At 68.1% G+C, this 55,950-nt stretch carries 52 protein-coding genes and 1 pseudogene (1 of these 53 only partly in view); 22 read left to right on the forward strand and 31 right to left on the reverse strand.

Annotated features, from left to right (window positions below; translation table 11 throughout):
• The 5 genes from U5771_RS09125 to U5771_RS09145 form a co-directional block, all read right to left on the reverse strand.
• A partial coding sequence (locus tag U5771_RS09125) for an ESPR domain-containing protein (protein ID WP_322023650.1) occupies positions 1-1,044 on the reverse strand: 1,044 nt, incomplete at its 3' end.
• Positions 1,045-2,208: 1,164 nt separating this feature from the next.
• Positions 2,209-3,111 carry a ferritin-like domain-containing protein gene (locus U5771_RS09130; RefSeq protein ID WP_322023651.1) on the reverse strand — a complete coding sequence of 301 codons (903 nt, stop codon included), beginning with the start codon at positions 3,109-3,111 and terminating at the stop codon, positions 2,209-2,211.
• A 92-nt stretch (positions 3,112-3,203) separates the two neighbouring features.
• On the reverse strand, positions 3,204-3,422 hold the full coding sequence (locus tag U5771_RS09135; RefSeq protein ID WP_322023652.1) for a transcriptional regulator: 219 nt from the start codon (positions 3,420-3,422) through the stop codon (positions 3,204-3,206).
• Between the two features lie 223 nt (positions 3,423-3,645).
• Positions 3,646-4,296, reverse strand: a complete 651-nt coding sequence (locus U5771_RS09140) for an NADPH-dependent FMN reductase (RefSeq protein WP_059534039.1) — start codon at positions 4,294-4,296, stop codon at positions 3,646-3,648.
• A gap of 302 nt (positions 4,297-4,598) precedes the next feature.
• Positions 4,599-4,904, reverse strand: coding sequence for an NIPSNAP family protein (locus tag U5771_RS09145; protein ID WP_322023653.1), 306 nt, complete (start codon positions 4,902-4,904; stop codon positions 4,599-4,601).
• Between the two features lie 324 nt (positions 4,905-5,228).
• Between U5771_RS09145 and U5771_RS09150 the strand changes: the two genes are divergently transcribed.
• Positions 5,229-6,029, forward strand: a complete 801-nt coding sequence (locus U5771_RS09150; RefSeq protein WP_322023654.1) for a GNAT family N-acetyltransferase — start codon at positions 5,229-5,231, stop codon at positions 6,027-6,029.
• A 28-nt stretch (positions 6,030-6,057) separates the two neighbouring features.
• Here U5771_RS09150 and U5771_RS09155 read toward each other — a convergent pair whose 3' ends face one another.
• Positions 6,058-7,413 carry a DUF3999 domain-containing protein gene (locus U5771_RS09155; RefSeq protein WP_322023655.1) on the reverse strand — a complete coding sequence of 452 codons (1,356 nt, stop codon included), beginning with the start codon at positions 7,411-7,413 and terminating at the stop codon, positions 6,058-6,060.
• Entirely contained in the window at positions 7,410-10,826 is a 3,417-nt protein-coding gene (locus tag U5771_RS09160) for a DUF2339 domain-containing protein (RefSeq protein WP_322023656.1), read from the reverse strand. The genes U5771_RS09155 and U5771_RS09160 overlap by 4 nt, the downstream gene beginning before the upstream one ends.
• 358 nt (positions 10,827-11,184) lie before the next feature.
• Between U5771_RS09160 and U5771_RS09165 the strand changes: the two are divergent.
• The 4 genes and pseudogenes from U5771_RS09165 to U5771_RS09180 all read left to right on the forward strand — a co-directional run.
• Positions 11,185-12,596 (forward strand): annotated as a pseudogene (locus U5771_RS09165) (quaternary amine ABC transporter ATP-binding protein); the annotation flags it as partial.
• Entirely contained in the window at positions 12,589-13,485 is an 897-nt protein-coding gene (gene choW, locus U5771_RS09170) for a choline ABC transporter permease subunit (RefSeq protein ID WP_322023657.1), read from the forward strand. The pseudogene U5771_RS09165 and the gene choW, both read left to right, overlap by 8 nt.
• Before the next feature lie 117 nt (positions 13,486-13,602).
• Positions 13,603-14,604, forward strand: a complete 1,002-nt coding sequence (locus U5771_RS09175) for a GlxA family transcriptional regulator (RefSeq protein ID WP_322023658.1) — start codon at positions 13,603-13,605, stop codon at positions 14,602-14,604.
• A 110-nt stretch (positions 14,605-14,714) separates the two neighbouring features.
• The gene (locus U5771_RS09180; protein WP_322023659.1) at positions 14,715-15,662 is read left to right on the forward strand and encodes a choline ABC transporter substrate-binding protein; all 948 of its coding nucleotides are present in this window, start codon (positions 14,715-14,717) and stop codon (positions 15,660-15,662) included.
• A 225-nt stretch (positions 15,663-15,887) separates the two neighbouring features.
• Here U5771_RS09180 and U5771_RS09185 read toward each other — a convergent pair whose 3' ends face one another.
• Positions 15,888-16,313, reverse strand: a complete 426-nt coding sequence (locus U5771_RS09185; RefSeq protein ID WP_322023660.1) for a PACE efflux transporter — start codon at positions 16,311-16,313, stop codon at positions 15,888-15,890.
• Positions 16,314-16,460: 147 nt separating this feature from the next.
• On the opposite strand from U5771_RS09185, the gene U5771_RS09190 reads away from it, so the two are divergent.
• A complete protein-coding gene (locus U5771_RS09190; protein ID WP_322023661.1) occupies positions 16,461-17,384 on the forward strand; it encodes a LysR substrate-binding domain-containing protein in 924 nt (307 codons plus the stop codon).
• Positions 17,385-17,413: 29 nt separating this feature from the next.
• On the opposite strand, the gene U5771_RS09195 is transcribed toward U5771_RS09190, so the two are convergent.
• The 3 genes from U5771_RS09195 to U5771_RS09205 form a co-directional block, all read right to left on the reverse strand.
• Positions 17,414-18,562: an exo-alpha-sialidase gene (locus U5771_RS09195; protein WP_322023662.1), complete on the reverse strand. Its 1,149-nt coding sequence runs from the start codon at positions 18,560-18,562 to the stop codon at positions 17,414-17,416.
• A gap of 56 nt (positions 18,563-18,618) precedes the next feature.
• The gene (locus U5771_RS09200; RefSeq protein ID WP_060107490.1) at positions 18,619-18,888 is read right to left on the reverse strand and encodes a MoaD/ThiS family protein; all 270 of its coding nucleotides are present in this window, start codon (positions 18,886-18,888) and stop codon (positions 18,619-18,621) included.
• Between the two features lie 137 nt (positions 18,889-19,025).
• Entirely contained in the window at positions 19,026-19,424 is a 399-nt protein-coding gene (locus tag U5771_RS09205) for a nuclear transport factor 2 family protein (RefSeq protein ID WP_322023806.1), read from the reverse strand.
• A 78-nt stretch (positions 19,425-19,502) separates the two neighbouring features.
• Between U5771_RS09205 and U5771_RS09210 the strand changes: the two genes are divergently transcribed.
• Entirely contained in the window at positions 19,503-20,444 is a 942-nt protein-coding gene (locus U5771_RS09210; protein ID WP_322023663.1) for a LysR substrate-binding domain-containing protein, read from the forward strand.
• 28 nt (positions 20,445-20,472) lie between these two features.
• On the opposite strand, the gene U5771_RS09215 is transcribed toward U5771_RS09210, so the two are convergent.
• Entirely contained in the window at positions 20,473-21,162 is a 690-nt protein-coding gene (locus U5771_RS09215) for an aspartyl/asparaginyl beta-hydroxylase domain-containing protein (protein ID WP_322023664.1), read from the reverse strand.
• 205 nt (positions 21,163-21,367) lie between these two features.
• Between U5771_RS09215 and U5771_RS09220 the strand changes: the two genes are divergently transcribed.
• On the forward strand, positions 21,368-21,718 hold the full coding sequence (locus U5771_RS09220) for a DUF4148 domain-containing protein (RefSeq protein WP_322023665.1): 351 nt from the start codon (positions 21,368-21,370) through the stop codon (positions 21,716-21,718).
• 71 nt (positions 21,719-21,789) lie between these two features.
• Positions 21,790-22,068, forward strand: a complete 279-nt coding sequence (locus U5771_RS09225; protein WP_322023807.1) for a DUF4148 domain-containing protein — start codon at positions 21,790-21,792, stop codon at positions 22,066-22,068.
• A 267-nt stretch (positions 22,069-22,335) separates the two neighbouring features.
• On the opposite strand, the gene U5771_RS09230 is transcribed toward U5771_RS09225, so the two are convergent.
• Entirely contained in the window at positions 22,336-22,863 is a 528-nt protein-coding gene (locus U5771_RS09230) for a cytochrome b (protein WP_322023666.1), read from the reverse strand.
• Positions 22,864-22,971: 108 nt separating this feature from the next.
• Here U5771_RS09230 and U5771_RS09235 point away from each other — a divergent pair, with 108 nt between their 5' ends.
• The 3 genes from U5771_RS09235 to U5771_RS09245 all read left to right on the forward strand — a co-directional run bounded on the left by U5771_RS09235 (position 22,972) and on the right by U5771_RS09245 (position 25,760).
• On the forward strand, positions 22,972-23,370 hold the full coding sequence (locus U5771_RS09235; protein WP_322023667.1) for a hypothetical protein: 399 nt from the start codon (positions 22,972-22,974) through the stop codon (positions 23,368-23,370).
• A gap of 135 nt (positions 23,371-23,505) precedes the next feature.
• On the forward strand, positions 23,506-24,675 hold the full coding sequence (hpnI, locus tag U5771_RS09240; RefSeq protein ID WP_322023668.1) for a bacteriohopanetetrol glucosamine biosynthesis glycosyltransferase HpnI: 1,170 nt from the start codon (positions 23,506-23,508) through the stop codon (positions 24,673-24,675).
• Entirely contained in the window at positions 24,672-25,760 is a 1,089-nt protein-coding gene (locus U5771_RS09245) for a lysylphosphatidylglycerol synthase domain-containing protein (protein ID WP_322023669.1), read from the forward strand. Before hpnI ends, U5771_RS09245 begins: the two co-directional genes overlap by 4 nt.
• 89 nt (positions 25,761-25,849) lie before the next feature.
• Here the strand turns inward: U5771_RS09245 and denD are convergent, their stop codons facing one another.
• From denD to U5771_RS09285, 8 genes are all read right to left on the reverse strand, one after another.
• Complete coding sequence (denD, locus tag U5771_RS09250; protein WP_322023670.1) at positions 25,850-26,821, reverse strand: D-erythronate dehydrogenase; 972 nt, start codon at positions 26,819-26,821, stop codon at positions 25,850-25,852.
• A 28-nt stretch (positions 26,822-26,849) separates the two neighbouring features.
• The gene (gene otnI / locus U5771_RS09255) at positions 26,850-27,626 is read right to left on the reverse strand and encodes a 2-oxo-tetronate isomerase (protein ID WP_322023671.1); all 777 of its coding nucleotides are present in this window, start codon (positions 27,624-27,626) and stop codon (positions 26,850-26,852) included.
• Between the two features lie 75 nt (positions 27,627-27,701).
• A complete protein-coding gene (locus tag U5771_RS09260) occupies positions 27,702-29,027 on the reverse strand; it encodes an MFS transporter (RefSeq protein WP_322023672.1) in 1,326 nt (441 codons plus the stop codon).
• A gap of 136 nt (positions 29,028-29,163) precedes the next feature.
• Complete coding sequence (locus U5771_RS09265; RefSeq protein ID WP_415859395.1) at positions 29,164-29,805, reverse strand: aldolase; 642 nt, start codon at positions 29,803-29,805, stop codon at positions 29,164-29,166.
• Entirely contained in the window at positions 29,802-31,088 is a 1,287-nt protein-coding gene (gene otnK / locus U5771_RS09270; RefSeq protein ID WP_322023674.1) for a 3-oxo-tetronate kinase, read from the reverse strand. The genes U5771_RS09265 and otnK overlap by 4 nt, the downstream gene beginning before the upstream one ends.
• 19 nt (positions 31,089-31,107) lie before the next feature.
• Entirely contained in the window at positions 31,108-31,998 is an 891-nt protein-coding gene (gene ltnD, locus U5771_RS09275) for an L-threonate dehydrogenase (RefSeq protein WP_322023675.1), read from the reverse strand.
• Positions 31,999-32,080: 82 nt separating this feature from the next.
• Complete coding sequence (locus U5771_RS09280; protein ID WP_059452152.1) at positions 32,081-32,785, reverse strand: FadR/GntR family transcriptional regulator; 705 nt, start codon at positions 32,783-32,785, stop codon at positions 32,081-32,083.
• Between the two features lie 228 nt (positions 32,786-33,013).
• The gene (locus U5771_RS09285; protein ID WP_322023676.1) at positions 33,014-34,087 is read right to left on the reverse strand and encodes a GlxA family transcriptional regulator; all 1,074 of its coding nucleotides are present in this window, start codon (positions 34,085-34,087) and stop codon (positions 33,014-33,016) included.
• Positions 34,088-34,348: 261 nt separating this feature from the next.
• Between U5771_RS09285 and U5771_RS09290 the strand changes: the two genes are divergently transcribed.
• Genes U5771_RS09290 through U5771_RS09315 form a run of 6 tightly spaced genes read left to right on the forward strand, consistent with a single transcriptional unit; the run spans position 34,349 to position 41,398 of the window.
• On the forward strand, positions 34,349-35,734 hold the full coding sequence (locus tag U5771_RS09290; RefSeq protein WP_322023677.1) for an L-serine ammonia-lyase: 1,386 nt from the start codon (positions 34,349-34,351) through the stop codon (positions 35,732-35,734).
• Positions 35,735-35,749: 15 nt separating this feature from the next.
• Positions 35,750-36,994, forward strand: coding sequence for a sarcosine oxidase subunit beta family protein (locus U5771_RS09295; protein WP_006480591.1), 1,245 nt, complete (start codon positions 35,750-35,752; stop codon positions 36,992-36,994).
• 25 nt (positions 36,995-37,019) lie between these two features.
• Entirely contained in the window at positions 37,020-37,334 is a 315-nt protein-coding gene (locus U5771_RS09300) for a sarcosine oxidase subunit delta (RefSeq protein ID WP_322023678.1), read from the forward strand.
• On the forward strand, positions 37,331-40,342 hold the full coding sequence (locus U5771_RS09305; RefSeq protein ID WP_322023679.1) for a sarcosine oxidase subunit alpha family protein: 3,012 nt from the start codon (positions 37,331-37,333) through the stop codon (positions 40,340-40,342). Before U5771_RS09300 ends, U5771_RS09305 begins: the two co-directional genes overlap by 4 nt.
• The gene (locus U5771_RS09310; RefSeq protein WP_322023680.1) at positions 40,332-40,961 is read left to right on the forward strand and encodes a sarcosine oxidase subunit gamma; all 630 of its coding nucleotides are present in this window, start codon (positions 40,332-40,334) and stop codon (positions 40,959-40,961) included. Before U5771_RS09305 ends, U5771_RS09310 begins: the two co-directional genes overlap by 11 nt.
• Complete coding sequence (locus U5771_RS09315; protein ID WP_006749884.1) at positions 40,958-41,398, forward strand: dihydroneopterin aldolase; 441 nt, start codon at positions 40,958-40,960, stop codon at positions 41,396-41,398. Before U5771_RS09310 ends, U5771_RS09315 begins: the two co-directional genes overlap by 4 nt.
• A 77-nt stretch (positions 41,399-41,475) precedes the next feature.
• Here the strand turns inward: U5771_RS09315 and U5771_RS09320 are convergent, their stop codons facing one another.
• On the reverse strand, positions 41,476-42,582 hold the full coding sequence (locus U5771_RS09320; protein ID WP_322023681.1) for an alkene reductase: 1,107 nt from the start codon (positions 42,580-42,582) through the stop codon (positions 41,476-41,478).
• A gap of 169 nt (positions 42,583-42,751) precedes the next feature.
• Between U5771_RS09320 and U5771_RS09325 the strand changes: the two genes are divergently transcribed.
• Complete coding sequence (locus U5771_RS09325; protein WP_322023682.1) at positions 42,752-43,627, forward strand: LysR family transcriptional regulator; 876 nt, start codon at positions 42,752-42,754, stop codon at positions 43,625-43,627.
• Here the strand turns inward: U5771_RS09325 and U5771_RS09330 are convergent.
• Together U5771_RS09330 and U5771_RS09335 are read right to left on the reverse strand one after the other, a co-directional pair.
• Positions 43,590-44,705, reverse strand: coding sequence for an FUSC family protein (locus tag U5771_RS09330; protein WP_322023683.1), 1,116 nt, complete (start codon positions 44,703-44,705; stop codon positions 43,590-43,592). The two genes, U5771_RS09325 and U5771_RS09330, sit on opposite strands and share 38 nt — an antisense overlap.
• A 9-nt stretch (positions 44,706-44,714) precedes the next feature.
• Positions 44,715-45,296, reverse strand: a complete 582-nt coding sequence (locus tag U5771_RS09335) for a hydrolase (RefSeq protein WP_322023684.1) — start codon at positions 45,294-45,296, stop codon at positions 44,715-44,717.
• Between U5771_RS09335 and U5771_RS09340 the strand changes: the two genes are divergently transcribed.
• Entirely contained in the window at positions 45,295-46,020 is a 726-nt protein-coding gene (locus tag U5771_RS09340) for a TetR/AcrR family transcriptional regulator (protein ID WP_322023685.1), read from the forward strand. The two genes, U5771_RS09335 and U5771_RS09340, sit on opposite strands and share 2 nt — an antisense overlap.
• 70 nt (positions 46,021-46,090) lie before the next feature.
• On the opposite strand, the gene U5771_RS09345 is transcribed toward U5771_RS09340, so the two are convergent.
• From U5771_RS09345 to U5771_RS09365, 5 genes are all read right to left on the reverse strand, one after another.
• Positions 46,091-46,753 carry a transglycosylase SLT domain-containing protein gene (locus U5771_RS09345; RefSeq protein WP_415859397.1) on the reverse strand — a complete coding sequence of 221 codons (663 nt, stop codon included), beginning with the start codon at positions 46,751-46,753 and terminating at the stop codon, positions 46,091-46,093.
• Between the two features lie 219 nt (positions 46,754-46,972).
• On the reverse strand, positions 46,973-47,761 hold the full coding sequence (locus U5771_RS09350) for an ABC transporter permease (protein ID WP_322023686.1): 789 nt from the start codon (positions 47,759-47,761) through the stop codon (positions 46,973-46,975).
• The gene (locus U5771_RS09355; protein ID WP_322023687.1) at positions 47,758-48,705 is read right to left on the reverse strand and encodes an ABC transporter ATP-binding protein; all 948 of its coding nucleotides are present in this window, start codon (positions 48,703-48,705) and stop codon (positions 47,758-47,760) included. Before U5771_RS09355 ends, U5771_RS09350 begins: the two co-directional genes overlap by 4 nt.
• Complete coding sequence (locus U5771_RS09360) at positions 48,702-49,880, reverse strand: ABC transporter permease (RefSeq protein ID WP_322023688.1); 1,179 nt, start codon at positions 49,878-49,880, stop codon at positions 48,702-48,704. Before U5771_RS09360 ends, U5771_RS09355 begins: the two co-directional genes overlap by 4 nt.
• Positions 49,877-50,800, reverse strand: a complete 924-nt coding sequence (locus U5771_RS09365; protein ID WP_322023689.1) for an ABC transporter substrate-binding protein — start codon at positions 50,798-50,800, stop codon at positions 49,877-49,879. Before U5771_RS09365 ends, U5771_RS09360 begins: the two co-directional genes overlap by 4 nt.
• A 167-nt stretch (positions 50,801-50,967) precedes the next feature.
• Here U5771_RS09365 and U5771_RS09370 point away from each other — a divergent pair, with 167 nt between their 5' ends.
• On the forward strand, positions 50,968-51,897 hold the full coding sequence (locus U5771_RS09370) for a 2-hydroxyacid dehydrogenase (RefSeq protein ID WP_322023690.1): 930 nt from the start codon (positions 50,968-50,970) through the stop codon (positions 51,895-51,897).
• Positions 51,898-52,283: 386 nt separating this feature from the next.
• On the opposite strand, the gene U5771_RS09375 is transcribed toward U5771_RS09370, so the two are convergent.
• On the reverse strand, positions 52,284-54,227 hold the full coding sequence (locus U5771_RS09375; protein ID WP_322023691.1) for a Xaa-Pro dipeptidyl-peptidase: 1,944 nt from the start codon (positions 54,225-54,227) through the stop codon (positions 52,284-52,286).
• 618 nt (positions 54,228-54,845) lie between these two features.
• Positions 54,846-55,184, reverse strand: coding sequence for a helix-turn-helix transcriptional regulator (locus U5771_RS09380; protein ID WP_322023808.1), 339 nt, complete (start codon positions 55,182-55,184; stop codon positions 54,846-54,848).
• Between the two features lie 78 nt (positions 55,185-55,262).
• Here U5771_RS09380 and U5771_RS09385 point away from each other — a divergent pair, with 78 nt between their 5' ends.
• Positions 55,263-55,950: the 5' portion of a hypothetical protein gene (locus tag U5771_RS09385; RefSeq protein ID WP_322023692.1), read on the forward strand. The gene runs 218 nt beyond the window's last position; 688 of the gene's 906 nt are visible here — the first part of the coding sequence; the start codon lies at positions 55,263-55,265; the stop codon falls past the right edge of the window.

The following is a 55,950-nucleotide window of genomic DNA, read 5'->3' on the forward strand; positions in this document are numbered from 1 at the left end:
CGAGCTATTGGTCGAACTGAGGCCAGTGGACAGCGAGCTGATCCCCGTCGAAGTCGAGGTCGACAGCGACGAGATCGAGCTATTAGCCGACGAAAGTCCCGTCGACGCTGACGTCGACAGGCTGCTGATCGCGCTCGTCGTCGTGCTCATGCCGGTGCTGAGCTGGGCCACGGTGACTGCGTCCTGCGGTGCCGAGCCGTCGGCGACGTTCGTGATGCGACGCAGGGCCGACGAGCTGCCGACCGACACTTCCGACGTCGGCGCTGCGCTGCCCGTCAGATAGCCCGTTCCCGTCGGCGCTGCTGCACCGGTCACGCTGCCCGCGCCGATCGCAACGCTGGATGCGTAGTTGGCCGTGCCGCCGAGCGCGATCGCGTTGGTACCCGTTGCCGTCGCGCCGTTGCCGATGGCGGATGCGCCGGAGCCGGCTGCGGTGGCGGCCGAACCGAGCGCCGTGCCGTTGGTGCCTGCCGCCGTGACGGTTGCGTTGGAGCCGATTGCGATGCCGGACGTGGTCGCCGCATTGACGTTCGAGAACCGGCCCAGTGCGATCGCGTTGGTGCCTGCCGCAATGGCACCGCCCGTGCCGGTGCTGTTGCCGCCGCCGATCGCGATCGAGCTCGTGCCCGATGCGGTCGAGTCGTTGCCGACCGCGGTCGCGCCCGTGTTGAGCGCCTTGGCACCGGAGCCGATGCCGATCGAGCTCGCGCCGGTCGCCGTCGTGGCCTGGCCGAACGCCTGGGAATAGCTGCCGGACGCCGTCGCATTCGCACCGATCGCAATCGAGGTGGAACCGCTGGCCGTTGTCTGGCTGCCTCCGTTACCGCCAATGGCAATCGCCTGGGCGCCCGTCGACGTGCCGCCGCCTGCGAAGTACTGCGCGTGCGCGATGTTACCGACGGTCGCCCCCGCGACGAGCGCAACGGTTGCAACGGCCTTCACAACGGCCGACTTGTTCGGCTTGCCCCGTGCCGAATCGTGTTCGGATGCCGCGACCCAGGCGCCAAGAGCTTCGTTCCAGATCGAGCGGTACGTGCGGTTCATGTCCTGCTACCTCCAAATATGCACGCCACACACCGGTCTCTTTCGTTAGATGAATCTGCCGTGCGCTCGCGCGAATCTCAAAATTGATGGGCGGAGTTTATTTGAGGTGCTATTTTGAGATTGACAAACAGTGAAAAATGGAAGGTTTTGAAAGTTAAAAGATGGTTAATGCATCGCGTTTTGATGTTTCGAAACATAACAAAACTGAAAGTATGAAGAATGCTTTCTGTAGGATGTTGAGGGGCGCGACGGGAAGCGTTGCAATGTATAAAAATCAATGGCTTGCGTGAATTTTGTGTGCTCCACCGCACTTTTTCTTCATCAAAAAGTAAGACAAATGAAATAGCAAACGTTTGCGGATAACTCGCACCTTTCTAATTTGTAATGTTTGGCGTGAGGGTGCTCATTCACATGGATTTGAAGGTTTTATTAATTTGTTAATTTCGTATTGAATTGGATTTTTTATTGTATTTACTTTCTTCGAGTAAATCGCAAAAACATGAGGCGCGGATTGTCGAGGTATGCCGACTTGCGCATCGCGCCGGCCGCGCTAGCCCGTGGGACGGGCCTTCCCCGGCGGCCGGCTCCATAAAGTTGTAAGAAAATGCAACAAGCCAATCGATCCCGAAATTGAAACGTCGTTTCGAATTTGTTCTATTGACGGTATTTCAGATAGTGGGTACCGGCGCAATTGGATGCGGTGTCGGATCGCCTGTGTGGGGACGCTTGCAACCGTGGCCGTCGCGGTAGCGACAGGTTGTCCGCCATGACGGCCCGGCGGCGCGAATGGGTGGGGGAAATGGAGGGCGGCTAGCGTGAAATGTCAGATCGTCGCCACGTCGACTTGACGTTGTTTCTGCGGGCACGGTTCGGCTGGAGGAAAGGAGGCGCGCAAACGCGTCGGATGCGCACGGTGGCGGCGACGGGCACGCGTTGGCCGGCGCGGCGTCGCGCGCGACTCGACGGATTCGACTCAGGGTGTGGTTCGTTCTCGTCCGGAAGGGCGAGCCGGCGCGCGGATCGCAACCGCGGCAGGGCGAGCCGGGTTGTACCACCCGGTCCGGATGACGGCAGCACACCGCCCCTGACAAGGCGCGGAGGGGCCGCCAGGCGCGCCGGCCCGCGCCGCCGGCAACCCGTCGCCCAGCGCCCGTCGCCGCGGCGTTATTTCCGCAGGAAGCGCAGCGCGAGGCGCGCCATGCGCGGCACGAACATTGGGCGCAGCAGCCGTTGGTCGTACCCGGCCATCCGCCGGTCGTTCTCGCTGAGGCACAGTTCGATCAGTTCGCGCGGGTTGAGCGCATCGCCGATGTCGGCGGTGCTCGTCGCCGGAAAGTTCGCGTCGTGCGCGACGCCGTCCGTATCGATCCCGCGTGCGATGTCGATGCGTTCCCGGATCAGGTGCGCCCACACGGCCGCGACCCGTGCGAAGAACCACGGCCGGCGCCACCACGGCAAACTCCGCCAGTACCACGCGTACCAGTTCACGAAGAACAGGATGTGCCGGCCTTCCTCCTGGATCACGGGTTCGAAGGTGTCGACGAGTTCGGCCGGGAAATAGCCGGAGCGCTGCGCGGAGCGGAACAGGCCGAACGCGAAGAAGCTGTCGATGCACTCGCTGAAGCCGGTCACCATCCACGACCACTCGGGGTCTTTCGGCGCCGGATAGGCCGGTTCGGGGGCGAGCTTGATGCCGTATGCCTGGACCAGCTTCGACAGCACGACCTTGTGCCGGGCTTCCTCGCCGCCGTCCATCTCGAGCGCCCGGCGCAACAGCGGATCGTCGACGGTTGCGGCGAAGGTGGCGACGCGAATCGACGCGCGGCCTTCGGTTTGCACGGCGATGTCCCAGATCGGCAGCGACGTGAGCCGCTTGAGTTCGTCGGGCTTGAGTGGCGGCCAGTCGATGACGGCCGGTTTGTACGGGTTGTGCGTATCGAGCAGCATGCGGCAGAACATCTGCCTGTGCGCATCGGAACCGATCCTGACTGGACCCTGCCTGTCGAAGGTCCAGTTGCGCATGGCGTGATCTGCCGCTGCATGCTCTTCCTGCAGCGTGTCGGACATGGCTGTTGTTATGCGATTACGGGACGAAAGATTCTTGCATAGCTTCCGTAATCGCGTATTTTCGAGCGGCCTCGTGCCGCCGCGCGCTGCGCTCAGGCCTGCGTGTCGACCCAGAGGCGTCCCCAGCGGGACGCATACGCGAGCGCGTGTTCCTCTTCGAAGAAGAAATCGATCGCGTCGAACGACACGGCGCGCGGCGACGGACCGCCGCTCGCCTTCTCGATCGTCAGGTTCGCGGCGAACAGCCCGTTCGGCAGCCGGGCGGCAACGGGGGCGACTTCATAGCCCTTGTAACGGATCGTGCGGTTCATGGCGTGCGCATGGAGGGTTCGGGCTTTCAGCGTACGAAAACCCGCGGCCCGCGTGAACCAATCTTTCGGCCAATGCAAATCACGTGGCGGGCCGGATCGTTATCGGCGCGGGGGGCCGGCATGAATCTGGAGCGACGGCGCGATGCGCGCCGGACCGTCGGACACGCGCTGCCCGCGCGCGGCGAACGTCGTCGGCCGCGCGCGGGCAGCGGGAAGGCTGGGGTTAATGGTTGGCGATCTTCAGGACGGGCGCGAGTGCGTCGACCGATGCGGCATGCGTGGCCGCGCGATGCGACGCGAACGCGAGCGCGAATTCGGCTGCCTGCGAGCCGACGGTCTCGAGCTGTGCGACGACCTTCGGATCGGAGCAGCTGTCGGCGCTGTCGAAGCGCGTTTCGAGCGTGTTCACGGTGGCGCCGAACGGGGTCGGCCAGCCGCGCAGCGCGTGGACGATCGAACGCAGCGACGTCAGCACGGTGCCGGCGGCTTGCCAGCCGTAGGCCGTGACGATCAGGCCGACCGCGCGGCCGTCGAGGTACGGACGCTCGTCGGCGCGCAGTTCCTCGAGCGTGTCGAGCGCGTTCTTCACGAGGCCGGACACGCCGCCGTGATAGCCGGGCGTCGCGATGATGATCGCGTCGGCTTCGCGCACGGTGTCGATCAGCTCTCGCTGCGCGTCGGTCAGCGTCTTGTGTTCGGGGGCGTAGTGCGGCAGCGTATGCAGGAACGGGCCGTCGAACAGGCGTGTGCGTGCGCCGGCGGCTTGCGCGCCGCGCAGCGCGAACGACAGCGCGCGCTCGGTCGATGACGCGGCCCGGGTGGTGCCGCCGATGCCGACCACGAACGGGCGGCGGTGTTGATCGAATGCAGTCAAGGGGCGCTCCTTGGGGATGGCTTGCCCGGCTAAGCACAGGCTTAAAACCAGATGGTAACGACCCCGCCGCCACTCTGAAAACGACTTTTCGTTCTATCGATATGCCGGGCGCGCGGGTCGAGCGTGCGCGCCTGGCCGCGGATGGATAGCAGAAATGCTTGGTTGGGACGGCGGGCCGCGCTCGATAAGATGGGCCCGTCTCCTCCATGATGTCTCTACTGACATGGGTTGGCCCCGCCGCGCGGATGCAGGCGGGGCTTTTTTTCGTCCGGCGCCGGAAAGGGGGGCGCGATGCGCGGGGGTTACTCGAACACCGGCCGGAAGAAGCTGCGCTCGTAACTGACGATGCAGCGCGTTTCCTCTGCATAGCGGAACGCGGCCTGGCAGGCGGGATCGGTCTTCGAGCGTTCGCGGTAGCGCTCGTATTCGGCGAGGCTCGGGAACGAGAACATCGCGAGCGCGATGTTGCTTGCGCCTTCGGAAGGCAGGAAGTAGCCGTGGTGTGTGCCGCCGAATTGCTCGACGAGCGGAATCCACATCTTGCCGTAGGTTTCGAACTGCTCGAGTTTGTACGGATCGATGACGTAGCGGAGGAAGCAGGTGACCATGGCGCTCGCGGTGCTGTGAAGGATGACGGAGTCTGGATCGCGTCGCCGGGCGTGTCAACGAGGAAGCGGGCGTGCTCGCGCGGGGCATCGCGAGTACGGGATCGCGCGCGGAATGATGTCGTCGACGAAGTGCACGTCACGTATTGCTTGCGGGAACAACGATCGATGTGTTCCAGCGCCTGTCCGGAGCCGCCGAACGCATGAGCATGCACGCCGGCGTGCCCTCGTTCCGCTTCGATTGCTCGTCATTTTTACGACATTTTTTCTTGCGACGCCGCGCGGCGCGCTCCTAGACTTCGGTCATCCTGACCACGGAGCGCTGCCATGTCGATACCCCGGAACACGATCGCTGAACGTTCACCCGCCGCGCCGCCTGCCGTGCGCGCCGACCGGGTCATCGTGCGGCGCTTCGATCCGGCATTCGACAGCTACACGCAGCTCACCCCGCTGCTGCATCGTGCATTCGCGCGACTCGGCGCGATGGGGCTCAACTGCACGTGCGTCGACCAGGACGAAGACGTCACGCGTCGCCGCGCGGAAGCGGGCGAGTGTTATGTCGCGGTGTCCGGCGGTCGCGTCGTCGGCACGATGACGCTCTACGCAACCGATCCGTCGTCGCCGTGTTCGCTGTACCGTCGCGATGGCGTCGCGAGCGTGCGGCAGGTGGCCGTCGATCCCGATTGGCAAGGCGGCGGGATCGGAGCGACGCTGCTCGCGTTTGCCGGGCAGTGGGCCGCGTTGCGCGGTTATTCGCTGCTCGCGCTCGATACGCCGCATCCCGCATCGCATTTGCTGGCGTTCTATCGGGCTCAGGGCTTCGACATCGTCGATATCGTGCGCTTCACCGGCAAGCGCTACGACAGCGCGATCCTGTGCAAGCGTCCCGTCGCATGTCTCGCGCGTCGCACGTCGCCGGCATCGCGGCGGGTCGTGCGGCCTATCGCAATGGTGCAATCACGGGCGCTTCGCGCGATCGCGGCGATCCAGGCTGACTGGCGTGCGCGTCGAGGTGTGCGCTCGCCGGCGATGGGCGCGGCCGGTGCGGCCAGTTGCCGCTCGTCGCCGTGGCGTCCGCGTCCGCACGGCCGCGTCGCGGTGCGAACGGTGCGCGCGGCACCGGCCTGATTCGTCGTGCCGGCGGGGTGGCGTGGCCCTACTCGTCGCGATTGCGCGTGTCGCCACCGCCGCCCCGCGCGAGGCGCCACGCAATGGTGCCGAGCACGCCGACCGCGACGACCAGCGCCCCCCACAGCACGTAACGGCGGGTCGCATCCGCATCGGCAGCCGGCTCCGGCGAGGCCGCCGAGGCCGGCAGCGCCGCGCCGACGCGCGCGGGCCGCAGTTCCGGCGCCATCCCGACCAGCAGCGCATCGCGGCTCACGGCCGACGACGGCAGCGACGCATTGCCGACACCGAGCGTAAACGGCGGCGTGCCGCGTGCGACGAAGGTCAGGGCAGCCGGATGCCAGCCGACCGCGACGGCCGGCTGGCCGCCGCCGAGCCCGCCGTTGCGCATGTCGACGACGATCCGCCACGCGCGATCCGGATTCGACGCGAACGCCAGCGGCGGGTTGCGCTGTTCGCCACCCTTGCCTTGCAGCCGGAACAGCACGCCGCCGGCGACGTCGCGCCACGGCGTCTGCGCGTCGGGGCGACTCTGCAGCGTTGCGCGCGCAACCGTATTCGGCTGCGGCAGGTCGATCCGCACGCGGTCGACCGGATACGCGCCGTCGGTGTCGAACAGGTACTCGCCGGGCGTGCTGCCGGCCCGCACGTGCACGGCGTCGCGCCACTGGCGCGGCACGGCCGCCGTGTCCGTCGTGCGCGCATCGCGCGGTTGCGTCTCGATCTCGATCGATCCGATCGCGGGCGCGCCGTCGAGCCAGTCGAGCCGCAGGTAGCGCGGCCCCGTGCCCTCGAGCGCGATGCGTTCCTGCACCAGCATGTCGCCGTCGCGGCCGACCTTCAGCAGTTGCGTGCTGCCGAGCGAGCGCCAGCCGCGCAGGTCGTCGCTCGCTTCGACGGCGACCCGGCCCTGGAAGCTGTCGTCGCTCACATGCACGAGCAGCGCGTCGACCTCGCCGTCCGCATGCGACAGGTCGACGAGATCGGCCGCGTGCTTCGCGCGAGCCGGCACGGTGACGGCCGCGCGCAGCGAGCCGTCCGGCGCGACCGACACGCCGAGCGGCGCGTGAGCGTCGTCGGCGTGCGCCGGCGGCAGCGGGAACCAGTGCACCGGCGTGCGCGCCGGCGGCACGGCTGCCGCGGCGGGCGCATCGAGCGAATACGGCACGGGCTCGCCGGCGCCGTTGAAGATGCGCACGTCGCCGAGGTCGTCGCGCCGGCTGGCCGCATAGACGGCCTGCGGCACGGTGAGCTGGTAATACGCGGCGCTGCCGTCGAGATCGAGCGAGAAGCGCCGGGCGACGCGTTCGGCGCCGGGCGAGCCGTCGGCTGCCGCGAACGACGTCAGCAGGCTCAGGCCGAGCAGGGCTGCGAGTCGTTTCATGGTTGGGTGTCGTCCCGTTGGGCCGCGGCCTTCGGCGGCAGCGGCGAGAAATAGCCGATCAACAGCAGCAGTATGCCGATGCCGATGAACGACACGATGCGTTCGATGCCGGTGACGTGCGACAGGTCGAACAGGAACAGCTTGATCACCGTGAGCGCGAGCAGCGCGGCGCCGACGAACCACAGCGGACGCAATCCGCGGCGCGTGGCCCAGATCATCGTCGCGAGCGCGCACAGGGTCCAGTACACGGAGACCGACGCCTGCACGAGCGTCGATTCCGCCATCGCGTCGAATGCGTACGGCACACCGGTCCAGTGATGCAGCGTGCGCAGCAGGATCGCGTTCAGCCACAGGAAGGCCGTCGCGCCGGCCGTGCCGAGCAGCTCGACGCGATAGGCGTCGAACGACCAGCCGAGCTTGCGCGCGCGCACGAACCACGACGCGGCGAGCGCATAGACCACCACGAGCACGAGGTCGAGCGGATTGAGCAGCGGGACGCGCGCCCAGCTGCCGCCGTCCTGCGTGAAGTTCGCGTAGAAGGTCCAGACCCACATCACCACGATCAGCGGCAGCGACGCGAGCGCGCACACGCGCGCGATGCCGTCGCGGCGCGTCAGCCACATGCCGGCGAACGCGAACAGGCTCCAGCCGACCATGAACACCTGCTGGATCCCGAACGACGACAGCACGGTGTCGATGTCGTAGGCCAGGTGCAAACGCTGATGCAGCGTGCGCAGCAGCAGCGCGTTGAACCACAGGAACACGGTCGCGAGTGCCGCCAGGTCGGCCGCCAGCGGATGCCAGGTGACGCCGAGCGTCTTCAGGCGGCGCAGCCAGGTGGCGAACGCGACGAAGATCAGCAATTGCGCGACGTCGAGCGGATTGAGCAGCGGCAGCCAGAACAGCGGCGACGCGTCGCCGTCGCTCGTCACGCTGGCGATGCTCCACAGCCACAGCAGCGCGGCGAGCGGCGCGGCGCCCCACACCTGGTACGCACGCGGGAACGCGGCGACGGGCCAGCGCAGGCGCGAGCCGGGGCCCGAGACCAGCAGAAGCAGCGCGCCGAAGCCGTAGGCCCACGCGCTCCAGCTCCACGCGCCTTCGGGCACGAACGCGCGCAGTCGCCAGAAGCCTTCGAGCGAGAACAGCCCGCACAACGTCCAGAACATCAGCGTGTGCAGCGGCGCGATCACGGGGGCGGGGATGGTCGCCACGGCAAACGTGCCCGTCGTGCCCGTCGCGCCGGTCGCGACGGTCGCCGCACCGGCGGTCGTCGTCCCGCGCGACTGACGCAGCAGCAGCGCATAGCATGCGATGACGGCGATCGGCCACGCGAACGCGCCCATGCCCGACAGCGGCGCTTCATGCGAATCGAACGTACGCAGGGCGAGCAGCGCGAGCACCGGCGTCAGCGCGAGCGCCGGCCATTCGGCGATCGGCCACGCGAGCTTGCGGCGCGCGACGTGAGCGAGCCACGCGGTGCCGGCGGCGAACAGCGCGGTCGCGTCGACGACGAAGCGGTCCGCATGCAGATCGACGTGACGGCCCGCATAGACGAGGATCTCGTGCAGCCCGCCGCTCAGCCACCACAGCAGCCCCCACGCCGCGGCGGCCGCGCCGACGTCCGGCATCCACGCATGCCACGCGCGCGCCTCGTCGCGCCCGTGCAGCCACCAGCCCGTGAACAGCCCGGCGAGCGCGATCAGCAGCATCGCGATGTACGAGCTGTTGAGCACCGGCAGCGCGTTCGTGTCGGCCGGCCCGAGCAGGCTCGTGAAGAAGGCGCCGGCGGCGGCGATCTGCATCAGCAGGCCGAAGCCGAACGGCGCCAGGCGTTTCTCGCGCACGCCGACCCACACGATCGCCGCACCTTCGATCGCCCACGCGGCACTCGTCGTCGGACCCGAGAACGCGAGCGGCACCGCGAGCGTCGCGAAGATCACCGCCAGCGCGAGCATCGCTTCGAACAGCAGCGCGAGACGATCGCGGCGCCGCGCGAGCCAGGCGGCGACCGCGACGTAGAACGCCGACAGCGCGACCGCGCTCCACGCGAGCCCGAACGGCATGTCCTTCACGAGCGACGCCTGCAGCGCGGTCGCGACGATCGGCGTGCCGAACACGAGCGTGCCGTCCACGTAGTGGCGCAGCGCCAGTTCGCGTTTCACCGCGTACAGCAGCGCGATGCCGACATACATCAGGAAGAACAGGATCAGGAACGGTTCGGTGGTCGCGAACAGCGCGGGGCGGTATGCCGTCACGCCCCACGCCGAGCCGATCGTGAACGTGAACACGAAGCCGAGCAGGTTCAGCGGACGCCAGGCCTTGAACCACGCGATCGCGAAGATGCCCGCGTTCAGCAACGCGTAGTAGCTGAACAGCGCGACATGGCTGCCATGGCCGGTCGACAGCAGCACCGGCGCGAGAAAGCCGCCCGCGCTGCCCATGAAGGCGAGCGGCAGCGCGTTCTGCTTCACCGCGAGGAATGCGCTCAGCGCGCACACCGCGACCATCAGCGGGAACGCCGCGCCGACCGGCAGCAGCGCGTAGAGCTTGGTGGCGGCGAAGATCGTCAGGTACAGGATGCCGATGCCGCCGCCCTGCAGCACGAGGCCGTACGCCGCGCGGCGCGCACGCACGCGCCAGCCGATCGCGAGCAGCGCGGCCGCGGCGAGCGCCGTGCCGGCCAGGCGGAATTCGATCGGCAGCATGTTGTTGTCGGCCGCGTATTTGAGCAGGAACGCGACGCCGAAGAACAGCACGATGATGCCGACGCGCACGACCGTGTTGCCGCCGAGCAGCCAGTCGCGCGCGGCGCGCAACGCACGTTCGGCGATGCCGGGTTCGCGGGGTTTCGGCGGGGCGGGCGGGGCAGGGCGGGCGGTCGCCGCGGGCGCATTCGTCGGGACGCTGACCGCAGCGGTTGCTTCGCTTGTCCGCGTCGCGACTGCCGGTGCGGGAGCCGGCGTGACAGGCGCCCCGGGTGTGCCGGCGCTCGCGACGGCGGGCTGCACGGAGGGTCGAGGCGCGATCGCGGCGGGCGGCGGCGCGACGGCAGAGGGCGACGTCGACGGCGCCTGCGCGGCGCTGCCGGTCGCGGCGGCGCCGGCCTTCGCGCCGGCGAGCTGGCCACGCAGCACGCCGAGTTCGCGCGTGAGCGCGTCGACCGTCGCCTCGAGGCGCGCGACGCGATCGGCGAGCGGCTCGGGCGAGGGTTGCGGCGTCAAAGGGGGCGCGGAAATTCCGAATGCGTCGGATGTCGTGCCGCCGGGCTTGCGCGTGCGTTGCTGCAGCGCGTGGCCGATGCAGAACCCGAGCGCCGCACCGAGCAGCGTGCCGTTGGCGGCGGAGAAATCCCCGAACAATGCGGCGATACCGCCTACGATGAAACCGATTGCGGCAAAAGCCCAATTCATCGCCTAGCTCCCTCTCTCATTTCGTTATCGTCCTTCGATCGTCGCGCGGCGCGATCGAGGCTGTTTCGGTATGGCCGGCAGGCGAACCGGCATGCGTGCACCGCCGGCGCAGCGCCACGCGCAAGACGCGCGGCGACGTCGCGATCGGCGTGTTTGCCGGCAATGTATCACAATGGCCATGGGGGATTTTCTGGGTTGCGGGCGGGCCGCGAAGCATGGCTGTCGCGCGTTCGCGGCACCGATTTTCGTACGACCATTCTTTTTGCCGGCGCCCGGCAGGCGAGGCGGTCCGATCGGACGTGGAATTGTCGCAAAGCGACGCGCGGTTTTTGCGGGTTGGCGCAAAACGCCGCCGCTCGCGCGTCGCGCTGCTGCGCACAAGTCACGCCCGCGATGCCCGCCGGTATTGGCGATGCGCGTATTGCGCTGCCGCAATCGGGTGCCGCCGCGCGCAGCGCCCCGCAGGGCGGGGCTGCGGGGTGTGTCGTATTTGCGCAAGCGTTTGTCGTAATTCGTCGGCAGGTCGGGGTTTTTTCTGGCAACTATGTAGGCACGTTGAGTGACACGCGTGAGTCCCCGCTACACGAGGAGAAGGTTTCGATGGATGCCCCCAAGGTCGTGGTCGAAGGTCTGTGCAAGGTGTTTGGAAGCAACCCGCAGCAGGCGCTCGACATGCTCGCTGCCGGCGCGACGAAAGACGATGTGCTCAAGCGTACCGGTCAGGTCGTCGGTGTGCACAACGTATCGTTCGACGTGCAGGAAGGCGAAATATTCGTGCTGATGGGCCTGTCCGGCTCCGGCAAATCCACGCTGATCCGCCTCGTGAACCGGCTGGTCGATCCGAGCGCCGGCAAGGTGATGATCGACGGGCTCGACGTCGCGTCGGCACGCCGCTCTGCGCTGACCGCGCTGCGCCGCAAGGACATGAGCATGGTGTTCCAGTCGTTCGCGCTGATGCCGCATCGCACCGTGGTGTCGAATGCCGCGTTCGGCCTCGAGGTCGCGGGCGTCGGCAAGAAGGAGCGTGAGCGCCGTGCGATGGAGGTGCTCGAGCAGGTCGGCCTCGCACCGTTCTCGCACAAGCTGCCGTCCGAGCTGTCGGGCGGCATGCAGCAGCGCGTCGGCCTGGCCCGCGCGCTGGCCGTGAACCCGTCGCTGATGATCATGGACGAGGCGTTCTCCGCGCTCGATCCGCTCAAGCGCCGCGAAATGCAGGACGTGCTGCTGCAACTGCAGAAGGAGCAGCGCCGCACGATCATGTTCGTGTCGCACGATCTGGAAGAGGCGCTGCGCATCGGCAACCGCATCGCGATCATGGAAGGCGGCCGGCTCGTGCAGGTCGGCACGCCGCAGGACATCATCGCGAACCCGGCCGACGACTACGTGCGCGCGTTCTTCGACGGCATCGACACGAGCCGCTATCTGACGGCGGGCGACCTGATGCAGACGGGCGCCGTGCCGACCCTGTCGAAGTGCGATGCCGCGAACGTCGCGGCGACGCTGAACGGCAGTGCCGAATACGCGTTCGTGCTCGACGCCGCACGCAAGATCCGCGGCTTCGTCACGCGCGAGGCGATCGGTCAGGACACGCCGTCCGTGCGGCCGATCGAAAGCATCCGGCGCGATGCGTCGCTCGAACATGTCGTCGCGCGCGTGGTCGCGAGCCCGAATGCACTGCCCGTCGTCGACGACGACGGCTGCTACTGCGGCTCGGTCGACCGCGCACTCATCCTGAAGGCCATCACGCGTTCGCGAGGCTCCCATGTCTGAAATGATTCCGCTCGGTTCCTGGGTCGACCAGTCCGTTCACTACCTGCTCGACCACGACGCGAAGACGTTCGACGCGATCGGTCAAGCGATCGAGGGTCTCGCCGCCTTCGTCGAGCACAGCCTGCAGGCCATCCCGATGTGGCTGATGATGGCGATCTTCATCGGCATCGGGCTGTGGCGCGTGGGCTGGCGCTTCGCGCTGTTCACCACCGCGTCGCTGCTGCTGATCTTCGCGACGGGCTTCTGGGACCAGACGGTCATCACGCTCGGCCTCACGCTGTCGTCGACGATCATCAGCCTCGTGCTCGGCATTCCGCTCGGCATCTGGGCCGCGAAGAGCAAGTGGGTCGCCGCGATCGTGCGTCCGATCCTCGACCTGATGCAGACGATGCCCGCGTTCGTCTACCTGATTCCGGCCGCGATGCTGTTCGGTCTCGGCCGCGTGCCGGGGATCCTGTCGACGGTGATCTTCGCGATGCCGCCGGCCGTGCGCCTGACGAGCCTCGGCATTCGCCACGTGAACCGCGAGATCGTCGAAGCCGGCCAGGCATTCGGTTGCACGCCGTGGCAGCTGCTGTACAAGGTGCAGTTCCCGAACGCGCTGCCGTCGATCATGCAGGGCGTGAACCAGACGATCATGATGGCGCTGTCGATGGTGATCATCGCGTCGATGGTCGGCGCGGGCGGCCTCGGCAACGACGTGCTGGCCAGTATCCAGCGCCTCGACATCGGCCTCGGCTTCGAAAGCGGTTTGTCGGTCGTGCTGCTCGCGATCATTCTCGACCGCATCACCGAGAGCTTCGGCCGTGCGCCGGGCACCGCGAAAGCACCGCTGTTCTCGGGCCTGAAGCACCTGTTCCGCGCGAAGGCCGCGCCCGCACAGGCGTAAGCAACCGGCGGCCGGTTCGACTTCCGGCCGCCTCCCCCGATTCGATACCGGCTGCCGTGGCGTTTGCCGCGGGGCTGGCCGCGTGCAACCTGCTCAACCGTTCGCCAGGAGCCCGATGTGACGTCCGCCGCCGCTGCCGCCGTGCCTGCCGCTTGCGTTTCACCGGTTTCGTCCCTTGCTCATTTCGGCTTCCTGACGCTGCCGAACTTCTCGATGATCGCGTTCTCGAGCGCGGTCGAAGTGCTTCGGATGGCGAACTACGTCGGGCGCGCCGACCACTACCGTTGGTCGATCTATTCGCTCGATGGCGCGCCCGTGCATGCCAGCAACGGCATCGCGGTGCGGCCGACCCAGGCGCTCGACTACACGAGCCTGCCCGACGTGATGATCGTGTGCGGCGGGATCCGCATCCGCGACGTGGTCGACGACGGCGCGCGCGACACGCTCGCGGCGCTCGCCGAACTCGGGCTGCCGCTGGGCGGCATCTGCACCGGCGCGTATGCGCTGATGTCGGGCGGGCTGCTCGATGGCTATCGCTGCACCGTGCACTGGGAGAACCTGTCCGCGTTGCATGCGGAGTTTCCGCAGGTGGGGTTCGCCGACGAGCTGTTCGTCGTCGATCGCGACCGGCTCACCTGCACCGGCGGCACCGCGCCGCTCGACCTGATGCTGAACCTCGTCGGCATGCGCTTCGGCCAGCAGCTCGCCGCGCAGGTGTCCGAGCAGTTCATCCTCGAGCGCATCCGCAGCTCGACCGACACGCAGCCGATTCCCGTCGATGCGCGCGTCGGCTTCTCGCGCGCGGAGCTGATCGAGGTCGTGCGGCTGATGGAGGCGAACATCGAGGAGCCGCTGTCGCTCGAGGAACTCGCGCGGCTCGTGCGGCTGTCGCAGCGGCACCTGCAGCGGATGTTCAAGGTGTACCTGAACGTGTCGCCGACCCACTATTACCTGACGCTTCGGCTGAAACGCGCGCGCGACCTGCTGCGCACGACCGATGCGTCGATCGCGCGCGTGACGACCACGTGCGGATTTCATTCGCCGTGCCACTTCAGCAAGGCGTACCGCGCGCAGTTCGGTCACGCGCCGAGCTACGAGCGCCGGCTGCCGGGGCGCTGACACGCCCCCGCGCGAACCATTCGGTGCGCGACGCCGCCGGGATCGCGGCGCGCGGCTTCAATAATCGATCCCGCCCCATGAAAAACGACGTCACTTTGAGGAGAAGACAGATGAAGCGCCTATTGATCGCAGCGGTATGCGGGATCGGGATTGCCGCGCCGATGTCGGCGGTATATGCGGCCGACCCGCCCGTGTGCAAGAACGTGCGCTTCGCGGACGTCGGCTGGACCGACATCGCGGCCACCACCGGTCTTGCAGCGACGATGCTGCAGGGGCTCGGCTACGCGCCGACCAAGACGATCGCGTCGGTGCCGATCACGTTCGCCGGCATCAAGAGCAAGCAGATCGACGTGTTCCTCGGCTACTGGTCGCCGACGATGGACCCGATCATCCAGCCGTTCACGAAGGCCGGCACGATCAAGGTGCTCTCCACGCCCAACCTGACCGGCGCGAAATACACGCTCGCGGTGCCCGACTACGTGTACCAGGGCGGCCTGAAGTCGTTCGCCGACATCCAGAAGTACGCGGACAAGCTCAACGGCAAGGTCTACGGGATCGAGCCGGGCAACGACGGCAACGCGCTGATCAAGAAGATGATCGACGGTAACCAGTTCGGCCTCGGCAAGTTCAAGCTGGTCGAGTCGAGCGAGGCCGGGATGCTGGTCGAGGTGAATCGCGCGATTCGCGACAAGCAGTGGATCGTGTTCCTGGGCTGGGAACCGCATCCGATGAACGTGCAGATGAAGATCGATTACCTGACCGGCGGCGACGACGTGTTCGGCCCGAACTTCGGCGAGGCGAAGGTGCTGACGGCCACGCCGCCGGACTACGCGCAGCGTTGCCCGAACGTCGCGAAGTTCGTGTCGAACCTGCAGTTCACGACGTCGATCGAGAACCACGTGATGGTGCCGATCATGAACAAGGCAGACCCGAACAAGGCCGCCGCCGAGTGGCTGAAGGCGAACCCGCAATCGCTCGACAAGTGGCTGGCCGGCGTGACGACGCTCGACGGCAAGCCGGGCCTGCCGGCGGTGAAGGCGTATCTCGGCGTGCATTGAGCGACGCGCGCGGGCTTTCCGGTTGCGGCCGGAAGCCCGAGGTCGATCTGGAGCCGCCGGAGGCGGGGCTGACGTCCCGTTTCCGGCGGCTTGTTCATTTTTCAGGACGGCAGGGCGGCGCGCGGACCATGCGTCAGGCTGATCGATCGCGATCGACGCGGCGGCCATGATCCGCAACGCGCTCACGGCGTCCGGATGGCAACGGCCCGTCGCCACGCGGTCGACTCACGACCCCTTCGTCGCCGCCGGCACGTCGAACACGCGATCGAACGCCCACTGGAACACGAACGCGTAGCAGAAGAAGAACGCGAACAGCCCGATGTCGACGACGAACGCGTCGATCCACGAGAGGTCGAGCCACCACGCCACGATCGGCACGAGGATGAAGATCAGCCCGCCTTCGAATCCGGTCGCATGCAGGATCCGGCGCCCGAGCGTGCGCTTCGGCTGCCGGCGCGACGCTTCCCAGCGCTCGAACAGCGCGTTGAAGATCATGTTCCACAGCATCGCGATCGCGGACATCGTCGCCGACAGCGCGCCCGAATAGACCAGGTCCTGCTTGAAGAGCGCCGCGATCACGGGCGAAATGCAGGCAATGGCGATCGCCTCATAGAGCACCGCCTGCATGATCCTGCGCGGTAGGCCTTGCACGTTGTTTCTCCGGTTCGACGGTTGCCGCCGCGGCTCCGTGCCGCGACGTCCCGCAAGGCTACCTGCGTTGCACGCCCGCTTCAATTCACCTAATCTCACCCGGATTGAATCGAATTCAACCCGGCCGGACCCGGCCCGCGAGGTTCCGTGTTCTCGAAACTGCCCCTGACCGCATTACGTGTATTCGAGTCGTCCGCGCGGCTCGGCACGTTCAAGGCGGCCGCCGATGAACTCTCCGTGACGCCGGCCGCCGTATCGCATCAGATCAAGTCGCTCGAAAGCCGGCTCGGCGTGCTGCTGTTCGAGCGCGGCGCGAGCGGCGTGCGGCTCACGGAAGCGGGCGAGCGCCTGTTTCGCGCGTGCCACGACGCGTTGCTCGGCATGCGTCGCGGGCTCGATGCGGTGGGGCCCGCGGCGGCGGATGCGCGCACGCTGGTGCTGACCACCACGCCCGCGTTCGCCGCGATGTGGCTGATTCCGCGGCTCGGCCGGTTCCGCCGCGTCGATCCGCAGTTGCACATCAAGGTGGAAACCGGCAACACGCTCGTCGATCTCGAGCGCGATGCGCGGATCGATCTGGCGATACGCGCGACGTCGCGCACGTTCCCGGCGCTGCACGAGATCGCGCTGATCGACGAATATTTCGGCGCGTTTGCAGCGTGCGATTTCGACGTCGATCGTACGGACGAGCAACTCGAATTGATCGAGACCGAGTGGGCGTCGCCGCTGCCGGTGTCGATCGACTGGGCATCGTGGTGTCGTGCGGCCGGCCGCGACGCGTGGCTCGAGCGCGCGGTGTTCCGCCATTACGACGACGAGCATTACGCGCTGCAGGCCGTGCTGCACGGGCAAGGTGTCGGGCTGCTCAGTTCCGTGCTGGCTGCCGAACACGTCGAGCGCGATGCGCTGACGCCGATCGAAGCGTCCGTGCGGCTCGCCGGCGCGCGCTTCGTCGCGCTGTGCCGGCCCGGGAAAGAACGCGAGCCGCAAGTCAGGCAGTTTCTCGACTGGCTCGAAACGGAAATCGCGCAGACGCGCGCGGCGGTCGCACGGATCGCGCCGCGTGCGTGAATTCCGCTGCGATGCGTGTGGGTCGTTCGTTACCCGAAACGCACGCAGTACACCGGCGGCAAATGCGCGGAGACCTGCCGCCAGTTTTCGCCGCCGTCACCGGAGGTCCATAACCCGCCCGTCGTCGACGCCATCGCGAGACGCGTGCCGGAGTCGTCCACCGCGAGCCCGTGTCGATACACGAGATCGTAGGCGGGCGCAGGCGGCAACCCGTTCGACAGGGTCTCGAAGCTGCGGCCGCCGTCGCGCGTGCGCGTGACGACGAACCGGCCGTTCACCGGAATCCGGCACGCATCCTTCACCGCCGGCACGAACCACGCGGTGTCGGGATCGGTCGGATGCACGGCGACCGCGAAGCCGAAGCTCGACGGCTGCGCTTCGATGCGCTGCCAGTGCGCGGCGCCGTCGGTCGAGCGGAAGATCGCGCAGTGATGCTGGGTCCACAGCACATCGGGATGGGCCGCGCACTGCACGACGCGGTGCGGGTCCTGCACGTTGGATTCGCCGCGCCGCTCGGGCGGCATGTAATCGGCCTCCATGCCGTCGGCAGTGACACGCCATGTCGCGCCGCCGTCGAAGGTCTGCCAGACGCCGCCGCAGGAGACGCCGATCGTCACGTGCCGGCTGTCGCGCGGATCGACCATCACCGAATGGATGCCCGGCGCATCGTAGCCGCCGCCGAACCACTCGGCGCGCTCCGGGCGATCCCACAGTGCGCGGTTCAACACCCACGCATCGCCGCCGTCGTCGGAGCGGAACAGTCCGCCGGGTATCGTGCCGGCCCACAGGACGCCCGGCTCGTCGGCGCCGCCGGTCTCGAGCGACCAGATCTGCTGAAGCGTCCAGGGCGGGCGCGGCGGGGCGGGCGCTTCGTCGTCCGTGTCGCCGGTGCCTGCATGGGTGCTGGCATCCGTGCGCGGTTCGTCGGCGGGTTGCGGTGGATAGACGGGCACCGCACATTCTTCCCATGCGGCGGCACCGGCGCGGCGGCGATGCAGCTTGACGCCGAAATGGCCGAGATTGAGCGCCGCATACAGCGTGCCGTCGCGCGGGTCGGCCAGCGCCATGCTGACCGGTTCGCCGATGAAGTGCGGCTCGCCGAGCGACCAGCCGCCGTTGCCGTCGGCATGCAGCACGAACAGGCCCTTGCGGGTCGCGACGAGCAGTCGATCGTTCATGTCGGGTGTCTCCTGTGGGCGCGGCCTGGCGCTCGTTTGGGTGACGTTGCGTCCCTTTATCCGCCGGACAGTGCCTGCACGACATAGACGCGGCTGGCATCGCCGAGCACATCGGACAGATGTTGCCGGTCGCGAACCGGCTGGCCGTCGATGAACACCGACAAATGCTTTCTCAGCGCGCCCTGGTCGTCGACGATATAGCCGCGCAGCCGCGGCTGTTCGCCGAAGACGGTTTCAAGCGCTTCGCCGAGCGTTCGTGCGTCGATGTCGCGCTCGGGCGTGTCGATATGCCGCTGGATCGACGCCGCGAAGAAGAGGTGTGCCATGACAGTGACGGGCAGGAGCCGTGCGGGGGGACGGTCTGTAGTGTAGGCGATCGAGCGGTCCGGCAGCGACATTGGCGTACGAGCGGCGGCGCGGCGCTGTTGCTGCGCCGCGCAATGGCCGGCGCGCGCTCGCGCGGCTACGCGTATTTGTCGCCGACCGTACTTCGCACCGGATGCGTGTCATAGACGATGATCATGCGCTCGATGCGCGCGTCGTCGTCGAATTCGAAAACGTCGACGCACTCGAACCGCACCGCGGCGCCGTCTTTCAGTCCCCAATCGTAGACGAAATAGCCGGTGGCCCGACGTGCGCCTGTCGCGCTGACGCAGATGTCGATCGGCGTGATGCGGCTTTGTCCGGATGCCGCCGCGACTTTTTCGAAGAAGGGCCGCGGCGCCATCCAGCCGAGAAACGGCGAGAATATCCGCGCATCCGGCGTGAACAATGCGCAGATCGCGACGACGTCGCCGTGTTCGAGCGCTTTCAGGTAGGTATCGACCTGCCGCGTGTATAGTGCGTCGGACGACGAGACCATGGGTTTTCTCCGCTGATTGTTGACGAGCCATCCGCGACCGCCGTCGCGGGCCGGTTCAACCACGATAGCGATGCAGCGATGACCGAACAATCGAATAATCCGCAACCCGGGTATGCCGCCCGCGCATATCCGCTGGCGGACCTGACCCGTGCGCTGCCGCCGCTGACGGCGTTCCAGGCGTTTGTCGCCGCCGCCGAACTCGGCAGCTTCAACCGGGCAGCCGAGCATCTGTGCCGGACCCAGGGCGCGGTGAGCCGTCAGGTGCAGCAACTGGAAGCGCACTACCGATGTGCGTTGTTCGTCCGTCATCCGTCGGGATTGACGTTGACCACGGAGGGCGGCGCGTTGCTGACGGTGGCCGTCGACGTACTCGCGCAACTGGCGCGACACGCGCACACCCAAGCGCAGTCCGCGCCGACCCTCTCGTTGCGCTTGCCGTCTACATTCGCGATTCGCTGGCTGCTGCCGCGGCTGTCGGCGCTCAATCACGCGTTGCCGCGGACCGAATTGCGCATTCACACGTCGGCGGACGACACACCGGATTTCACCGACGCCGAAGTCGATGCCATCGTCGTGCGCGGTACCGGAAACTGGGCGGGCATGGTGGCGGTTCCGCTGTTCGACGAGTGCCTCACGCCGATGTGTACGCGCGAGGCAGGCGCGTCGTTGAAGTCGATCGCCGATCTCGCGCATGCGACGCTGCTGCATCCCGCGCGCAATCGCGACGAATGGCGATGCTGGCTCGACGCCGTCGGCGCGACGCAGATCGACCCGGGCACGGGGCTCGTATTCGATACGCTCGAACTGACGCTGACGGCCGCGGCGCAGGCGCACGGCGTTGCGATCGGCGATCCGCGCATGGCGGCGGATCGGCTGGAAGCCGGGACGCTGGTCGCGCCGTTTCCGCAGGTGGTGCGCAACGGTCTGGGCTATTACCTCGTCTACCCGCCGCAGCGCGCCGCGCAACCCGCGATTCAGGCGCTCGCGGAGGTGCTGACGCGTCTCGCGCGCGAGGATTGACCGCCACGAGCGTGCGCCGGGCGGTGTGCTAAACCGGAATCGACCGTCCCCGTATTCTGATCCCGAGCCGCACGATGCCGATCACCGCATTCGACAGCCACGTCAGCAAGCGCGGCATGCCGCGCCGGCGGATATCGAGCAGCAGCACGATCCGCACTTCGTCACTGTCGTTCCACACCTCGTGCACGAACGTGTCGTCCCACAACAGGAAGCGGCCTTCGTCGAGCCGGTATTCGCGGCCGTCGACCTTCAGCACGGCGGCCGGCGTGCCGTCCGCGCGCGTCGGCATCGACAGCACCAGATAGCCGCGCAGGATGCCGCGGAACGGCCCGCGATGCGGCGGGATGTGCTTGCCGGGCGCGAGGAACGACAGCGACGCGGACAGCACGTCCGGCGACGCCGCGACGATCGATTCGACGGTCGGGCAGCGCGACAGGTTGCGCGGGAACGGCTGGCCGTAAGCCTGCATGATGAACATCCGCCAGTCGCGCGCATCGTTGGCCGAGATGTCGTGCTGCTCGCGCATGATCTCGTGGAAGCGCGGGATGCGCGGCAGGTCGTGCGCAACGGCGAGCGCTTCCGCACGGATCGCGGGCCACGCACGCACGAACCGCTCGGCGTCGGGAAACGCGGCCGTGTCGAGCACGGCATCGCCGTCGATATGGCGGTCGTACAGCGTGCGAAGCAGGCCGGCTGCGTAGTCGTAAGCGACGGACATGGTCGAGGGCCGATCCACAAGGTGTCGACAGTCTGCCCCACGCGCGGTGGGGCCTGCGTTACGTCAGGTTACGCCGGCTGACGAAAGAATGACAGTTCGGTGAACGTCCGCTGCGAGCCGTTCGGGATGCCGGGAATAAACGACCACGCCGCGTCGTCATACGGGATGTAGCACGTCGTCTCGTTGACTTCTGAAGGAGCGAAACATGAACACGCATTGGCTGGTGGCCGCCACGGTGGCGGCGATGTCCGTCGCGGGTGTCGCGACGCCTGCATCGACACAGGCGCAGGCACTGACGCGCGCGCAGGTCAGGCAGCAACTGATCGACGCTGAAAACAACGGGCTGGGCTTCGTGACCGATACGTCGTATCCGGACGTGAGCCCGCTGTTCCAGCGGCAGGCCGAACAGATGCCGCAGCGTCAGGCCGAGACCGCGGTCGGCAGCGATCCGGCGGGGAGGTCCGATGCGGGCAGGCCGGCGGCGCAGCCGACCCGTCCGCGCCCGGCCGCGTGCGTGGGCCCCGTGAGCTTCTGCTCGCCGTATTTCGGAAGCTGACGTAGCGGACCGCCGCGGCGGATTCGACCTTCACGAAGGTTGATCGGCACGCAACATTGAAGGAGTTCATGATGAAAACTTGTATCGCACTACTGATGATGATCGGCGCAATCTCCGGTCAGTCCGTATCCGCACAATCGAATGCGCCGCTCACGCGTGCCCAGGTCCGCGAGGAGCTGATTCGTCTGGAAGCGGCCGGGTACGATCCGTCGAAGGGGGACGACGGCGAGTATCCGGCGGACATTCAGGCCGCGCAGGCGAAGCTCGCCGAGCAGGATCGGGCGAGGATGGCGGCTTCGGCCGCCGCGCATGCGCCGGCGCTTGGCATGCCGGCGCAGACCGACAACTAGGTGCCGACATGATCGTGTGTGTGTTCAGGCCGTCGTGTTCGCGGAACGGCAAACCGCATGCCGTGCGCGGCACGCGACCGGGTCGAACGGTACGGACGGCCATGCCGTGGATCGCGCGCCGCTTCGCGCGGCGCCGCGATCATCTCGTTGCCCGATTCCGCTGGGCCGGCAGGTTGATCGCCGGGTGAGCCGCGATGCGGACGAGATCGCGATCCGCCATCGCCGGACGCCTGCCCGCGATGGCTTGCCCGGACGCGGGTGGCGGGATTACCAGGGCATCATCCGTTGCATGACCCGGTCGCGCAGGACGAAACGATGCGCGACCGCGGCCGCGACGTGAAGGCAGATGCCGCCGAACAGCACCCACGCGAGGATGCCGTGCACGTCGCCCATCGCGTGCCCGAATCCCGATCCGGCCGCCGACAGCGCAGGCAGCGGGACGACGCCCAACAGCGTCACGGCCCATGCACGCGAAGACGCATTGATCCAGCCGAGCAACGGCACTGCGATCAGCAGTGCATAGAGCCCGAAGTGCGTTGCGCCGGACACGGCGCGCATCGCGGGCGACAGTTCGTCGGCGGGCGGACGATGCGTCACGCGCCACAGCACGCGACACGCCATCGCTGCAAGCAGCGCGGTGCCCACGATCAGGTGCGCGGCGATCAGGCCGACCGGTTGCGAATCGCGATGGACGTCGGGCATCGTCCAGCCGATTGCATACTGCGCGACGACAAGCGCCACGATCAGCCAGTGGAGAAGGCGTGCGACGGCGTCGTATCGGGCGGGCGTAGACATGAAAGCTCCTGGCAAGCTGGGGGGACCGTATCTTCCGGCGGATTCTACGGCCGAATTCTTAACGAAAGGTTAAGCGTGCGGCCGCGCGTCGGGTTCGTCCGGCATCGCATGCGTGCGATCGACCCGAACGGATTCGGCCGACGGCAGCGCGATCACGATGTCGAGGCCGCGGCCGCGGCAGTATTGCGCGATGCGCAGGACGATCGACGGCCCGAGCCCGCTGCAAGGCGACCGCGTTCCGATGCCGCGATGGAAGCGATGGAAGCGATCGCCGCGCGGGCCGGCATGCTTATCCCGTGCTTCGTGCCGGTTTCGCTGCCGGCCCTGCGCCTACCCGACGCATTTTTCACCCCGATGACGTTTCGCGCGCGGGCCGTCGTCGCGATCGCGACGGCGATCCTGTCGGCCCGTAAGGTTGCCTGCCGGCGCGGCATTCGCGGCCGCGCGCGTCCGCGGCCAGGTGCGCATGACCGGAATCGATCGCCGCATGGTAGTCGTGTCATCTGATTGCGCGTACCGTCTGTGGGTCATCCTTCACATCCGGCGCAACGGAACTCGGTCCGGCCGCGTGCGTGGGTGAACCCGTGCGCGCGGGGCCGGTCCCCGGCATCGCGGTCGTACGGGAAACCACAGGGGAGAAGCATGGTTTTGCTGCATCTGGTGCACGCGCTGGCCCAGGCAATGTCGCTCGTCTGCGGGCTGGGCGTGTTGCTGGGCATTGCCTACACGATCACGGCCAGCATGCTGGTCGGCCGGTTCTTTTCCCGCACGGCGACGAAGCCGCGCGATTTTCCGGGTGTCACCGTCGCGAAGCCGTTGCACGGCGACGAATGGCAGCTCGGACAGCATCTCGAAAGCTTCTTCGTCCAGGATTATCCGGGGCCGGTTCAGCACCTGTTCGGCGTGCATGACGCGGACGACGCCGCGCTCGAAGCCGTCGAGACGCTGCGGGCGCGCTATCCGGCGGCCAACATCACGGTCGTCGCCGATGCGCGGCTGTACGGGCCCAACCGCAAGATCGCCAATCTCGTGAACATGCTCGAACACGCGGAGCATTCGGTGCTCTGCCTGGCCGACAGCGACGTGGTGGTCGACCGCGGCTATCTGCGCGCCGTCGTGGGCGCGCTGCAGGAGCCGGAGGTCGGCATCGTGACGAGCGTGTATCGCGGCGTCGCGTCGCCGGGTTTCTGGCCCGGTGTCGCGGTCGCGATGACGAACTACCATTTCTTGCCGGGCGTGATTACCGGGCTCTTCATCGGTCGTGCGCGTCCGTGCTTCGGCCAGACGATCGCGATCACGCGCGCGACGCTCGAACGCATCGGCGGCCTGGCGCGTTTCGCGCATCACCTCGCCGAGGATCACGCGCTTGGCGAAGCGGTGCGGCAGATCGGGTCGCGGGTCGTGATTCCGCCGTTCGTCGTCGGGCATGCGTGCGTCGACGACACGTTCGAGACGCTGTACGCGCACGAACTGCGCTGGAGTTGCACCATCCGCGCGGCGGACCGGATCGGTCATGCCGGTTCGGTGCTGATGCATCCGCTGCCGCTCGCGCTGCTGGCGATGCTGCTGTCCGGCGGCACCGTCGTTGCCTGCGGGCTGACGGTGGCCGCGCTGGCCGCGCGGGCGCTGCTGATGGTGAAAACCGCGCGCGCGATCGGCGCGAGCCTGCGCGGCGCGCTCTGGTTGCCGTTCGTCGATCTGCTGCAGTTCGTGATCTTCGTGTCGAGCTTCTTCTCGTCGCATGTCATCTGGCGCGGCACGCGCTTTCGCGTCGACCGCGAGGGCTTGCTGTCGCCGGCGGGGAAACCATGACGCACGACACGGATTCCGACGACGAAGGCGCGGGCCGGCTCGCCGAGCGCCGCGACGCGCGGCTCCGGCATGCGGGACGCCTCGCTGCGCTCGCCGGGCTGGCGATCGCGGTGTGGCTGATCTGGCGCGAGCATCCGCTGGAGATCCTGCACCGGCTGCAGGCCGCCGGTGTCGGGCTGCTGGTCGCCGCGCTGGCCCATGTGCTGCCGATGCTGGCCAACGCGTGGGACTGGCGGATGCTGATCCGGGGCCGGCGCCGGCCGTCGTTTGCGACGATGCTGAGGCTCGTCTGGATCCGCGAATCGATCAACGGCCTGTTGCCGGTCGCGCGGATCGGCGGCGAGATCGTGTCGTTCGGCCTGCTGCGGCAGGCGGGCGTGCGGCCGGCCACCGCCGTGGCGAGCCTCGTCGCCGACATGCAGCTGACGCTGATCAGCCAGCTGGTGTTCGCGCTGGTCGCGATCGGCTACGTGCTCGAGCGCGTGTCGTCCGATGCCGCCCGCGTGGCCGCGCAACTCGCCATCGGCATGGCGGCGCTGGTGCCGGTGCTGCTGCTGTTCGCGCTGGTGCAGCATGCGCGGCCGTTCGAGCGCACGATGCGTGCGCTCAACCGCGTCACGAGCGGGAAGGTGGTCGCGCTGGTGGGCGAATCGGCGCGCACCGATCAATCGATCCGGATGATCTGGAGAAAGACGGGTATCGTCGTCCGCTATCTGGCGATCTGGCAGACGCTGCAGTTTGCCGGCTATGCGCTGGAAATCTGGCTCGCGCTGCATTTCCTCGGCGCCGATCCGACGTTCGCGCAGGCGCTCGCGATCGAAGCGCTGATCCAGCTGCTGAGCAGCATCGCGTTCCTGATGCCGGGCGGGCTGGGCGTGCAGGAGGGCGGGTTCGTGCTGATCGGCGGGCTGCTCGGGTTCGACGCGCCGACCTGTCTGGCGCTCGCCGGTGCGCGGCGCGTGCGCGATCTGCTGTTCTATCTGCCGGGTTTGCTGGCATGGCAGCACGCGGCCGGCGCGGCGCGCCCGCCGCGCGGGACGAAGCGCGCAGCGATGCGCGTCGGGGAGTCCGCCGGGCCGCGCTGAGGTGGCCCGACCTTAACCAGCATGCCGGGCCTGCCGGGCAGGCCGCGGCGATGAAGACGCGCCCGCTTGCCCGTGCGTCGGCGCGGCCATCAACGCCGTGCGTCGGCGATATGGCTGCGGATCACGTCCGCGAACGACGTGTCGCCCTTCAGCCCGAGCGCCTCCGCGCGCGTCGTGTCCCAGCGGCCCGGCCAGCTGCCGACGATCTTCTCGACGCGTTCGTCCGGCGCATGGCGGATCAGCTTCACGACGTCGTCGCCCGCGACTTCGCGCAGTGCGGCGATCATCTCGTCGACCGACACCGACAGGCCCGGCAGGTTGATCACGCGCTTGTTGCCGAGCGTCTCGCCGTCGAGCTCGCAGCCCGCGACGAGCGCGTCGATCGCGCCGCGCGGCGACAGCAGCCACAGCCGCGTCGATCCCGGCACCGGGCACACGCTTTCCTCGCCGTTCAGCGGCTCGCGGATGATGCCGCTCGCGAACGACGACGCGGCCGCGTTCGGGCGGCCCGGCCGCACGCTGATGGTCGGCAGCCGCAGCACGCGGCCGTCGACGAAGCCGCGGCGCGCGTAGTCGCACAGCAGCAGCTCGGCGATCGCCTTCTCCGCGCCGTACGACGATTGCGGATTCAGTGCGGTGTCGTCCTGCACGACGTCGGGCAGCACGCCGCCGTAGACGGCCACCGAGCTCGTGAACACGACGCGCGGACGATGGCCGCGAGCGCGGCACACTTCGAGCAGCGTGCGCGACGCGTCGAGGTTGATCCGCATGCCGAGATCGAAATCGGCTTCGGCCTGCCCGCTGACGATCGCCGCGAGGTGGAAGATCGCGCCCGTTTGCGTGTCGATCGCGCTTTCGAGCACCGTGCGATCGGCGATGTCGCCGACGATCGATGTCACGCGCGCGTCGCCGAAATCGCTGCCCTTGACGACGTCGAGCAGCACCAGCTCGTCGATCTTGCCGGTCCGGCCGTCGGGGCCGGTCAGTTCGCCGCGCTCGAGCAGCTTGCGCGCGAGACGCTGGCCGAGAAAGCCGGCGCCGCCGGTGATCAGTACTTTCATGTTTTTCACCCTCTGAGGAATACTGGAATTACAGATACGGCTTGAGCCAGCCGAGGCCCTCGGACGTGCCGGCCTTCGGGCGATACTCGCAGCCGATCCAGCCGTCGTAGCCGAGCGCGTCGATCAGGTCGAACAGATACGGGTAGTTGAGTTCGCCGATGTCCGGCTCGTGACGCTCGGGCACGCCGGCGATCTGGATGTGGCCGATGCCCGCGAAATCGCGCTTGAGCTTCATCGCGAGGTCGCCCTCGACGATCTGGCAGTGATAGCAGTCGAACTGCACCTTCAGGTTCGGCGCGCCGACTTCCGCGCGGATGTCGTGCGCATCGTCCTGGCGGCTCAGGAAATAGCCGGGCATGTCGCGCTGGTTGATCGGCTCGATCAGGACCGTGATGCCGTGCGCGGCGGCCGCCTGCGTCGCATGCCGCAGGTTCGCCACGTAGGTGTCGCGATGGCGCGCGCGGTCGGCGCCCGGCGCGACCATCCCGGCCATCACGTGCAGCTTCTTGTTGCCGAGCACGCGCGCATAGTCGAGAGCCTGGTCGATGCCGCGCCGGAACTCGTCCTCGCGGCCCGGCAGCGACGCGATCCCGCGCTCGCCGGCGGCCCAGTCGCCGGGCGGCGCGTTGAACAGCGCCTGCTCCAGGTTGTGCGCGTCGAGGCGCGCGCGGATGTCCTCGGCGGCGAAGTCGTACGGGAACAGGTACTCGACGGCCTTGAAGCCGTCGTACGAGGCAGCGGCGAAGCGTTCGAGGAACGCGTGCTCGGTGTACATCATCGAGAGGTTGGCGGCGAAGCGGGGCATGGCAGCGGCTCCTGTGAATGAATGGGGCGGGGCGCACCGCGCCCCGCGTCGAATGACGGATCGGCGAGCAGCGGATCAGCGGTTCACGAGTTTCGCGGGCGTGAGCCACACGGCGATCGCGCCGATCACGAGCATCGCCGCGAGCACGTACATGCCGGACGACGTGCTGTGCGTGACGTCTTTAAGGTAGCCGATCACGTACGGGCTGGCGAACCCGGCGAGGTTGCCGACCGAGTTGATGATCGCGATCCCGGCGGCCGCGGCGGAGCCGGCGAGGAACGCGGTCGGCAGCGACCAGAACAGCGGTGCGCAGGTCAGCACGCCGCCCGCCGCGAGCGACAGGAACACGATCGACACCGCCGTATTGTGCGAGTACGACGCGGCGACCGCAAACCCGGCCGCGCCCATCAGCGCCGGCACGATCAGGTGCCAGCGGCGTTCGCGGCGCTTGTCCGCGCTGTGGCCGAACAGGTTCATCACGACGATCGCGACGACGAACGGGATCGCCGACAGCAGGCCGATCTGGAGCGTATCGGTGATGCCGGTCGACTTGACGAGGGTCGGCATCCAGAACGTGAGGCCGTACTGGCCGGTGACGAACGCGAAGTAGATCAGCGACATCCACCACATGCGCGGGTCGGAGAACACAGCCTTCAGCGAATGGCCGTGCTTCTGCTGCTCCTGCGGCTGCGCGGCGATTTCGTCCTCGAGCAGCTGCTTCTCGCGCGCGTCGAGCCATTTCGCGCTGCGGATGCCGTTGTCGAGATACAGGATCGTCGCGATGCCGACGAGCAGGGCCGGCACGGCTTCGATCACGAACATCCATTGCCAGCCGTGAAAGCCCGAGCCGCCGTGGAAGCGCTCCATGATCCAGCCCGACAGCGGGTTGCCGAAGATGCCCGACACGGGAATCGCCGACATGAACACCGCGATGATCTTCGCGCGGCGATGCGACGGGAACCAGTAAGTGAGGTACAGGATCACGCCGGGATAGAAGCCGGCTTCCGCGAGACCGAGCAGGAAGCGCAGCACGTAGAACTGCGTCGGCGTCTTCACGAACGCGAACACCGCCGACAGCAGGCCCCACGTGATCATGATCCGCGCGATCCAGATGCGCGCGCCGATGCGGTGCATCAGCATGTTGCTCGGCAGCTCGAACAGGAAGTAGCCGAGGAAGAAGATGCCGGCGCCGAGGCCGAACACGGTTTCGCTGAACGCGAGATCCTGCGACATCTGCAGCTTCGCGAAGCCCACGTTCACGCGGTCGAGATACGCGACCACGTAGCAGAGCATCAGGAACGGCACGATGCGCCAGAACACTTTCTTGTAGGTGCGGTCGAGCTCGCCCGATTGGGCGGGCGCGGCGGGCGAGCGGCTTGCAGCCGCGTCGAGAGCAGTCATCGTCGTCTCCAGGAATATTGTGTGCCGGCGGCGCGTACGTCGCCGGATCGTGTGTGTGCTGACGGAAGGGCCCGCGCACACGGCGGGCATGGAAATCGGTGTGGAGTCCTGCGCGATCCGCGCGCGACGCGTTGCGTTACCAGCGCGCGCCGAAGGCCTGGCGCAGTTCGTCGAGCGCCGCGTCGGACAGCGGCTCGGGCTTCGGATCCGTCATCAGCCACAGCCGCGCGGTTTCCTCGAGTTCCTCGAGCGCAAACGACGCGTGCGACACCGACGGCCCCCACATCACCGGGCCGAGGCGGTCGAGCAGCACGCCGCGCACCTGGTCGGCGAGCGCCGCGACTTCGGCCGCGACGGCCGGGTCGCCGGGGCGGCGATAGCGGATCAGCGGAACGTGGCCGACCTTCATCACGTAGTACGGCGTGATCGGCGGCAGCACGTCGGTGTCGCGCCACACTCCGGCGAGCGTCAGTGCGACGAGGTGCGTCGAATGGGTATGGACGATGCCGTGCGCTTGCGCGTTGCGCGCGTAGATCCCGCGATGCAGCGCGAGCGTCTTCGACGGCTTGCCGCCCGATACCGGCTGGCCGTCGAGGCCGACCTTCGCGATGTCGTTCGGATCGAGGCGGCCGAGGCACGCGTCGGTCGGCGTGATCAGCCAGCCGTCATCCAGACGCGCGCTGATGTTGCCGGCGCTGCCGACCGCGTGGCCGCGCGCATACAGGCTCGCGCCGACGACGCAGATCTCTTCGCGCAGTTTTGCTTCGTGGCTCATCATGCGGCTCCGTCGAGCGCGCGCAGCGCCTTGTCGAAAAAGTCCACCGTGCCGAAGTTGCCGGATTTCAGCGCGAGGCCGAGCGGCTGCGCGTCGATGGTGGCCGTTGCCGGCACGCCCGGATCGATCTGCGCGCCGATCTGCAGCGACTTCACGTCGAGCGCCTGCACGACTGCGCCGGACGTCTCGCCGCCGGCGACGACGAACTTGCGCACGCCGAGCTCGCGCAGGCCGCGAGCGATCGCCGCGAGCGTGCTTTCGACGAGGTGGCCGGCTGCTTCGACGCCGAGCGCCTGCTGGACGGCCTTTACTTCGTCGGGCGTCGCGGTGGCATAGATCAGCACGGGTTGCGGCAGGTGCGTGCGTGCGAACGCGAGCGCCGCATCGACGACGGGTTCGCCGCGCGAGGCCGCGAGCGGATCGATCCGGAAGCTCGGCCGGCTTTCGCACCACGCGGCGACCTGTGCGTTGGTTGCCTTCGACGCGCTGCCGGCGAGCACCGCCGACGCCCCGTCGATGCGCGGCAGCGACGCCGCGTTGTCGCGCTCGGGCAGTTGCTCCGTGCGGCGGAAGTTCGCGGGCAGGCCGAGCGCGACGCCCGAGCCGCCGGTGACGAGCGGCAGGCCCGCGCACGCTTCGCCGAGCACGTAGAGGTCGCGATCCGACAGCGCGTCGGCAATCGCGAAGCGCGCGCCTTCCGCGTGCAGCTGCTCGATCCGCGCGCGCACGGCGGCCGCGCCCAGCGCGATCGTGTCGTAGCGGATCAGGCCGACTTGCGACTTCGTCTGCCGCTGCAGCACGCGCACCAGGTTCGCGTCCTTCATCGGCGTGAGCGGGTGGTGCTCCATCCCCGATTCGTTCAGCAGCACGTCGCCGACGAACAGGTGGCCGCGGAAGATCGTGCGGCCGTTCTCCGGGAACGCCGGGCATGCGATCGTGAAGCCACCGCCGGCCGCATCGAGCAGCGCGTCGGCGACGGGCCCGATGTTGCCCGCGTCGGTCGAGTCGAACGTCGAGCAGTACTTGAAGAAGAACTGGCGGCAACCCTGCGCGCGCAGCCATTCAAAGGCGGCGAGCGATTGCGCGACGGCGTCGGCGGCCGGAATCGTGCGCGACTTCAGCGCGACGACGATCGCGTCGGCGTCGGTTGCGGCGTCGCTGGCAGGCACGCCGATCGTCTGCACGGTACGCATGCCGCTCTTGACGAGCATGTTCGCGAGATCGGTCGCGCCGGTGAAATCGTCGGCGATGCAGCCGAGCAGGGGACGGGAAGCGGAAGCGGTCATGGCGGGAACGTCGTTCGAATCAGCGGGCGGGCGGCAGCGTGATGCCGGGGAAAGTCTTGATCACGGCGGAATCGTCCTCGCCGCCGTGGCCGGCGCTCGATGCGCTCATGAACATCTGGTGCGCGGTGGCCGACAGCGGCAGCGGGAACTTGCTGCGGCGCGCGGTATCGAGCACGAGGCCGAGATCCTTCACGAAGATGTCGACGGCCGACAGCGGCGTGTAGTCGCCGTTCAGGATGTGCGGCACGCGGTTCTCGAACATCCACGAATTGCCGGCGCTGTGCGTGATCACGTCGTACAGCGCGTCGGCATCGACGCCTTCGCGCAGGCCGAGCGCCATCGCCTCGGCGGCCGCCGCGATATGCACGCCGGCCAGCAGCTGGTTGATGATCTTCACCTTCGAGCCGATGCCGTGCGCGTCGCCGAGGCGATAGACCTTGCCGGCGATCGCGGCGAGCACGTCGTCGCAGCCCGCATACGCGGCGGCGGGGCCCGACGTCATCATCGTCATCTCGCCGGAGGCCGCGCGCGCGGCACCGCCGGACACCGGTGCATCGAGCATCTGCAGGCCCGCGGCCTCGATGCGCGCGCCGAGCGCGACCGCGAAGTCGGGCGCGACGGTCGCGCTCGCGATCACGACGCCGCCCGGCTTCATCGCCGCGACCGCGCCGTGCTCGCCGAACAGCACCGTTTCAGTCTGCACGGCATTGACGACGAGCGTGACGACGACGTCGCACTGCGCGCCGAGTTCGGCCGGCGTTGCGCAGGCGACGCCGCCTTCGGCCGCGAATGCCTGCAGCACGGTGTCGCGCACGTCGCATGCGTGCACGCGGAACCCCGCGCGCAGCAGCGAGCGGGCGACGCCGAGGCCCATCGCGCCGAGGCCGATGACTCCAACATTTCGTGACATGGTCAACCTTGATCGATTCGGGAGAGGTTCGGGACAACGACGGCGCGGGTTCGGCCCGGCCGCCGCATTCAGCAATCGGGCATCAGCAGATGCCGGCTTCCGCGAGGCGGCGGGCGGCGTTGTACATGTGCGTGCGCGCCGCGTTGCGCGCCGCCATCGGGTCGCGTGCGCGGATCGCGTCGGCGATTGCCGCGTGTTCCTCGCGCACCTGCCGCGAGAAATCCTCGCGCGTCGCTTCGTTGCGCCGCGTGACCTTCACGCCGGCCTCGAGGTACTGGTTCAGGAACTGCAGCGTTTTCAGGAAATACGGGTTGCCGGTGACGGCCGCGATCGTGCGGTGGAACGCGACGTCTTCCGCGACGCCGTCGCGCCCTTCGGCCACCGCGTCGTCGATCTTGCGCAGCGCGTCGTCGATGTCGGCCATGTCGTCGGCCGTGTGGTGCAGCGCGGCCTCGGCCGCGACTTCAGCCTCGATCGCGCGGCGCACCGCGAGCAAATGCGGCAGCGAGCTCGCCTCGACGGCTTCCGCGTAGTCGATCCGCAGCGGCCGGATCGCGCCGTGCTGGTTCACGTACACGCCGCTGCCCTGGCGCGGCTCGACCACGCCTTCGTTCTTCAGCCGCGAGATCGCCTCGCGGATCACGGTGCGGCTCACGCCGAATTCCTGCGCAAGCACGGCTTCCGTCGGCAGCTTGCCGGTGGCCGAGAAACTGCCGACTTCGATCTGCTTCAGCAGTTGCTGCGCGACGTGGTCGCTCATCGCACGGGCGGGAATTTTCTCGAACATGACGCTCAGGTTTGTAAGGTGATGTGGTCATCATACAAATTTGAGCGTGCGTCAGCATCCGGGATAACCCTCGATCAATGGGCGTCAACGTCGGTCAATTTGATTGGAACCGGTTCCAATTGGCGTGAAAATGACGCGATCGTGCCGGGTTCGACGCGCGGCAGGAGGGCGAAGGGAGGGCGGAGGACGAAGGGCGGCGCGCGCCGGCGGCGCGCGCGATCGTCAATATCAGTCGGCGATGTCTTCGACGGGATCGGAGTCGGCCGCCACCGGCACGCCGGCTTCCGCGGTGTCCCCGCCGCGCTCGCGATAGGTCGCCGGCGGCACGCCGAACTGCTTGCGGAATTCACGCCCGAGGTGCGACGCGTCGGCGAACCCGCAGCTCGATGCGATATCGGCGACGGTGCGGTCGGAACTGGTCAGCAGCCAGGCGGCCGTGCGCAGCCGCACCTGCTTCGCGAACGCCTGCGGGCTCTTGCCCGTCTCGGCCTTGAACAGCCGTTCGAGCTGGCGCGTCGACATGTCGAGCTTGCACGCGAGTTCCTCGAGCGGCAGCGCGCGCCCGACATGCTGTTCCATCAGGAGAATCGCGCGCTTGACCTTCGGGTGCGTGGCCGGCTCGAGGCCCGGCGGATGCGGCTGCGGCGCATTGCCTTTCTGCATCTCGCCGACGAGCAGGATGCGCAAGGCCTTCTGCACGGTCGCATGGTCGAAATGGCGCAGCAGGATCGCGGCGGCGACGTCGATCGACGCGCGGCCGCCCGAGCAGGTGATCCGGCGCCGGTCGATCACGAACAGGCGATCGGCGATCAGCATGTCGGGATCGGCGTTCGGGAAGCGTTCGATGAAATCCCAGTAGTGGAACCAGCTCACGCAGGTGCGGTAGCCGTCGAGCACGTTCGCGCGCATCAGCGTGAACACGCCCGTGCAGATCCCGACGACCGTCGCGCCGCCCGCCGCCGCGCGGCGGACGAACTCGAGCGTTTCGGGGCCGGCTTGCGGCCCCGAATGCAGCAGCCCGCCGACCACGACCACGTAGTCGAACGGCTCGGCGCTCTCGAAGGTTTCCCACGGCGTGATCTGGATCCCGCAGCTCGCGCGCACCGGCGCGAGCGTCTCGCCGATCACGCTCCACGCGCAGCGCACCGGCTTGCTGTAGTCGCCGTCGTCGGCCGACAGCCGCAGCATGTCGACGAAACCCGAGAAGGCCGTGAGCGTGAAGTTCGGCAGCAGCACGATGCCGAAGCGGATGCGCTGCGGCGCCGGTTCGGCGAGGGGGGAAGCAGGTACGTCGGGTGTCATCGCGGTCAATCTCGTCACGCCGGGAAGGCGGGTCTCACTCGTTTCACTCGGTTCGCGGGCACGGCCGCCGGCGGGCGCGGACGCCGGCCGACTTGTGGTTTTTCGTCGCCAACCATCGTCAAAACGCACTTTCCGACCGTCCTGCGCGGGGCTTGGCGGCGGTATCCCACGCCGATGCCGTTTTTGTTCTATCGGCCAATTTTACGCTTTGATGTACTGATGCCAACGACATTTCACGTACGCCCACCCAGAGGAAGCCAGATGAACGTCAGCGCGTTCGACCTGTTCAAGATCGGCATCGGCCCGTCCAGTTCGCATACGGTCGGCCCGATGATCGCCGCGTGCCGCTTCGCGTCGCACATCGAGGACGCGAACCTGCTCGGCTTCGTGCGCCGCGTGCGGGTCGAACTATACGGCTCGCTCGGTGCAACGGGCAAGGGCCACGGCACGGACAAGGCGGTGCTGCTCGGTCTCGAGGGCCATCTGCCGGACACGATCGATCCGGACCTGATCGAGCCGCGGCTCGCCGGGATCCGCGCGGAGAAGTCGCTGTCGCTGCTCGGCAAGCAGACGATCCGCTTCGACGAGAAGGAGAACATCGGCTTCTATCGCAAGCTGATGAGCGGTACCGGCATCGTGCACCCGAACGGGATGCGCTTCCAGGCGTTCGACGAACACGGCCAGCTGCTCGTCGAGAAAGAGTATTACTCGGTCGGCGGCGGCTTCGTCGTGAACCGCGACGGCGATCGCGTGAACGGCGTGCGCGCGGCGGCCGAGGTGCCGTATCCGTTCCGCACCGGCGACGACCTGATGCGCCAGTGCCGCGAACACGGGCTGTCGATCGCCGAACTGATGCTGCGCAACGAAGGCGCGCTGCGTCCGGAAGACGAGGTGCGCGCCGGGCTGCTCGCGATCTGGCGCACGATGGCCGCATGCGTCGAGCGCGGCTGCAAGGTGGAGGGCGAGCTGCCGGGCCCGATGCGCGTGAAGCGCCGCGCGGCCGAACTGAACGGGCGCCTGCGGGCGCGTTCGGAGGAGTCGCTGCGCGATCCGCTGTCGATGCTCGACTGGGTCAACCTGTATGCGATGGCCGTCAACGAGGAGAACGCGGCGGGCGGCCGGGTCGTCACCGCACCCACCAACGGCGCGGCCGGCGTGATTCCCGCGGTGCTGCACTACTACGTGAAGTTCGTGCCGGGCTCGAACGAAGCCGGCATCGTCGAATTCCTGCTGACCGCCGCGGCGATCGGGATCATCTACAAGGAAACCGCGTCGATTTCGGGCGCGGAAGTCGGCTGCCAGGGCGAAGTGGGCGTCGCATGCTCGATGGCCGCGGCCGCACTGGCCGCGGTGATGGGCGGCACGCCCGACCAGGTCGAGAACGCGGCCGAGATCGGCATGGAGCACAACCTCGGCATGACCTGCGACCCGGTCGGCGGGCTCGTGCAGATTCCGTGCATCGAACGCAACGCGATGGGCGCGATCAAGGCGCTGAACGCGTCGCGGATGGCGCTCAAGGGTAACGGCCAGCACTACGTATCGCTTGATTCGGTGATCAAGACGATGCGCGAGACGGGGGCCGACATGAAGACGAAATACAAGGAAACGTCGCGCGGCGGTCTTGCCGTGAACGTCATCGAATGCTAACGAAGGATCACTAACATGAGCCGCTACTCGATATTCAGCCTGTTCCGCAACGGCCTCTCGTATCACGAGAACTGGGAAAAGCAGTGGAAGAGCCCGGAACCGAAGAAGGAATACGACGTCGTGATCGTCGGCGGCGGCGGCCACGGCCTCGCGACCGCCTACTACCTCGCGAAGGAGCACGGGATCACGAACGTCGCGATCCTCGAGAAGGGCTGGATCGGCGGCGGCAACACCGCGCGCAACACGACGATCGTGCGCTCGAACTATCTGTGGGACGAATCGGCCGCGCTGTACGAGAAGGCGATGAAGCTGTGGGAAGGGCTGTCGCAGGACCTGAACTACAACGTGATGTTCAGCCAGCGTGGCGTGATGAACCTCGCGCACACGCTGCAGGACGTGCGTGACACCGAGCGTCGCGTGAACGCGAACCGCCTGAACGGCGTCGACGCCGAATTCCTGACGCCCGCGCAGATCAAGGAAATCGAGCCGACGATCAACCTGAACAGCCGCTACCCGGTGCTCGGCGCATCGATCCAGCGCCGTGCGGGCGTCGCGCGTCACGACGCGGTGGCCTGGGGCTTCGCGCGCGGCGCCGACCGCGCCGGTGTCGACATCATCCAGAACTGCCAGGTCACGGGCATTCGCCGCGAAGGCGGCGCGGTGGTCGGCGTCGATACGGTGAAGGGCTTCATCAAGGCGAAGAAGGTCGCGGTGGTGGCCGCCGGCAACACGACGACGCTCGCCGACATGGCCGGCGTGCGCCTGCCGATCGAAAGCCACCCGCTGCAGGCGCTGGTGTCCGAGCCGATCAAGCCGGTCGTCAACTCGGTGATCATGTCGAACGCGGTGCACGCGTACATCAGCCAGTCCGACAAGGGCGACCTCGTGATCGGCGCGGGTATCGACCAGTACACGGGCTTCGGCCAGCGCGGCAGCTTCCACATCATCGAAAGCACGCTGCAGGCGATCGTCGAGATGTTCCCGGTGTTCTCGCGCGTGCGGATGAACCGCCAGTGGGGCGGCATCGTCGACGTGTCGCCGGACGCGTGCCCGATCATCACCAAGACCGACGTGAAGGGCCTGTACTTCAACTGCGGCTGGGGTACCGGCGGCTTCAAGGCGACGCCGGGCTCGGGCTGGGTGTTCGCGCACACGATCGCCCGCGACGAACCGCATCCGCTGAACGCACCGTTTGCACTCGACCGTTTCTACACCGGTCACCTGATCGACGAACACGGCGCTGCCGCGGTCGCGCACTAACCCCCGCACTGAAGGAGAAAGAAACATGTTGCTGATCGAATGTCCGTGGTGCGGGCCGCGCGCCGAATCCGAGTTCACGTGCGGCGGTGAAGCCGACATCGTGCGCCCGGTGGCGAACGAGAACATGACCGACCGCGAATGGGGCGAATACGTGTTCATGCGCGAGAACAAGCGCGGTATCCACCGCGAGCAGTGGCTGCACACGCAGGGTTGCCGCCGCTGGTTCAAGGTCACGCGCGACACGGTGACCTACGATATCAAGGGCTACGAAAAGTTCGGCGGGGCTGCCATCAATGGCGCGGCCGCCGGCAACGCACACGAAGAGGGCACGAGCAAATGAGCCAGAAAGACCGCCTCGGCACCGGTGGCCGCATCAATCGCGCGATTCCGCTGACGTTCACGTTCAACGGCCGCACGTATCAGGGCTTCCAGGGCGACACGCTCGCGTCCGCGCTGCTCGCGAACGGCGTGCACTTCGTCGCGCGCAGCTTCAAGTACCACCGTCCGCGCGGGATCGTGACGGCGGACGTCGCGGAACCGAATGCCGTCGTGCAGCTCGAGACCGGCCCGTACACGGTGCCGAACGCGCGCGCGACCGAGATCGAGCTGTACCAGGGCCTCGTCGCGACGAGCGTGAACGCCGAGCCGTCGCTCGAGAACGACAAGTACGCGATCAACCAGAAGTTCTCGCGCTTCATGCCGGCCGGGTTCTACTACAAGACCTTCATGTGGCCGCGCAACATGTGGCCGAAGTATGAAGAGAAGATTCGCGAGGCCGCCGGCCTCGGCAAGGCGCCGGAAGTGCTCGACGCCGATCGCTACGACAAATGCTACGCGCACTGCGACGTGCTCGTGGTCGGCGGTGGCCCGTCGGGCCTCGCCGCCGCGCATGCGGCAGCGACCGCCGGCGCACGCGTGATCCTCGTCGACGACCAGCGCGAGCTCGGCGGCAGCCTGCTGTCGTGCCGCGCGGAAATCGACGCGAAGCCCGCGCTGCAGTGGGTCGAGAAGATCGAGGCCGAGCTGCGCAAGCTGCCCGACGTGACGATCCTGTCGCGCAGCACCGCGTTCGGCTATCAGGACCACAACCTCGTGACGGTCACGCAGCGCCTGACCGATCACCAGCCGGTGTCGATGCGCAAGGGCACGCGCGAGCTGCTGTGGAAGGTCCGCGCGAAGCGCGTGATCCTCGCGACCGGCGCGCACGAGCGTCCGATCGTGTTCGGCAACAACGACCTGCCGGGCGTGATGCTCGCCGGCGCGGTGTCCACCTACGTGCATCGCTATGGCGTGCTGCCGGGCCGCAACGTGGTCGTGTTCACGAACAACGACCGTGCGTACCAGACCGCGCTCGACCTGAAGGCGTGCGGCGCGAAGGTGACCGTCGTCGATTCGCGCGCGTCGTCGAACGGCGCGCTGCCGGCGGCCGCGAAGCGGCAGGGTGTGACGGTGATGAGCGGTGCGGTCGTGACGGCCGCTTCGGGCAAGTGGCGCGTATCGTCGGTCGACGTCGCGTCCTACTCGAACGGCCAGACCGGCGGCAAGATGCAGTCGCTGCCGTGCGACCTCGTCGCGATGTCGGGCGGCTTCAGCCCGGTGCTGCACCTGTTCGCGCAGTCGGGCGGCAAGGCGTGCTGGAACGACGAGAAGGCGTGCTTCCTGCCGGGCAAGCCCGTGCAGGCCGAGACGAGCATCGGTGCGGCCGCGGGCGAGTTCGGTCTCGCCCGTGCGCTGCGGCTCGCGGTCGACGCGGGCGCCGAAGCGGCGAAGGCCGCGGGCTTCACGGCCGCGCAGCGCCCCGTCGCGCCGCAGGTCGCGGAAACCGTCGAAGGCGCGCTGCAGCCGTTGTGGCTCGTCGGCAGCCGCGAGGCCGCCGCACGCGGGCCGAAGCAGTTCGTCGACTTCCAGAACGACGTGGCGGCCGCCGACATCCTGCTGGCGGCGCGCGAAGGCTTCGAGTCGGTCGAGCACGTGAAGCGCTACACCGCGATGGGCTTCGGCACCGACCAGGGCAAGCTCGGCAACATCAACGGGATGGCGATCCTCGCGCAGGCGCTCGGCAAGACGATTCCGGAAACGGGCACGACGACGTTCCGCCCGAACTACACGCCCGTGTCGTTCGGCACGTTCGCGGGCCGCGAGACGGGCGACTTCCTCGACCCGATCCGCAAGACGGCCGTGCACGAATGGCACGTCGAGCACGGTGCGATGTTCGAGGACGTCGGCAACTGGAAGCGGCCGTGGTACTTCCCGAAGAACGGCGAGGACCTGCATGCGGCCGTGAAGCGCGAATGCCTCGCGGTGCGCAACAGCGTCGGCATTCTCGACGCGTCGACGCTCGGCAAGATCGACATCCAGGGTCCGGACGCGGTGAAGCTGCTGAACTGGATGTACACGAACCCGTGGAACAAGCTCGAGATCGGCAAGTGCCGCTACGGGCTGATGCTCGACGAAAACGGCATGGTGTTCGACGACGGCGTGACGGTGCGCCTCGCCGATCAGCATTTCATGATGACGACCACCACCGGCGGCGCGGCGCGCGTGCTCACCTGGCTCGAGCGCTGGCTGCAGACCGAATGGCCCGACATGAAGGTGCGGCTCGCGTCCGTCACCGATCACTGGGCGACGTTCGCGGTGGTCGGCCCGAAGAGCCGCAAGGTCGTGCAGAAGGTGTGCCAGGACATCGACTTCGGTAACGAAGCATTCCCGTTCATGAGCTACCGGAACGGTACGGTCGCGGGTGCGAAGGCGCGCGTGATGCGGATCAGCTTCTCCGGCGAACTCGCCTATGAAGTGAACGTGCCGGCCAACGCGGGCCGCGCGGTGTGGGAAGCGCTGATGGCGGCCGGTGCCGAGTTCGACATCACGCCGTACGGCACGGAAACGATGCACGTGCTGCGTGCCGAGAAGGGCTACATCATCGTCGGTCAGGATACGGATGGTTCGATCACGCCGTTCGACCTCGGGATGGGCGGTGTCGTCGCGAAGTCGAAGGACTTCCTCGGCAAGCGTTCGCTGTCGCGTTCGGACACGTCGAAGGAAGGCCGCAAGCAGTTCGTCGGCCTGCTGACCGAGGACGAACAGTTCGTGCTGCCGGAAGGCGCGCAGATCATCGCGAAGGACACGCAGGTGTCGGCGGTCGATCCGACGCCGATGATCGGCCACGTGACGTCGAGTTATTACAGCCCGATCCTGAAGCGCTCGATTGCGCTGGCGGTGGTGAAGGGCGGCCTGAACAAGATGGGCGAGAGCGTCGTGATTCCGCTGGCCAACGGCAAGCGTGTCATCGCTAAGATCTCGAGCCCGGTTTTCTACGATACCGAAGGGGTGCGCCAGCATGTGGAATGAAACGAGAAACCAGACGCCGGTGGCGGGCGCGGGCGTGACGCTTGAATCGCCGTTCGTCGGCGCGGCCGATGTGCTGAAGCCGCACCAGGCGCGCGCATCGAAGAAGTTCACGCTGCGCGAGCGGCCGTTCCTCGATCTCGTGAACGTGCGCGGCGAGCTGAGCGACCCGGCATTCGTCAGCGCGTTCGAGCGCGTGGTCGGCTGCCGGCCGCCGTCGGCGCCGAACACGGTGGCGCGCGGCGCCGAGTACGACGTGCTGTGGCTCGGTCCCGACGAGTGGCTCGTGCGCTCGAACGGGCCCGTGCAGGCGGGCGTGCTCGAGGCGCAGCTCGCGGAGGCCGTGCAGGGTTCGTATGCGGCGGCCGTCGACGTCGGCAGCGGCTACACGGTCGTCGAGGTCAGCGGCGAACGCGTGCGTGACGTGATCGCGCGCGGCTGCCCGCTCGATCTGCATCCGCGCGTGCTCAAGCCGGGCCAGTGCGCGCAGTCGCACTACTTCAAGTCGCCGATCACGCTGATCCCGACCGGCGACGATACGTTCGAGATCGTCCTGCGTCGCAGCTTCGCCGACTATTTCGTGCGCATCATGCTCGACGCCGCGGCGCCGCTCGCATCATGAAGCCGTTCGACGAACCGTTCGTGGCGATCGATGCGCCGCGCCTGCGCGGGCGCGGCTGGAGCGTGTTCGTCGACGAACTGAAGGTGCCCGCACGGATCGGCATCCATGCGCACGAGCACGAGGCGCCGCAGCCGATCGTGATCGATGCGCGGCTCGGGTATCGCTGCGAGCCGAGCGAGCAGGGCGAGTGGATCGATTACGACGGCTACTGCGCACGCGTCGCGTCGTTCCTGTCGCACAAGCCGCATACGCGGCTGCTGGAGACGCTCGTCGCCGATCTCGCGGTGCTGTCGTTCCGTGAATGGCCCGCGCTGGAGTCGCTGACGCTGTCGATGTACAAGCCGAAGATCCGGCCGGGGACGAAGCGTGTCGGCGTGTCGCTCGACTGGACGCGCGGGGATTACCTGCGGTGGACGGGGGCGGCGGGGCAGCTGTGATGGATTGAGCGGCCCGAATCGTTTCCAGGACGGCGCGTCGTGACGAGGTCACGACGCGCCGTTTCTCCTTGCAGCGCTTATGCCGCGCCGCTCAGCGCCGGATAATCGACATATCCGCGCGCATCGCCGCCGAAGAACGTCTCGCGCTGCGCGTCGTTCATCGGCGCGCCCGTCTTCACGCGCGTCACGAAGTCCGGATTGGCGAGCACCATCTGGCCGTACGCTTCGAGATCGGCGAGACCCGATGCCACGTCGGTACCGATCGCGTCGCGCGTGCGCCCCGGGCGGTTCAGGATCAGCGTGCCGCGCCAGCGCGCACGCAGGTCGGCGAGCAGCGCCTCGTCGCCCTGGTGCATCACGTGCAGGTACGCGAGGCCGAGCGCATCGAGCTGCGTCGCCAGGTAGCGGTACAGTTCGGCGCTGTCCGGACCTTCGTCGATCCCCCACAGCGTGGTGCCGGGCGACAGGCGGATCGCCGTGCGGTCCGCGCCGATCTCGTCGGCGATCGCCGCCGCGACTTCGATCGCGAAGCGGGCGCGATTCTCGATCGACCCGCCGTATTCGTCGGTGCGCGTGTTGGCGTTCGGTGCGAAGAACTGCTGGACCAGATACCCGTTCGCGCCGTGAATCTCGACGCCGTCGGCGCCGGCCTCGATCGCGCGTCGCGCGGCGACGCGGAAGTCGTTCACGGTGTCGCGCACCTCGGCCGTCGTCAGTGCACGCGGCACCGGAATCTCCTGCATGCCCGTCGCGGTGAACATCGGCACGCCCGGCGCGATCGCCGACGGCGCGACGCCTTGCCGGTGATGCGGCGTATTGTCGGGATGCGACATGCGGCCCACGTGCATCAGCTGGATGAACAGGCGGCCGCCGCGCGCATGCACGTCGTCGCTGATCGCCTGCCAGCCGGCGACGTGCGCGTCGGTATAAATGCCCGGCGTCGTCAGGTAGCCCTGGCCGTCGTCCGACGGCTGCGTGCCTTCGGTGACGATCAGCCCCAGGCCCGCGCGCTGTGCGTAGTACTCGGCGGCCCGCGCGCCGGGCGTGCCGTCGGACGCGGCGCGGCTGCGCGTCATCGGCGCCATCACGAGGCGGTTGTCGAGCGTGTAGCGGCCGACGCGGACCGGGGCGAACAGTTGCGGCGCGTCCTGGTCGGCACGGGCCGGAGTGAACAGTTGTTTCATCGCGTTTTCCTCATCGAAGTTCGGGATGCGCCACCGGGGCGATGCCGCATCGGGCGGCGGCCGCGCACAGTGCGCCGGCCTCGCCTCCACGCCTGCATCATCCATTGCTTCCTTTTCGAGATAAACCGGGTATCGTGGAGAACATTGATCCATTGATGGAGCAGTCAGCATGGAGCTGCTGAACGACATGGCGCTGTTCGTGGAGGTCGTGAAGGCGCGCGGCTTTCGCAGCGCCGCCGAGACGCTGGGCATGCCGAATTCGACGCTGTCGCGGCGGATCGCCGCGCTGGAAAAGGCGATCGGCCTGCGCTTGCTGCATCGCACGACGCGCCGGATCGAGCTGACGGAGGCCGGGCAGCTCTACTTCGAGCGCTGCAAGCGCATCGTCGACGAGGCGCGGCTCGCCCACGAGCAGCTCGGCGGGCTGCTGGCCGAACCGGCGGGTGTGCTGCGCGCGTCGTTTCCGGTCGATTTCGCGGTGATCTACCTGACGCCGCTGATCGTCGAATTCGCGAACCGTTACCCGAAGCTGACCTTCGATTTCGAGCTGACGTCACGGCGCGTCGATCTGGTGAGCGAGCCGTTCGATGTCGCGATCCGCATCGGCGAATCGGCGGATTCGCAGCTCGTCGCGCGCCAGCTCGCGACGTTCCGCAACTACCTGTATGCGTCGCCGCGCTATCTCGAACGCTCGGGCGAGCCGCTCGAACCGGACGACCTCACGCGGCACCAGTGCCTGAGCGTGCAACGCGTCACCGCGTGGACGCTGCGTCGCGGCGAGCGCACGGTCGAGGTGCCGGTGGGCGGTCGGTTCGTCGTGAACAGCGTCGGCATGAACCGGCAACTGGCCGTGCACGACGCGGGGATCATCCAGTTGCCGGAGGAAGTGGTGGCCGACGACGTGGCTGCGGGACGCTTGCGCCGCGTGCTGTCCGAATGGGAGGGCATGCCCGTTTCCGTCTACGCGATGACGGAAACGCGCTTGCTGCCCGCGAAGACGCAGGTTTTCATCGAGTTTCTTCGCGCGCATTTCGCGCGGGCGTGACCGCTGGCGCGGCGCCGGCGCGACGCGCGACGCGTCGCGCGATCGCGGGCGCGGCAAGCGCGCAGGCGAGCCCGATCGCGCTGCCCAGCGCGACGTTGGCGAGGCGTTCGCCGGCGAAGGTCCACGTGTGCCCGGCGACGACCAGCGCCGTCGCGGCGCACGCGCAGCGCATCGCGAACGCGAGCCGGTAGGGGCGGATGGCGACGAGCGTGAGCAGCGTCGCGAACACGACCCAGGCGCGCGTGGCGGGATCGTCCGGCACCTGCAGCCCGATGAACACGCCGATCGGCACACCGGCCGACGCGCCCAGCACGCGGTCGACGAATTTGGCGCGGGCGCTCGCCGCGCTACCGGTCACGACGCTGGCGGCCGACCAGATCATCCATTGCCCGTGGTCGATGTGTCGCCATTCGACCAGCACGGCCGCGCCACCCACCGCAATCGCGACGGTCAGCATCAGTTCGATCGGCCAGGCGCGCTCGCCGTAATCGGTGCGCCGGACCCAGGTCGCGCGACGCGCGCGGCGGTCGGCGCCGGCGCCGGTGTCGGTGGCGCGTGCGAGATCGACGGCCGCGAGCGCGATGACCGGCAGCGCGCCCGCCAGCAGGAACGGCAGGATCGCGAACGCGCGCGGCACGAGCGCGCCGCGTGCCACGCCTTCGGCGCTTTCGCATGCGAGATACAGCACGGGAATGAACGTATAGCTGCCGAGTGTGCGCAGCGTGCGGCCCCAGGCCGTGATCGCGATCGACGCGGCGCCGAGTGCGGCGGTCGCCGCGACGAAGGCGGGCGGACAGGCGAGTGCCGCCATCAGCACGACGAATCCCGCGCAGACGAGCAGGCCATGGGCGACCGAACCCAACGGTGCCAGTGCGACGCGATCGACGCCGACCAGCATCGCGATCGTGATGACCGATGCGATCAACCATTCCGGTCGGCCGGTCGCCCGCGCGAGCAGGACGAGCGGGAGCAGCACGAGCGTCGCGCGCGCGAGCGCCCGGGCATCGAGCGCGCCGGCGACGGACGCGGCGGCCGACCGCGCCGCGCGCCACGCCGCGCGCTTGCCGCGGCACGTCATCGCCGGCCTTCAGCCCGCCAGGGCGGCGAGCACGTCGGCCGACGTGCGGACGAGGCCGAGTCTCGGGAAGATGAAACGCAGCGACGCGTCATGCTGATCGGCCGCCGCGCAACTCATCGCATCCTCGGCGAACACGAGCGAATAGCCATGTTCGTAGGCTGCGCGGGCCGTCGATTCGACGCCGATGTTCGTCGAGATACCGCCGAGCACGAGGGTCCGGATGCCGCGCCGGCGCAACTGGAGATCCAGTTCGGTGCCGTGGAACGCGCCCCATTGCCGCTTGGTGATCAACAGGTCGGACGGCGCGACGTCGAGCGCGTCCGGAAAGGTCCACCAGTCCGGCGGCAGGCCGGCCGCGGGCGGCGGCGCCGGCTGGTCGACGGGCTGTTTCAGCGCATCGCCGAAGTCCGCGCTCCAGCCGACGCGCACCAGCACGACCGGCGCGCCGGCTTCGCGAAAGCGCTTCGCGAGCGGGGCGGCGGCGGCCAGTACGGCATCGCCGTCGCGCGGCGCTTTCGCGAAGCCGAGTATGCCTTGCTGCAGGTCGATGAGAACAAGGGCGGTGGTACGGGGGTCCAGTGTGTCCGGCATGATGGCTCTCGAGATTGAACGGGACGGGACGACACTGTATTGTGAGGGTCGTCTCACATTCAAATATATGAGGATGTCCTCACAAAAGTCAAGCCATCAGGCGGGCGGTGCCGTGTCGTCCGCGAAGACGCCCAGCCGGGCGCGCGGCCGGGCGCGGGTCGCCGCGTTGCTGGAAGCCGCGGGCGCGGAGTTCGCGGAAAAAGGGTACGAAGCGACGACGATGACGGCGATTGCGGCACGCGCCGAGTCGTCGATCGGTTCGCTGTATCAATTCTTTCCGACCAAGGAACAGGTGGCCGCGGGTTTGCTCGAGCACTATCTGACGTCGCTGGGCGAGGCGCTCGATCAGTTGCGTGCGGTTGCGTCGTCCGGCGATCTCGCCTCGCTCGCGGCGCGTCTGACGACGACGTTCGTGACGTTCCGGGTCGCGCATCCGGCGTTCGTCGTGCTGGTCGACGCGTACGATTTCGCATTGCCGGGCGCGCTCGATGTGCGCACCCGCCTGCGCGGCGGGATCGAAGCGGTACTGGAGGGGCTCGCGCCGGGGATGCCGGCAGACGCACGTGCGGTGCGGGCGGCGATCGTGCAACACCTGATGAAGGCGGCCGTGGCGCTGAGTCGCGATACGACCATACCGGATCCGGCTGCCGCGCTCCGGGAACTCGAGGGCGTGATGCTGCGCTATCTGGAGGACGTGGCCGAGGCGGGCGAAGCGGGCGTTTGACGTCGCGATGAATGGACGCGAGCGCGGGAGGGGCCGGCAGCGCCGGTACGGCGCGGTGGCCGGGCCAACGCTATTGCGTCGTGAGCGACGCCGAGGTGCGGACGGCCGATGCCGACACGGGCGCGGCCGGCTTCGTGCCTGCCGGGGTGTCGTCGTGCGGATCGAGCACGAACCGGAAGGAATCGACCCGCTGCATCACCTTCGCCGCATACGCGTTCGATCCGCCATAGCTCTTCAGCCCGGCCTGCACGTTGCCGCCGGCCGCCCGCACATAGCCTGACAGGATCTTGGAGCCGGCCTCGACGTTCGCGTTCGGCTCGGTCAGGTCCTTCACGTTGCGCAGCATGCCGCGGTGCGCGGAAGGCACGACCTGCATCAGCCCCGTCGCGCCATGCTGGCCGCGCGCCTTTTCCTGGAAGCGCGATTCGATCGAGATAATGGCGTAAACGAGTGCCGGCGGCAGCGAATATTTCGTCGCAGTCATGCTCACGATATCGGCGAGCTTCGCGGCGCGCTCTTTTGCTACGCCAAACTTCTTCGTCAGGTAGGACGTGATGCGACGGTTTGCTTCGTTCGGCTGATCGTTGGCGTCGGCGAGCGGCGCGGATGCGACGGACGGTGCCGAGGCGGACGCTTCGGGCGCGGCTACGGGCAGCGCGGGCGCCTGCTGCGCCGATGCCTGTTGCGCGATGCCGAGCGAAAGCACGATCAGCCAGAGAAACCGTCGTCGCATGGTGGAGTGCAGGGAGCTGGGAGGCGCATAGTATATCGGCCAATTGCGGCCGATGCGCGAGCGCGGGCTCGAATGAAAGCGCGATGTAGGCTTGTGTCGATGCGCGCGATGCGGGGAAGGGATCGTTGCATGAACACGCATCGGAGTCCGGATGAAGCGGAGCCGGATCGTGTCTCGTGTTCCTTCCTTCACGCGCGCAGCCGCGCTTGCCGGCGCATGCTAGGCCCGCCGCGCGCCCGCCACCCGTGCAAGTGCGCCGATCGCATCGCTGACCAGCACCGCGAGCAGCCCGACGATCACGCCGCCCTGCAGCACGAACGCGGTGTTCGACGTCTGCAGGCCCGCGATGATCACGTCGCCGAGCCCGCGCGCGGCGACCGTCGACCCGATCGTCGCGGTGCCGAGATTGATCACGACCGCGAGCCGGATGCCGTTTACGATCACCGGCAACGCGAGCGGCAGCTCGACCGACACCAGTTGCTGCCAGCCGCTCATCCCCATTCCGCGCGCGGCGTCGACGACGTCGTGCGGCACGTCCTCGAGCCCCGCGATCGTGCTCTCGAAAATCGGCAGGAGCCCGTACAGCACGAGCGCGATCAGCACGGGTTTCAACCCGAAGCCGACGGCCGGCACCGCGAGCGCGAGCACCGCGACCGGCGGGAAGGTCTGGCCGATGTCGACGACGCTGCGCGCGACCGGCAGGAAATCCGCGCCGGCCGGCCGCGTGACGAAGATGCCGGCCGCAACCGCGACGATCGTGCCGATCAGGCTCGACAGCGCGACCGTGCCGAGATGCGCGAGCGTGAGGTCGAGCAGGCTCGCGCGATCGTAGATGACCGGCGCGCCGTTGTCGGCGAACGGCGCGAAGAGGCCTTGCAGCCACATCGGACGTACCAGCAGGACGAGCAGCAACGCGAGTGCCGCTACACGCGCCGCGACCGCGGGAAGGGCGCGGGGACGAGCCAAGCGCGATGACCGCGCGCCGTGCGTTGCATCCGGTGTCGTCATGCGGGCTTCCTCGCATGCGCGCGGATCGCATCGAGCGTGATGCGCCGCGCGTTGTGTCCGTTGCGGCCGCCGCCATCGTCGACGGGCAGCGCATCGGCACCGCGCCACAGCAGTTCGGACACCGCATCGCGCAGCGTGCGCGTCGCGGCGATCGGTTCGCCGTCGGCGTGACCGGGTTCGGCCACCGCGTCGATCGGCGTCAGCGCGAGCAGGCGCAGCGGCCGGTCGACGCCGGCGACGAGCTGCTCGACGACCCCCGCCGCCGGCTTGCCGAGAATCTCGGCCGGCGACGCGACCTGCAGCAGCCGTCCGCCGTCCATCACCGCGATCGTGTCGCCGAGCTTCAGCGCTTCCTCGATATCGTGCGTGACGATCACGACCGTGATGCCGAGCCGGCGCTGCAGTGCGTACAGATCGTCCTGCGCCTTGTTGCGAATGATCGGATCGAGCGCGCCGAACGGCTCGTCCATCAGCAGCATCGCGGGCTCGGCCGCGAGCGCGCGCGCGACGCCGACGCGCTGCTGCTGGCCGCCCGACAGTTCGTGCGGCAGCTTGTCGGCGAATTCGGCGGGCGCGAGGTGAAACAGGTCGAGCAGTTCGCGCACGCGCGCGTCGATGCGCTCGGCCGGCCAGCCGAGCAGGCGCGGTACGGTCGCGATATTGCGCGCGACGCTCCAGTGCGGGAACAGGCCGTGCCCCTGGATCACGTAGCCGATGCGCCGCCGCAGCTGCTCGGGCGGCACGCTCGCGGTGTCGACGCCGTCGATGCGGATCGTGCCGCCGGTCGGTGCGATCAGCCGGTTGATCATCCGCAGCAGCGTCGACTTGCCGCTGCCCGATGCGCCGACGAGCGCGGTGATCGTGCCTTGCTTCATCGTCATCGAAACGTCGTCGACGGCGACGACGTCGCCGAAGCGTTTGCCGATGCGTTCGATCTCGATCATGCGGTACGTCCCTTCGCGAGCGTGGTAGCGGCTTCGAACACGACGGCGGCCGCCAGCGCGAGCGCGATCGTCGGGATCGCGCCGAGCAGCACGAGATCGGCGGCCGATTGCCCGATCCCCTGGAAGATGAAGGTGCCGAACCCGCCGCCGCCGATCAGCGCGGCGACCGCGGTCAGGCCGATGTTCTGCACGAGCACGATGCGCACGCCGCTCAGGATCACCGGCAGCGCGAGCGCGAGATCGACGCGCAGCAGCCGTTGCGCGCGTGTCATGCCCATCGCGCGCGCCGCTTCGGTCACGTGCGCCGGCACCTGCTCGAGCCCGACCACGACGCTCGACGCGATCGGCAGCAGCGAGTAGAGAAACAGCGCGAGCACGGCCGGCGCGACGCCGATCCCGCGGATGCCGAGCGCAGCCGCGAGCGGAACGTGCGCGGCGAGCAGGCCGAGCGGCGCCATCATCAGCCCGTACATCGCGATGCTCGGGATCGTCTGCACGATATTGAGCACCGGCATCACGACGGTGCGCACGGGTGCGACCCGCGCGCACGCGATGCCGAGCGGCAGGCCCGCGACGAGCGCGGCCGCGACCGAACCGCCCGCAAGCGACACGTGCCGGATTGCCTCGCGCCAGAAGTCGTCGCCGCGCACCGCGTATTCGCGCATCACGGACAGGCCGTCCCACCAGCCGCTCGCGAGCGGCAGCGAAATCGCCGCGATCGCGACGACCAGCGCGGCGAGGCGCCGCCACGGGCCGAATGCGAGCCGCGCGAGCGCGTCCGCGACGAGCACGGCCCATGCGAACAGCAACAGCCAGACGCCTGCCGCGGGCGATACGCGTGCGAGCATGTCGTCCGGCGCGACGACGTGCGTCGCGGCGGCGCCGACGGCATACGCGAGCGTCGCGAGCCACGTGCAGCCGGCCGCGAGCCGCCATCCGGGACGGCTCGTCGTCATCGCCCACAGCGCGCCGACGCTCCACAGCGCGACGAGCGCGGCACCGTACATGGCAGGCAGCGCGGCGAATACCGACAGCCCCGTGCCGGCCGCGATGCGGTTCGGCCGCAGCACCATGAACGGCATGCCGAACACCGCGACGATCGTCAGGATACCGATCAGGATGCCGACCTTGTCGAGCGTGATGCGTCGCGCGGACGCCGCCGCGCGACCCGTCACTTAACGAAGCCCTTCGTCTTCAGGTAGCTTTTGGCCACGCCGGCTGCCGGCTCGCCGTTGATCTGGATGCGCGCGTTCAGCGCCTGCAGCGTCTTCAGGTCGAGGCTCGCGAACACGGGTTTCAGCAGGTCGGCGATTTGCGGATGGGCCTTCAGCGCGGCTTCGCGAATCACCGGCGTCGGCGCATAGACGGGCTGCACGTGCTTGTCGTCGTCGAGCACGACGAGGCCGCTCGATGCGATGCCGCCGTCGGTGCCGTACACCATCGCCGCGTTCACGCCGTCGGTCTGGTTCGCGGCGGCCTTGATCGTCGCGGCCGTGTCGCCGCCCGACAGCACGACGAGCTGGTCGGGTTTCAGCTTGAAGCCGTACGCCTTCTCGAACGACGGCAGCGCGGATGCGCTGTTCACGAACTCGGCCGACGCCGCGAGCTTCAGCTTGCCGCCGCCCGCGATCCATTTGCCGAAATCGGAGAAGGTCTTCAGGTGCTGCGCTTGCGCGACCGGCGCGAGCACGGCAACGCCCCACGTGTTGTTCGCGGGCGCCGGTGCGAGCCAGACGAGATGGTTCGCCGCATAGTCGAGCTTCTTCGCGGTGTCGTAGCCCTGGCTCGCGTTCTTCCACACGGGATCGTCGGCCTTGTTGAAGAAGAACGCCGCGTTGCCCGTGTATTCGGGGTAGATGTCGATCTCGCCGCTCGTGAGCGCCTTGCGCACGATCGGCGTCGTGCCGAGCGCGATCTTTTCGGTGACGGGGATGCCGTGGGCCTTCAGCACCTGTGCGATGACGTTGCCGAGCAGGTTGCCTTCGGTGTCGATCTTCGACGACACCACGACGGGCGTGTCGGCGTGCGCGCCGGGTGCGACGACTGCGGCGGCGAACGCGAGGCCCAGGAATCGGGCGGGCAGGGCGAGCTTCATCGGGGGCCATTCTCCAGAACGGGGACGTACGCCGAAAGTTACTTGACTGAGTCGGCTTTGGCAAACCGCGTGCGGCGGCACGTCCACAGCATGCGTGGGGGTAACCCGCACGCGTCACGCGCCGTTGTTACACTGGAACGCATTCCCGCCTGCGGACAATTGCTGACATGAAGCCTGAGCTGCTGGTCCTTATCGCGCTGCGCGGCGACGCGCACCGCCAGATCGCCGCGTCGTACGACGTCCACTATGCACCGACTGGCGACGAACGCGTGCGTGCGATCGCCGAACACGGCCGCACGATTCGCGCGGTGTTGACCAACGGCAGCACGGGCCTCACTGCCGCCGAAATCGATCGTCTGCCGCAGCTCACGTTCGTCAGCGCGCTCGGCGCCGGCTACGAGCACATCGACGTCGCGCATGCGAAGGCGCGCGGCATCACCGTGGTGACGGGCGCGGGCACCAACGACGATTGCGTCGCCGATCATGCGTTCGCGCTGCTGCTGGCGGCGGTGCGCAACGTCGTGCAGCTCGATGCGAAGACCCGCGCCGGCGTGTGGCGCGACGCGCTGCAGATGCCGCCGAACGTGTCGGGCAAGAAGCTCGGCATCGTCGGGCTCGGCAAGATTGGCGAGAAATGCGCGCGTCGCGCGGCCGGCTTCGACATCGAGATCGGTTATCACAACCGTTCCGAGAAGGATGTTCCGTATCGCTATTTCGAGCGTGTCGAGGCGCTCGCGCAATGGGCCGATTTCCTGATCGTCGCGACGCCGGGCGGCGCGGGCACGCGCCACCTGATCGATCGCACGGTGCTCGATGCGCTCGGCCCCGGCGGGTTTCTCGTCAACGTGTCGCGCGGCAGTGTTGTCGATACCGCTGCTGTGGCGGACGCGCTGCGCGAACGACGCATCGCGGGTGCGGGGCTCGATGTGTACGAAGGCGAGCCGGAGCCGCCGCGCGCGCTGACGGACCTCGACACGATCGTGCTGACGCCGCACATGGGCGGCTGGTCGCCGGAGGCGCTCGATCGCTCGGTCCAGCAGTTTCTCGACAATGCCGCGCGGCATTTCGCGGGGGAGCCGGTGCTGACGCCGGTGTGAGCGAGGCCGGCGCGGCGCGTGTGCAAGGCATGCAAGGCGCGCCGGCATGACGTCGAGCCGACAGGTACTTATCCTGCTTATCCGCAACCGGCGCGCCAAGACGAGAAAAAATTGCGCGGCGACCGCGAATCGAGAGCCGAAATATCGATCCGGCTGAAAGAATATTTCACGCCATCAAGTCCGGCGATGGGCCGGATGCGTGCCGTTCATGATGGAGGCGATCGATGGATATCGCCGCCGACGACGGCGGCGAGTGCCCGCTGATGATGGGTTCTCGCATCGTCGCGCGGCGCCCGCGGTACGTGTTACGCGGCACCCGGCGCGTGCGCTCGTTCACGATCGCACGCGCATCCCCCGGACCACCGCGCCCGTTTGCGCGGTCCGGGTCAGGACGAAACCAGCGGCACCGTCACCGACGTCCCGGCCGGATCGAGCGCGAGACCCGTGCCCGGCGTCGGCCGCAGCGTCGCCTCGTTGTCGCTCGACATCACGACGAGGCCGAGCTTGTGACCCGCTTCGAGCCGGTAGTCGCGCGGCATGAACGTCAGCTTCAGGTCATACGGCATCCCCGGCAGCACGGGCGCCGAGATCCAGTCCGACACGCGATTGCGCGGATCGGTCCACGCGCGTGTGACGATCGTCGCCGTGCCGTCCGGCGCGCGGTCGACCAGCAGCGCCGTCACGTTCGCGACGCCGGTGAAGGTCAGCCGCACGCGTGCGGTCGCGGTGCCGGACAGGCGCGTCGCGGCCGTGAACGGGGCCGTCTCGAAGCGGCCGCGATGTTCGCCGGTCGTTGCGTTCGCCAGCGTGAGCGCGGGAATCGACGCATCATCGGTGAAGCGCGCGAGCGGGCCGCCGCTCGGCGTCCGCAACAGCGTGCCGGTGCCCGCGCCGTCGCCGCCCGCGAAATACGCGACCGGCGTGGCGCGCCGCGCGGCCCAGTCGGCTTCCTTCAGCAGCGTGCCGTCGGCCTGCGCGACCACCGCGCGCGGATCGCGTTCGACGCCGTTGTCGACGCCGATCAGGTAGCGCGTGAACCAGCGGTTCACCTCGGCGGTCCACGCGTCGGCCATCGCCGGTACGCGGGTCGGGTCGGTGTGCTTCAGGCGATGCAGCCACAGTTGCGTCGGCACGCCCTGGCGTCGCATCGCGAGATACCACGACGTCGACTGGTCGACGCGCACGTTGTCGTCGGTCAGCCCCTGCGCGACGAGTGCCGGCGCGACCGCGTGCGCGGTCGGGATGTCGCGCGCGGCCCAGAACGGCGAATAGTTGCCCGTCTTGCGGTCTTCCTGCTGCAGCGCTTCGTCGATCAGGTGCGTGCAGCGTTCCGGATGCGCATTCGTCAGCAGCGCCTTGATATAGACGTCGACGTCCTCGCCCTGATAGCCCTCCGGCGCGCGCACGAGCCCGCCCGAGCGGTAGTAGCCGTACATGTTCGACAGCCCGGCGATCGGCACGATCGCGTCGAGCCCGCGCGTGCGCAGGCTCGCGACCATCTTCGGCAGCGTGCCGTCGTACGACACGCCGTACATGCCGACGTGGCCCGTCGACCAGTTCGCGACGACCGGCTTGCCGCTCGCATCCTTCGCGGTCGCATCGCGGCCGAGCCAGCGGATCACCGACGCCATCGCGACGGATTCGTCGCGCGTGAGGATCGTCGGGCAGCCGTCGGAACCGGCGGTGCCGAGCGAATCCGCATAGACGATCGTGAAGCCGCGCGGCACGAAGTAGCCTTCGATCCATGAACGGCCGGCAGCGGCCGCCTCGACCTGCTGCAGCATCCGGACTTGCGGCACGGCGGCCATGATCCGCGTGGACGCGCCGCCGGGGGCGGCCGCCGTCGCGGCGGGATGCGGCGAGCCGTCGAGTTCGACGTCGACGTCGTGGTTGGGGCTGTCGGCAAGCCCCGCGTAGTACGGGCTCGCGAGCACGATGACCGGCGTGCGTGCGCCGTTGGCGGTTTCGGACGGACGCACGATGCGCACGTGAATGCGGTCGCGCGTACCGTCGCCGTCGGAGTCGACCGGCGTGTCGACCCACGCGTTTTCCTCGATCGTGCCGCCCGACAGCGACGGCTGTACCTGGCCGTTGCTGATCACCGGCTGATAGCGTCCGCCGTTGGCCGGATTCGCGTACGGAACGCCGGACGGCGAGACGCGTCCTTGCGCGTCGTCGCCCTGTTGATCCTGATTTTGACCTTGACTCTGCGCGAGCGCGGACACGCCCGCCACGCTGCCGCCGTCGTCACCGCCGCACGCGGCGAGCGTCACGGCTGCCACGAGCGCGGGTAGCCATGCGCGACGCGATCCTCTGAAATGAATTTGCATTGCCGACCTCGTTCTTTTGATTGTGTATGGACGACCGGTCCGCGAAACGCCCCCTGCGGGCCGGGCCGATTACTGCATGCGACGAAGAGGAAACTGCACCATCGGGAAAACGCCGGGCGCGACCCCGGCCGGAAAGCGGCGGCAGCGCACTGCAAGTCATGAAGGACTGCAAATCAAATGTGCGCATGCCGCGCGTCCTTCCAGATGAAACGGAACGACATCATTCGATGAGACGGGGATGTTGCGAGCTGCGGTGCTGCGCTGCGGAAAAACACGACGCGACGCGCGTGCGGCGACGGAGTGAAACGGATCGGCGGTTTCGGCCGCGCCGCGCATCGTGATGGCTTGCCGGTTCGCGTTTGCTTTCCGGAAGCTTGCGCAAAAGTTATCTCAGTGAAAACGGCGTGTCAAACTTTTTTAACCACAGGTAAAAAAATTTTGAAACGATGCCGAGGCGTCGCGCGTGGTGCGATGGCGTCGCGCATGTTCGGCGGCACGCCGACCATCGCTTCGTGCCGCATCGCCCCATGCAAAACGGGCGGTGACGAATCGTATTCGCCACCGCCCGCCCGCGGGGTGCTTTCAGTCTTCCTTCCATGCATGAACGCCTGCGCGCCGTCATCCGTCGTCGGCCTTCGCCTGCAGATCCTTCAATCCCTGAATCACGACCAGCAGCGCGCGCCCGTGCTCGTCGGAGCCGTCCCAGGCGTCGACGATCGCGTCGCGCAGCAGGTCGTTGTAGCGGCGGCGCGCCGGGCCGGTATCGACGCCGTAGAAACTGCATAGCTTGTTGAATGGCACGCTGCGCCGCAGCCGATGCCCGTTCGACAGCCGCAGGCGCGACACGGTCGGCTGGCTGACGCCGGAAAGTCGCGCTATTTCGCTGGACGAGCGCGTGTCCGCCATCAGGCGGCGTAACAGGTCTTGTACAGGAAAATCGTGATCCGGGGCTTCCATGCGATGCATTATACCTATACAGTTACGGTTGTTGAATGGGCTTGCTGTCACCAGCGAGGCTGTATCCCGAGAAAGTTGATGACACTGAAACACCTCCCTCCCACGTTCTGCTGGACGAAGATCGGTACCGAGTCCGGCGAGGAACTGCCGACCGTCGTGCTCCGCAAGGAATGGGAGCGCCGGCTCGGAGGCGGGCGTTTTCTGTGGGGCATCAACCAGCCGCTCGGCAGCGGCGCGCAAGTCGCCGCGCATCGCACGGGCTCGCTGCTCGCGCTGTTTTCGCCGGTCGCGTCGCGCCCGCGGCCGGGCGAGCGCAAGCGCGAGGACGCGCTGCTGTGGAATGCCTGGGTCGACGCAAGCGGCCAGGTGCGGCCGCTGCCGCCGCACACGTTCATCGCGAGCCGTTCGACGCTGCCGTCGGGCCGGCGTCGCGAGCAGCACTACGCGCTCGTCTGCGCATCGTCCACCGCGCTGACGGTCGGCACGCAACTGCGCGTGTTCCCCGATCACCTGCGCAGCGTGAGCACGGGCAAGCCGCTCGGCGTCGCGCAGGGCGCGGCCGTGGTCGACTGCCTCGGGCGCGCGAAGGAACAAACCGGCAAGAGCTATCCGCTCGCGCTGTCGGTCGAACTCGAGGCGCCGTATTTCGTGCGGCTCGCGCAGCCGTGCGTGCTGAAGGCGCGCGATCTCGCCGAGGTGAACAAGGCGACGCGCGCCGGCGATTTCGATCGCTTCGTCGAGCTGGTCGCGCGCTTGCGCGGCCGTT

It is taken from the genome of Burkholderia sp. BCC1977, from assembly GCF_905339595.1.
Lineage (GTDB): Bacteria > Pseudomonadota > Gammaproteobacteria > Burkholderiales > Burkholderiaceae > Burkholderia.

Coding starts and splice junctions, on each gene's coding strand:
- U5771_RS09290 (WP_322023677.1), top strand. CDS start 34,349: ATGAACGTCAGCGCGTTCGACCTGTTCAAGATCGGCATCGGCCCGTCC.
- U5771_RS09160 (WP_322023656.1), bottom strand. CDS start 10,826: ATGAATTGGGCTTTTGCCGCAATCGGTTTCATCGTAGGCGGTATCGCC.
- U5771_RS09215 (WP_322023664.1), bottom strand. CDS start 21,162: ATGTCCGTCGCTTACGACTACGCAGCCGGCCTGCTTCGCACGCTGTAC.
- U5771_RS09220 (WP_322023665.1), top strand. CDS start 21,368: ATGAACACGCATTGGCTGGTGGCCGCCACGGTGGCGGCGATGTCCGTC.
- U5771_RS09145 (WP_322023653.1), bottom strand. CDS start 4,904: ATGGTCACCTGCTTCCTCCGCTACGTCATCGATCCGTACAAACTCGAG.
- U5771_RS09350 (WP_322023686.1), bottom strand. CDS start 47,761: ATGACGACACCGGATGCAACGCACGGCGCGCGGTCATCGCGCTTGGCT.
- U5771_RS09365 (WP_322023689.1), bottom strand. CDS start 50,800: ATGAAGCTCGCCCTGCCCGCCCGATTCCTGGGCCTCGCGTTCGCCGCC.
- U5771_RS09130 (WP_322023651.1), bottom strand. CDS start 3,111: ATGTCCGACACGCTGCAGGAAGAGCATGCAGCGGCAGATCACGCCATG.
- U5771_RS09195 (WP_322023662.1), bottom strand. CDS start 18,562: ATGAACGATCGACTGCTCGTCGCGACCCGCAAGGGCCTGTTCGTGCTG.
- U5771_RS09245 (WP_322023669.1), top strand. CDS start 24,672: ATGACGCACGACACGGATTCCGACGACGAAGGCGCGGGCCGGCTCGCC.
- U5771_RS09260 (WP_322023672.1), bottom strand. CDS start 29,027: ATGACTGCTCTCGACGCGGCTGCAAGCCGCTCGCCCGCCGCGCCCGCC.
- U5771_RS09180 (WP_322023659.1), top strand. CDS start 14,715: ATGAAGCGCCTATTGATCGCAGCGGTATGCGGGATCGGGATTGCCGCG.
- U5771_RS09225 (WP_322023807.1), top strand. CDS start 21,790: ATGAAAACTTGTATCGCACTACTGATGATGATCGGCGCAATCTCCGGT.
- U5771_RS09150 (WP_322023654.1), top strand. CDS start 5,229: ATGTCGATACCCCGGAACACGATCGCTGAACGTTCACCCGCCGCGCCG.
- U5771_RS09280 (WP_059452152.1), bottom strand. CDS start 32,785: ATGTTCGAGAAAATTCCCGCCCGTGCGATGAGCGACCACGTCGCGCAG.
- U5771_RS09135 (WP_322023652.1), bottom strand. CDS start 3,422: ATGAACCGCACGATCCGTTACAAGGGCTATGAAGTCGCCCCCGTTGCC.
- U5771_RS09295 (WP_006480591.1), top strand. CDS start 35,750: ATGAGCCGCTACTCGATATTCAGCCTGTTCCGCAACGGCCTCTCGTAT.
- U5771_RS09335 (WP_322023684.1), bottom strand. CDS start 45,296: ATGCCGGACACACTGGACCCCCGTACCACCGCCCTTGTTCTCATCGAC.
- U5771_RS09285 (WP_322023676.1), bottom strand. CDS start 34,087: ATGACACCCGACGTACCTGCTTCCCCCCTCGCCGAACCGGCGCCGCAG.
- choW (WP_322023657.1), top strand. CDS start 12,589: ATGTCTGAAATGATTCCGCTCGGTTCCTGGGTCGACCAGTCCGTTCAC.
- U5771_RS09200 (WP_060107490.1), bottom strand. CDS start 18,888: ATGGCACACCTCTTCTTCGCGGCGTCGATCCAGCGGCATATCGACACG.
- U5771_RS09265 (WP_415859395.1), bottom strand. CDS start 29,805: ATGATGAGCCACGAAGCAAAACTGCGCGAAGAGATCTGCGTCGTCGGC.
- otnK (WP_322023674.1), bottom strand. CDS start 31,088: ATGACCGCTTCCGCTTCCCGTCCCCTGCTCGGCTGCATCGCCGACGAT.
- U5771_RS09205 (WP_322023806.1), bottom strand. CDS start 19,424: ATGGTCTCGTCGTCCGACGCACTATACACGCGGCAGGTCGATACCTAC.
- U5771_RS09375 (WP_322023691.1), bottom strand. CDS start 54,227: ATGCAAATTCATTTCAGAGGATCGCGTCGCGCATGGCTACCCGCGCTC.
- U5771_RS09310 (WP_322023680.1), top strand. CDS start 40,332: ATGTGGAATGAAACGAGAAACCAGACGCCGGTGGCGGGCGCGGGCGTG.
- U5771_RS09300 (WP_322023678.1), top strand. CDS start 37,020: ATGTTGCTGATCGAATGTCCGTGGTGCGGGCCGCGCGCCGAATCCGAG.
- U5771_RS09380 (WP_322023808.1), bottom strand. CDS start 55,184: ATGGAAGCCCCGGATCACGATTTTCCTGTACAAGACCTGTTACGCCGC.
- denD (WP_322023670.1), bottom strand. CDS start 26,821: ATGAAAGTACTGATCACCGGCGGCGCCGGCTTTCTCGGCCAGCGTCTC.
- U5771_RS09370 (WP_322023690.1), top strand. CDS start 50,968: ATGAAGCCTGAGCTGCTGGTCCTTATCGCGCTGCGCGGCGACGCGCAC.
- U5771_RS09325 (WP_322023682.1), top strand. CDS start 42,752: ATGGAGCTGCTGAACGACATGGCGCTGTTCGTGGAGGTCGTGAAGGCG.
- U5771_RS09330 (WP_322023683.1), bottom strand. CDS start 44,705: ATGACGTGCCGCGGCAAGCGCGCGGCGTGGCGCGCGGCGCGGTCGGCC.
- U5771_RS09345 (WP_415859397.1), bottom strand. CDS start 46,753: ATGCGACGACGGTTTCTCTGGCTGATCGTGCTTTCGCTCGGCATCGCG.
- U5771_RS09230 (WP_322023666.1), bottom strand. CDS start 22,863: ATGTCTACGCCCGCCCGATACGACGCCGTCGCACGCCTTCTCCACTGG.
- U5771_RS09305 (WP_322023679.1), top strand. CDS start 37,331: ATGAGCCAGAAAGACCGCCTCGGCACCGGTGGCCGCATCAATCGCGCG.
- U5771_RS09235 (WP_322023667.1), top strand. CDS start 22,972: ATGCGTGCGATCGACCCGAACGGATTCGGCCGACGGCAGCGCGATCAC.
- U5771_RS09320 (WP_322023681.1), bottom strand. CDS start 42,582: ATGAAACAACTGTTCACTCCGGCCCGTGCCGACCAGGACGCGCCGCAA.
- U5771_RS09210 (WP_322023663.1), top strand. CDS start 19,503: ATGACCGAACAATCGAATAATCCGCAACCCGGGTATGCCGCCCGCGCA.
- U5771_RS09355 (WP_322023687.1), bottom strand. CDS start 48,705: ATGATCGAGATCGAACGCATCGGCAAACGCTTCGGCGACGTCGTCGCC.
- U5771_RS09315 (WP_006749884.1), top strand. CDS start 40,958: ATGAAGCCGTTCGACGAACCGTTCGTGGCGATCGATGCGCCGCGCCTG.
- U5771_RS09340 (WP_322023685.1), top strand. CDS start 45,295: ATGATGGCTCTCGAGATTGAACGGGACGGGACGACACTGTATTGTGAG.
- hpnI (WP_322023668.1), top strand. CDS start 23,506: ATGGTTTTGCTGCATCTGGTGCACGCGCTGGCCCAGGCAATGTCGCTC.
- U5771_RS09155 (WP_322023655.1), bottom strand. CDS start 7,413: ATGAAACGACTCGCAGCCCTGCTCGGCCTGAGCCTGCTGACGTCGTTC.
- ltnD (WP_322023675.1), bottom strand. CDS start 31,998: ATGTCACGAAATGTTGGAGTCATCGGCCTCGGCGCGATGGGCCTCGGC.
- otnI (WP_322023671.1), bottom strand. CDS start 27,626: ATGCCCCGCTTCGCCGCCAACCTCTCGATGATGTACACCGAGCACGCG.